Genomic DNA, 42,391 nt, shown 5'->3' with positions numbered 1-42,391 from the left:
GTCGACAACGCATACGGCGACAGAAACCTCATCTGCACATGCCCTCCAATGTCAGAATACGAAGAAGCCGCTGAGTGAAAGATAAAACCCCTCGCCGGAAACATCCGGCGGGGGCACCATTCAGCCACCTTCGCAGCCACACTCCGGTGCACAAATTGAAAGCAGGTCACTGTTATTGAGATGAAGCACTATATCCCTAAAAACGCCAGCAGCGAGCTGGCTGAGCCGGCCGCGCTCAAGGCCCTGAAGGTTCATGAAGTTGACGTTTTCGTAAAGGAAACGGGTGCACTGCCATCCACCGATATGATCGTCGAATTCTACGACGCGTTGAACGATCTGATCGAGGGGCACTCCTACAAGGTAAACATCCGGCGTGTCGCCGTTGAAAGCGCGGGGACACCCTTGTACTGGGCCGGACGGACCGCGATTTTCTGGGGCGATATTCACAAAAACTGGAAACTCTCCTCGCGCGAGCGCAACTGGACCTCGCAGGTGTTTAGCCTGGCACCCAGAACAATTCTGGTCGGTGGCGCCGTTCTGCTGCTGGCGCAGATGGGACGGGCCGACAAGACAGACGTCGCTGTCCATTCAAACTTTGTCGCGGCAGCGCAGGAAAACGGGTTGCGGCAATGCGGAACCGATACGCATCTTGCTTCGACAGGTCGCATGCACAGTGCTTCGACCCGGCTCAGTTCACTGCGGCTGATGTCGGATTTCGTGTCGCTGGATCACGGGGCCTACATTGCGGAATCCCTGCGCGACTATATCGGTCTGACCGAGTCGGGACCACAATACCAAAGCCAACTGGCCATCCGGCTTATACAACGGTCGGGCGCAGACCCACTGGTCAGGCAGGCCGTGGACACTATGCTGACCCACATCGAAGAGCCGCTGAAAATCCCTGACATCTCGACCGTTCTGGGTACGTCGACCCGGCAGCTTCAGCGAAGGTTTCTGAGCAAAACAGGAACCAAGCTGCTGTGCACATACAGGGCGCTGAGGCTGGAACGTGCAAACAGCCTGCTGCGCAATACGGACATGTCATTGCGAGAAATATCTGCCGCGACCGGGTTTTCGTCGATCACGTCCCTGGGTCGGTCCTTTCGGACAATGTACAACAACACTCCGGAAAAGGTGCGGGAACAGCGGTTCTCCGGATGCCTGCCTGGACCGGTGAAACAACACAGTTCAGGGGCCACCGCATTGGCCCAGTTTCCGTCCTCGGTCGCTTATTGAACTGATGTCTGCGTTTTAACCAGGGCGCATGTCAGTAACCGACAAGGTCGCTGGGCTGGAACCCATTCGCAGGTGACGGTTTTTTCCCAAGGATATTTTTGAGAATATCGTTCATTGTCTGGCGATCATTGTCGAATCCGCCATGGGTGTGACTGTCCGTTATAGATGATGCACGCCCGGCAAAGTGCACTTTGTAGCCCTTCTTCCCAGGAACCTTTTTACCAAACTTGTCCATGCCCAGGATCGGCATTTCCTTTTGGTCTTCAAATGCATTGGACACGAAATACAGCAGGGATTTCCGATAGGGCCCGACACTGTCATCCTGTTCGCGCTGATCGATCAGGTTATACTGCCAAAGGTTTGTGACACCGCTGGCTACTCCGGCTTTGCGTATTCTAGGGTGATAGCTTTTCTTGAACAGATCAACGGTGCAGGCCGGAGCCATCAGGGAACATGATTCAACCGGGGTGTTGAGCGGGTTCATTTTGTCCATGGCATCCAGCATATGCGCCAGAAGTATCGAGCCCGCGCTGTGACCCACAAAATGGATCTGAAGGGGTTTGGACCGCTGCGCGTTGCCCTTTAGAAGTGCCTTGACAGCTTTACGCCCGCCGCCCCCGGCCCTAAAGCTCTCCCGGGCGTCCCATTTCATGTCGCGCCATACAGCTGTTCCCGGTTTGCGGGCAAAGGATTCCAGGGCGGTATCAAAGAAATCCGACAGGCCGCCGACCCGAGCCTCGGCCCTACTGCGCGACGAAAAGACGACATCTGTGAGCGATTCAAAAAAACCGGTCTCCCACATGAAGTGGATGGGGTAGATTCCGTTGCGCTTGAACACTTCCTTCATTTTCCGGACGCGATTGGCCGAGGCGTTGGCGTTGTTCAGGCCACCATGCGCATAGAATAACAGGTGTTCGTACCCACGCTCAGCCGTTGCGGCTTCGTCGGACAGAAAGTCCGCAGTCTCCTGTATGGTCGTCATCGGTGTCGGGTATTTCCCGGTTTCCCTAAGCTGACCGTCATCGAGATGGATGATGTGTCCGATGATGTCTTCGTGCCGGGGCGCGCGGACTTCCTGTGAACCGAACAGGGTTCGAGATTGCGGTGAAGGATTGCTGATTGTCAGGTCAAAGGCGTCCGGCGTCGGAACCGCCAGGCGCAACACCCAGGCATCCATAATGGTGGCGGACCAGTCTTCATACTTCCACAGGGCAATTCCCGGACGGCCATCGAAACCTCCCCAGTCCTCGCCCCATGAATTCTGGATCAGAAACCCGCGTTCGTTATAGCCGACGATGATGAAGGCGTGTCCGCCCTCGCTGAAATATGAAGGTTCGATTTCGCCATCCGCCGGATTTCGCCATCCCCGGTGAATCCGCGCGGACACGTAGATGACGCCGACCTCATTCAAAGCGGCGTGGTAGTCGATAATTTCCGGGCGCATGCGATAATATGCGCCCAGTCCTAGGTTGCGGGCCTCCTTGGCGTGCTCAACAGTCAGATGCCAGCCGGAGTCACCATCCTGGTACGGTGCGGTTTCATCGCTGCAAACGCCGTTGTGGTAGAACCCTTTCAAGGCCGCACGGATGCTGGACCCTTCGTAGTCTTCCCCGGGCCATTCATCGTTGATCTTAGCCATCTCATACAGCATGCGTGCACTGGCCATCGGGACCTGTGCCGACGGATCAATCCGTGCGTGGCGCTGCCGGTTCATCAGGGTGATCGCACTGGACAGGGCAAACCCAGTACAGGCCCCTTCCCGTCCCTGATCCCGTATGGGGCTTAGATCGGGATGCGGTGGATCCATCGTCAGGCGCAGCTGTCGCAATGTTGGCTTATATGCTCTGTCCCGCAGGTCAGTCATATCCCTGTGAGCGTTCAGCACCCGGTTGCCAAGCCGCGGGGCCGCAGCAAGCGCTTTTGGCAAGCTGGGCTTTCCGCCAGACTTTGACTTCCGCGATTTTGTGGGACGTTTGCTCATGACTTTTCCTCTCAACAAACAAATGAATGCCGGGACAGCGGTAAATACTCGTTATCAATGAGAGAAGTGTAGCCGAGGAGTTGCAACGCGAAAAGCGTTGCGCTGAAAATCGGCGGATTCAAATGAATCCGCCGGTCAACCGAACGGTTTCCTTGCGAGGTTTCGGCCTGCACTCCGATTTCAGGGGAATGCAGGCCGGATGGTCAAAGGCAATCCGAAAGGGTGGTTGCAAGATTACGAAGAAGTTGAGGATAAAACGATGGACCCGGTTCGATATTTGCGCCGATCGGATCGCTGACGCCGATATTGGCCTCGGTCCCGTCCAGAACCGTCTGGACCAGTCTGGGGTCGAACTGAGGTTCGGTCAGCACACAGTCGATGCCCTCCGCACGAATACGGCCCTGAATCTCGGCGATCCGTGCCGGGCTGGGATCGGAGGCATCAGAAAGCGAAATTGCCCCGGCGGCCGGAATATCGAATGCCACTTCGAAATATTGGTAGGCATCATGGAAGACAATGAATTCTTTCCCGCGCACCGGTTCCAATATCTCGTTGATCTCGGTTTTCAGGGCTTCGATTTCTTCCCGTGCCGCCACAGCGTTCGAGAAATAGGCACTTGCATTGTCCGGATCAGCGGCTGAGAGTTTTCCGGCGATCAGGTTCAGCCAGATTGCCGCGTTCTCGGGTGACAACCAGAAATGAGTGTCGTGTGACCCATGATCGTGTTCAGCATGTTCGTCGTGATCGTGGTCGTCATGATCTTTTTCTTCGGCATGATCGTCATCGTGGTCGTCATGGTTTTCATGATCATTGTGGTCATCGTGATCGTGATTGTCCGAGTCGGCATGTGCTTCATGGTCATGCGCCTCGAACAACGCGCTCTCGCGAAGCTCCAGTTCGGTCGTGCCCTCAGCCTCCATCAGGGATGTCACTTCTGCGTTTTCCGAAAGCGTTTCGATTGCCCCTTCCAACCACGGTGTCAGGTCTTCTCCGACCCAAAACACAAAATCCGCGTCTTGCAGCGCAGCAGCGTCCGACGGGCGCAGGGAGTATTCGTGCGGCGAAGCTCCGGGTTGAACAATCAGAACCGGGCTGCCGACACCATCCATTACCCGCGCGACCAGTGAATGCACGGGCGCGATATCAACTGCGACATTCGGTGTATCAGCCCACGCCACACTTCCAAACAAGGTTGCGCTGATGGACAGGGAAAGAAGCTTTCTGGACATGGGGTTCCCTATGTGATTTTATAACATTAATCGCTCAACTATACGATATGTAATAACATGACAAGTGACTTGCAGAACCGCGAGGAAGCCGTCAGCGTCGGGTTCGAACAGCATGACCATTCGGCCTGCGTTACCGACGCTATCGCGTCGGCAGATGCGCGTTGTGAGAAAGAGAACCTTCGCTTTACACCCGTTCGACGGAAGGTGTTGCAAGTGCTGCTGGAAGACCACAAGGCGCTTGGCGCCTATGCGATCCTTGAAAGGCTGCGCGAGGCAGGTTTCGGATCTCAACCACCGGTCGCGTATCGTGCGCTGGATTTTCTGGTTGAGCATGGATTCGTTCACAAAATCGAACGACTGAACGCGTTCGTTGCCTGCGCCCATCCCGGCGAAGCGCACGCCCCTGCCTTCATGATCTGCCGAAACTGCGAAATAGTCGCCGAGGCACAATCCACCCCCGAAAAAGGGGCATTGGGAGAAGCTGCCAAGACATCCGGATTCCGGATTGAACGAACCATCATCGAAGTAGAAGGCCTTTGCCCGACCTGCGTTGGGAAAGAAAATTCATGAGTCTGGCAACCATTGAAGGCCTCAGCATCCGCTACGGCGCAAAAACCGTGCTGCGCGATGTGAACCTGTCGATAAATCCGGGTGAGATCGTCACGATAGTCGGGCCAAACGGATCTGGAAAGACAAGCCTGCTGCGGTCCCTGATCGGGGCGACGCGTGCTTCGACTGGCCGTGTACGACTAAAACCGGGCCTGAGGCTGGGTTATGTGCCGCAGCGGCTGCATATCGACCCTACGCTTCCGATCACTGTGGAACGATTCATGCGTCTTCCGGGCGCCGTTGATCGATCGGCCTGCAGACAAGCGCTGAAACGTGCGGGCGTTCCCGATCTTTCGGGGCAGCAAATGTCGCAACTGTCCGGTGGGCAGTTCCAGCGCGTCCTGCTGGCGCGGGCTTTGCTGAATCAGCCCGAGTTGCTGTTGCTGGACGAGGCGACTCAGGGGCTCGATCAGCCGGGTTCTGCCGCGTTTTATCAACAGATCGAAGCCACCCGTGCCGAGACCGGATGCGCCGTACTGATGATCAGCCATGATCTACACGTGGTCATGAGCGCCTCGGACCGTGTCATATGCCTGAACGGCCACGTCTGTTGCGAGGGTACGCCTGCAACGGTGGCAACCGCACCGGAATACCGGGCCCTGTTCGGTTCGGGGACAGGTGGTGCCCTCGCACTGTATCGCCATGACCACGACCATGGTCATGATCACGCTTCGAAGGAGGCTGCCGAGTAATGCTGGACGATTTTTTGACGCGCGCCACGCTGGCCGGGGTTGGTGTAGCGTGCGCAGCGGCACCTTTGGGTTCTTTTGTGGTCTGGCGGCGCATGGCCTATTTCGGCGATGCAACCGCCCATGCCGCAATTCTGGGGGTTGCCTTGTCCCTTTCTTTTCAGGTGTCGATCTTTGCAGGCGCGACTGCTGTTGCGCTTCTTCTGGCACTTACAGTGACGTTCCTGTCCGGGCGCGGATACACGATGGACACCTTGTTGGGGGTACTGGCCCATTCCGCACTTGCCTTCGGTCTGGTCGCAGTTTCGTTTCTGTCAGGGGTGCGAATAGACCTGATGGCCTATCTGTTTGGTGATATTCTGGCCGTATCACGCGGTGATCTGGCTGTGATCTGGGGCGGTGCGGCGCTGGTTGTTCTGTTGATTTCGTGGCGCTGGTCGGCATTGCTGACGGCGACCCTCAACACCGATCTGGCTTATGCAAGCGGTATTGACCCAAGGCGAGAGCAGTTGTTTCTCACACTGGCGCTGGCTGTCACGGTTGCAGTTGCCATCAAGGTTGTTGGCGTGTTGCTTATCGGCGCAATGCTGATCATCCCTTCGGCAGCAGCCCGGCCTCTGGCCCGTACGCCTGAAAGCATGGCGGTGATAGCCGCCGTGATCGGCGCCTTATCGGTTATTGGGGGGCTACGCGCTGCCCTGGAATTCGATACGCCTGCCGGGCCAACAATCGTTTGTGTGGCTGCCTTGCTCTTCGCGGCGACAAGCGTGACGAACATGGTGAACAGGGCAAACTAGCCTCGGTTCATACACTGTCAAAACGTCATGTGGGTGGCAGGATATGAACGGAAAATAGGCTTTCCGGGCATATATCAGCGCATAACCCGACGTCCTCCGGGAATTTCGTTGCCCAAATTTTGCCGCATTGCTAGAAATGGGCAAAAGGGGTGCAAAGCCCGGAGGCAAAAATCGAGCAGAAAGTCAAAAAATCGCGGCGCTTGGTGCCGGATTCCCTGGTTGGGAAACGTGAGGGCCTGTTTTTTCTTTGGGCAGAGCTTGAGCGGGCACGTATCCGGGCGGCAAGGGCGCAGGAAGCTGCCCCTCACCAGGCCAAATCGAATGGCATCAGCACAGGCAAAGCTCAGGCGTTTCATCCGTTCCACGTGGATGAATTCATTTTCTTCTAAAGCCTGACTTTCGCCTTCGAAAGCATCTAGCACGCCATAGTTAGGCGGGCTGCAAGTGCACCAGCGCTTCGCTAAATAACTATTTGATCTGTTCTGCGCCGTGCCAGATCAGGCTGCGCCGCGCTGCATTTCGGGGAACCCTGCTGCTAGACTTTCCTCTGAAGCTTCAAATACGCCACGTTCAGTGATCAGCCCCGTGACAAGCCGCGCGGGAGTGACGTCGAACGCAAAATCCATGCCTTCTGTTCCGTCAGGCGTCACTTGCACCGAGGAGATTTCGTTCGCATCGTCCCTGCCCCAGATATGCGTAACTTCGCGCGGATCGCGTTTCTCGATCGGGATTTCGCGAACGCCGTCACTGACCGTCCAGTCAATGGTCGGCGACGGCAGAGCCACATAGAAAGGCACATTGTTGTCATGGGCGGCCAACGCCTTGAGATAGGTTCCGATTTTGTTGCAGACATCGCCGCGGCGGGTGGTCCGGTCGGTGCCGACAATGACCATGTCGACCTGCCCGTGCTGCATCAGGTGCCCGCCTGCGTTGTCGACAATATAGGTGTGCGGCACGCCGTGGTTGCCCAGTTCCCATGATGTCAGCGCACCCTGGTTGCGCGGCCGGGTTTCATCGGCCCACACATGGATGGGAATACCTGCATCATGGGCGTGATACATCGGGCTGGTGGCGGTGCCCCAATCGACCGTCGCCAACCAGCCGGCGTTGCAATGGGTCAGCAGGCGGACCGGTTCGCCTTCGGGCTTCTTCGCTGCAATGTCGCGGATCAGTTCAAGTCCGTGGACACCGATCATCCGATTGATCTCGACATCTTCGTCCGCAATGTCATGGGCCAATTGCAATGCCGCTGCCGCCCGGTCAGACGGGGCCAACTGACGCATAGCCGTTCGGCACCGGTCCAACGCCCACCGAAGGTTGATCGCGGTCGGTCGTGTGGCGTGCAGCGTTTCCCAGGCCTGATCCATTGCCGCATCCGATGGGTCCAGCCGCATTTGCAGCGCCATGCCGTAAGCGGCGGTCGCTCCGATCAAAGGCGCGCCACGTACGCTCATTTCCACGATTGCGGTGCAAAAGGCATCCATCGTGTCGACAGGCCGGATCACCAGCTTGTGCGGCAGCCATCGCTGATCAATGATCTCCAGCACATCCCTTTCCGCGTTGAACCAGAGCGAGCGGTAATGCTTGCCGTCAATTTTCATGATGCAGACCTTCCCTTGAATTAGACCGCCAAAGGCGCACACAGCCAGCGCCGCTGTCTTTCGGTTTTGTTGTTCAATACTCTAATGATATTCAAATTCTTTGCCACAATCCAAGTTTGCTGCGCTTGGACGCGGGCGCCCGTGTCATCGGTTGGTCCTGCGGCGGGCGTGCAGAACTCCGGCTTCGCGGATGATATCGGCAACCATATGTTCGCGTCGATAAGCCATGACATGCGCCCCCGCGACGCCCCTGATCTGCTGTACCTGCTGAAGCAGTTCAATGCAGATCCTTTTGCCTTCCTCGCTGGGATTGTCCGCTTTTTCAAGCCGTTCGATGACCGCGTCCGGGATATGAATCCCGGGCACGTTGTTGCGCATCCAGCGGGCCGCTCGGGCCGATGCCAGCGGGCCGACCCCCGCCAGAATAAACACTTTCTTGTCCAATCCTTCGTCCCGGACACGAGACATGAAAGATTCGAACAACGGCATGTCGAAAATGTAGTTGGTCTGGATGAAATCCGCCCCGGCAGTGATCTTTTTGGCCAATCGGTTTGGACGCCATTCATACGGCGGAATACATGGGTTCTCGGCCGCGCCCAGAAACATCTGCGGCGGCGCGGTTATTTTGCGCCCCGACAGAAATGTTCCGTTGTCCCGCATCGAGCGGATGGTGCGCAGCAACGTCAGAGAATCAAAGTCAAAAACCGGTTTCGCGCCGGGCTGATCCCCTGCACCGACCCCGTCGCCCGTCAGGCAAAGGACGTTGCTGACACCAAGCGCGGCAGCGCCCAGCACATCGCCCTGAATTGCGATACGGTTACGATCACGGCAGGATATCTGATAGACGGGCGAGTACCCGGCCCGTGTCAGCAACGCGGATATGCCGATCGAGGACATGTGGCAGTTGGCACCCGAAGCATCCGTTGCGTTGATGGCGTCGGCAACCTCGCTGAGCGGCTGGGCGGCATCGTAGACATCGGACGGATCGGCGCTGTCCGGAGGATTCAATTCGGCCGTGACGGCAAATCTGCCAGACCGCAGGACTTTTTCCAGACGACTGTGTGAGACAAATCCTTCCGGAAGTGCGGAACGGGATGAATGAGTGTCCAGCGCTTCGATATGACCAGTCATTTCTTACCGCTCCCGATATTTTCGGGTTCCTGCGCCAAAGGTGCGGCAACCGGCTCCATCGACCGGGCCTCAGGGAAGGACTGCGCCAGTGCTTGTTTGGCCAGGTCACGTTGATCCCGCGCACGCATTGCTTTTTCCCGACTGACCCGCAGCCACGAAGACGTCCCCTGAAAGGTGTGCTCGACCGGAGGCAAAACCTCATTGATCTGTGCCGCACCGCTGCTCATCCGGCTCGCCCCGCTCCAGGCCAATGCCCAGACGCATTTCATGTCCGGTTTCACTTCGCAGTATTCGCCGGGCCGAACCCCGCCGCAGGGGCCATTGCGCAACTGTTTCGGGCAATTCATGGGGCACGACATACCGGTCGATGACAAAACGCATTGACCGCACATGCGGCAATCAAACAGCAGCGATTTCACACCCCGTTCAACCAGCGCAACAGGTTTTTCCACCCGGTGATATCCGATCCGGTCGAACAGCGGGTCAAGCGCAACCATCGCCCTTTCCACGTACTTGTAAATTTTTTCAAATGTACCCGAATGCCGGACCGAAAATAGACGAAGGCGATACATGTTCCTGGCCCTCCTGCGGAAGCTGGCGGGTCAGATAGCGGAATGCCCACCGAGCCCGATAAACCCCTCTGACTTAACGGTTCCTGCTTGGGGAAGCCAAGTCAAGCCAAACGTGGGTTTTTGCCCCACTCGCTGATCAACCGAACGACCATTCATCTGCCCGAAACGGGCCTTCGCTCGCGACACAGATACTGTCAGAAAGCATTGGCCGCTTTGGTAAGAAACTCACACAATGCGTGGTCGTGTGCATTTGCGATATGCAGGCGAAACCGGGTTTCCGATTGAACGCGGTAAAGAATGACCTCGAACCCGAAAAATCGACGGACCGCGCTTTTGGATGGCTGATCAAGCCGGATTTCGGTTCCGCGCTGTAGCAACTCCATCGCCCCCGGCCCACTCAGGTCAAAAACCGAATAGGCGTGCGAAACGTCAGAAACAGCCATGTTCTGTTCTTCATGCCAGCATTCCTGTCGGTCTGCTCCGTTGATTTCAAGCAATCTGTCGCGACGCAGGGCGATGGTGTAGACGTCATCTGCCACGACATCAGGCCAGCCGGTGCACGGGGGCACCGACCGCGATGCAAGGTCGGGGCCGGACATCAGGGTCTGGCGTTCGAGATGCACTCGGGACATAGCGGCTGACCCCAAATCAATCTCTTGCCCGTATTGCCCAGCGGGGGCCCATTTATTCCGGTCGTCACGCATTCAGACGCTCCCCTTCCGGGTCGTAGAAGCAAGGCGCACACAACGTCGCCTTGCGACGCTGGCCGTCGTGCCAGATGTCGATCATTTCGCCTGTTCGTTCTGCACCGCTTTCCATCAACCCCAATGCAATCGGCGCGCCGACACTTGGACTGTCATAGCTTGATGTTACGTAACCCAGCGAGCGGGGTGGTGTGTCACCAGTCACCATATGCGCGCCGGTCGGAATGGCCGGTTCGCCCACCGGAACGGTCAGGCCGACCAGTGTCTTGCGGTCCAAACGGTTGGCCGTGGCGGTGTGAAGGCTGCGGTCCCCGACAAATGGGGTTTTCTTCTTTTCCCGGGGCATGGAATAACCCAGATCGTGCGGCATGGTCTCTCCATCCGTGTCCTTGCCGATCATGATATAGCCTTTTTCAGCTCGCAGGACCGAGATTGCCTCGATGCCGACAGGGGCGGCGCCGAAAGGCGCAGCCGCCTCAACTGCGGCCTGCCACAGGCTGCGCCCAGACGATGCAGGGACCGAGATTTCATAGCTGAGGTCACCGGTAAAACTGACACGTGACACCCGAACAGAGGCGTCATTGAAGCTCCCTTCGCGAAAGGTCATGTGCGGGAACCCCGGAGCGGACAGATCAATACCCAGATCGAGAACCATCAGGATTTCCCGGGCTTTGGGCCCGGTGACCGTAACCGTGACATATTGATGGGTCAGGTCGTGCACAAAAATACGATCGGGGTCGTTGCCATCCTGACGCCAAGATTCCAGGTGCATGCGCACGCTGTCCACGTGGCTGGACGAGCAGGAAATCACAAACCGGTTCTGATCCAACCGCGAGATCACCCCGTCATCATAGACGATGCCGCCTTCGGTCAGCATGAATCCGTAACGGATTGCACCGGGTTTGAGTGTTTTGATGGTATTATAAAAGATGAAATTCACAAAGGCTTCGGCATCCGGGCCCATCACCTCGATCTTACCCAAGGGAGAGCCATCGAGAATGCCCGCGCTCTCGCGTGTGCGCACTGCCTCGGCCCGGATCAACTGTTCCGGCGTTCCGTTGCCGTACCATCCCGGGCGTAGCCACCCGCCATATTCACAAAGCGCCGCGTCAAGCGCGCGGTGCTGCGGTTCCAGCGGCAAGCGTTTCAACGGATTGCAAAGTTCCTTGGTTCGCGCCCCATGGTAGGTCTCTATCGGGACCGGCACAAAGGGGGGACGGAAGGTTGTGGTGCCAACCTCGGGGATTGGCCGGTCCTGAATGGCTGCCATGGCCGCAAGCCCGGCCATGTTTGATGTCTTGCCCTGATCCGACGCCATCCCAAGTGTCGTGTAGCGTTTCAGATGCTCGACCGAGACAAAGTTTTCGCGGGCGGCAAGTTCCACGTCTTTGAGCGTGACATCATGTTGAAAATCGATCCACTGGCGCCCTTTCGAGCCGGGTGTTGGCCACAACGGGTTAAGGATAATAGTGGTGTCCGGACGTGTCGTAGTTTCGCCCCGACCGGCCGCACTTGCCTCATCCAGCGCTGCGTTCAGATCGTAGGTGCCGTTGGCCGCGCCGATTGCGACCATCCCGCCAGGTGCGGCACCAGGCAGGAAGGTCTGCCGCGTGGCGCACCAATCCAGTTTACCCCCAGCGTGCCGCCACAGATGCACCAGCGGCGTCAACCCGCCTGAGCTCAGCACGGTATCGACCGGATAGGTTCTGTCACCTGCAAAGATTGATTTCAGAGACTTGCCGCCAGAAACTTTGACCGGTCCCGTCGAAGGGTCGATTTGGACGACCCGCGCCCCGGTGTCCTTGAGCTTGGCAATGATCGGATCGGCCAATGAGTGATTGCTGAGAACCGCAACCTCCCGCCCGGCCAGAACACCATACCGCGCAAGATACTCGGCCGCGCCCATCAGCGACATCACGCCCGGCCGGTCATTGTTGGCAAACGTTATCGGCCGGTCCAAAGCCCCGCTGGCCAGAATGACGCGCCCTGCCCTCATCCGCCATAGGCGCGGAGCGGTGCCGAAAGGGCCGTTTTCAACCAGCCCAACCAAACCGTGGTCATAGACCCCAAAAGCTGTGGTCGATGTCAGGATGCGCCCGCCTGCCAACTCGATGGCCATTCTTAGCGATGTAACCCATTCTACCGGCGCCCCGGATTCAATCGCCTCGAACTGATAGGCGCTGCCGCCGGTTTCCGGATGATCATCGACCAGAACGACGTCCTGCCCGGCCTCTGCGGCAGTGCGGGCAGCGACCAGCCCTGCCGGGCCCGCGCCCACAACCAGCGTGTCGCAATGCGCATGAGTTTTGTCCGAGGAATAGCCGTCGAAAACGTCCGTCGACACTGCGCCCAATCCGGCCATTTTCCGGATCGATGGTTCAAACAGATGCCAGTCGGGCCAGATGAAGGTTTTGTAATAAAACCCGGCAGACAACCAACGGTGAAAGAAATCAAGGCCGCCCTTGATATCGAACTGTGAAGTGGGCCAGGCATTGACCGCGCGGACCTGCATCCCCTCCTCAAGATGCGTGGTTGTGGCCAGGCAATTGGGCAGTTCGCGGCCGTTCAAAGTGACTGTCATGATCGCGTTGGGCTCATCCACCCAGGCACTCCAGACACCGCGCGGACGATGGTACTTGAAACTGCGCCCCATCACACGCGCGTCGCTGGCCATCAGCGCCGAAGCCACAGTGTCGCCAGCAAATCCCTGATAGGGTTTGCCATCGAATGTGAAATTCAGCGGCCGGGTCCGATCAATCAGCCCGCCCGAAGTAGTGCGAAATGACGTCATGGCGCGACCTTTCTGAGAGGGGTCGAGCCAAGGACATCCATCGTCACACTGTCACGCTCCAACAGGAACACTTCGGCGCAGGTTGTGTGCATCCAGATTTCCCGGACCACTCCCTTATCGTTGCGGTGCATGTGCAGATAGCCTGCCCATTCCGCATCGGAAACCGCGCCGCTGGTATCCGGGCGGGTTTTTCCCGCCTCGGCTGCAAAGTGAAACTCGCGCTCGTCCCGGGGACCGCAAAAGGGACAGGGAAATATCTGCAATTCAACCTCCTAGTGCGGAATGCCAGAGGCCGCGCTTTCATCCACAAGCGCGCCTGTTGCGAAACGGCTGATGTCAAAGGGGCGGCTGATCTCGTGATGGCCGCCCGTGGCCATCAGATGTGCCAGCAGATACCCGCCCGCCGGGATCGCCTTGAAGCCGCCGGTACCCCAGCCGCAATTGAGATAGATGCCATCCACGCCCGACGGTCCGATAATCGGAGAACTGTCGGGCGTCACGTCGACGATCCCGGCCCAATGGCGCAGAAGCTTCACCTTGGCCAAGGCCGGCATCATCTCGGCCAGCCCGCCCAAAACGACTTCCTGCATCGGCAGGTTGCCGCGTTGACCGTAGGACGGCACTCGGTCCAGCCCACCGCCGACCACCAGCCCGCCCTTGTCTGATTGGCTGACATAAGTTCCCAGTGCCGGGCATAACACGACGGTATCCAGAACCGGCTTCAACGGTTCGGATACAAACGCCTGCAGCGCATAAGAATGGATGGGCAATTTGTACCCGGCAATTTGCCCCAGAACAGACGAATGCCCTGCCACAGAAGCGCCAATCACACCCGCGCGCACTTCACCCAATGACGTCTGCACACCGACGCAACGCCCGGCTTCCATCACAAAGCCTTGCACTTCGCAGTTCTGAATGATGTCTACCCCCAATTGGTCGGCCGCGCGCGCATATCCCCAGGCAACCGCGTCGTGCCGACCGGTTCCGCCACGCGGCTGATTGACACCACCATGAATCGGATAACGCGCATCGTCCCGGAAGTTCAGAACAGGAACCCGCTTGCGGATCTCTTCCCGGCTCAGCAGCTCGGCATCTATGCCATTCAGACGCATGGCGTTGTACTGCCGCGCGGCCATTTCCATGTCATGCTCGGAATGAGCGGTGACAAGCATTCCGCGTTGCGAGAACATGACGTTGTAGTTCAGCTCTTTGGACAGGCCTTCGTACAACCGGACCGAAAAATCATAAAGCGCGGCGCTTTCAGGATAAAAATAGTTGGAGCGGATCGCGGTGGTGTTCCGCCCGGTATTGCCGCCGCCAAGCCAGCCTTTTTCAAGTACGGCGACATTGGTCATCCCGTGGTTTTTGGCAAGGTAGTAGGCGGTTGCCAACCCGTGCCCGCCACCGCCGATGATCACCGCATCATAGGCTGGTTTCAGCGTGGCAGACCGCCAGGCTTTGGCCCAGCCTTTCTGACCGCGCAAACCTTCGCGAAAAACCTGAAATGCCGAATACCGCGTCATTCTTTCTTATCCATTGCCAGTGAATAGGCCACGAAACTCTGAATCAACTCAGCTGAAGGTTCCTTTCCGGTAAAACCCTTCAGGAACCCTTCGATCCGGCTGACTCGCACCTCCATGGTTTCGCGCATTTCTGCCGCGTGATATCCGATCTGCATGAAATACAGGATGCGGGCCCGCGCATCTGCGTCGCCTGCGTCGTAGCCGTGGCGCGCGTACATTTCGGTTATGGCGGCCAGTCGGGTTTTATCGGCGGCGTCGATCAGCGCATTGACCTGATCGTCCCGGCGCGCCCATTCCCGCACCGCAAAATCCAGCCCCTGATCGAACAGATCCGAGGTCACAAAGCAGCGGAAGAAATTGCAGACCGCAGCACAGATATCTGGCGCGGGTTTTGCGCAGTGGGTTACGATCGTTTGCGTGTTCCGCGCCTCCCACTCCTCCAGAAGCTTTGCCAGAAGATCCGCCCTGTCCTCGAAGTACCAGTAGAAGCTGGACCGCGAGACCCCAAGCCGACGGGCCAGAGACAGTATCTTCAGCTCGGCAACACCTTCGTGAACCAGAACGTCGCGCGACAGGTTCAGCCAGTCTTCACGCGTGACCTTGATGTTTCCGACCAGCGGGTCCTTTTCCGGGTCATCCCGGTTCAAAATGGGTTGGGCACGCTTGTTCATTCAACTCTCCGGCGGTGCACCGCCTTCCGCCGTGCGCTTTGCGATGAACTGTTTCAGGTTTTCGACCCGTGCACCATCCAAATCGGGTCTTTTGTCTGCAGCAAGAATATCTTTCCAGACCTTGGTCGCCCGCGCCGAGGCGTCAACTGAGCCGCGTTCGCTCCAGGTGCCGAAATTGGCATAGTCGTGCACAATTGGTTCATAGAATTCGGTGTTATAACGCTCCATTGTCTGCGGCGCGGCAAAGAAGTGTCCACAGGGTTCTACCTGCGACAGTGCCGAATCCAGTCCGATTTCATCGGCCCCCGCCACGCGCCCGGCGCAAAGTTCGGCCACCATGTTCAGAACCTCGGCGTCGGTGATGAGTTTTTCGTAGGAAACACTGAGCCCACCTTCGAGCCATCCTGCGGAATGAATGATCACCGTTGCCCCGGCCATCAGGCATCCCCACAGGCCAAACTGGTTTTCGTTTGCCGCCTGCACGTCGTTCAGATTGGACGCTGAACCGGCAGCGGAACGCCAAGGCAAACCTATGAAACGCGCCAGCTGCCCGGCCGCGAGCGAGGCGTGAAAATGCGCAGGTGTCCCAAAGGCGGGCGCCCCGGATTTCATGTCGACATTGGACGTGAACGTGCCGTAGCAGACCGGCGCACCCGGACGGGCCAGCTGGGTCAGCGTGATCGCCGCCAGCGCCTCGGCATGGCTGAGCGTAATCGCCCCGGCCACCGTGATCGGAGCCATCGCCCCCATCAGCGTGAAGGGCGTGACAATCGAAAGTTGCCCGTGTCGGGCAAAATCGATCAGGCCCTGCGCCATCGGGATGTCGAGTGTACGGGGACTATTGGTGTTAATGATCGTGTATGCATGTGGCGTGGCAAGGAATTCATCGTCCGACAGACCCCGAAAGTTCCTCAGCATCTCAAAATTGTCCATTGCCTGCGGTGTGCCACGGGAAAACAGGAACGGAAACTTGTCTGACAGCGTCAGTTGAACTTCGGTCGTGAAATAGTGCCGCAGATGGGTCGGCACATCCTGAGGTTCGACCGAAGGTGACAGCATCTGAAACACATCGAAATGATGGTTGATCTGCGTGTATTCCCTGTAGTCCCGCGCCGAACCCGCACGCCGCCCCCGTTCGAGGTCGGTCGCGTTGGGTGCCCCTGCCCCGGCTTGAAATACAAGGCTGCCAAGCTCCAGTGTCACATCCCGGTGTCGCGCCCCCGCGCGGCAGGTGATGGACTTTGGCGCCGTTGCCAGCGCCGCGTCGACCATGTCGCGTCCGATATACACCATTTCGGTGTCCTCATCGACGCGGGCACCGCCTTTCGCGAAAATAGCCCGGGCCTCTGGCAACAGAACTTTCACGCCCAGCTCTTTCAGCAATCGCAGGGCAGTTGCGTGCATGTTCGCGATCTCATCTGCCGCAAACACGTCCATCGCCGGAAACGGGTTTTTGAGCTGGCGGTAGTTCACATCGCGCGCCGGGGCGTTATCAGCCTTACCTCCGCGTCCCCTGCGCCTGCCACCCCGGCTGTTGCTTTCTGGGTTCATCGCATCACACTCTCATCGCCAGACCCTGGGGATCATAGGGCGATGCGGCGATCACACGCGCCGTTTTTTCAACGCCCACCACATGGATCTGCAACTTGGTCCCTTCCTCGGCACATTCCCGATCCACCATGGCCATGGCCAGCGACTTCCGTACTGTGTGCCCGTATCCACCCGATGTGACAAAGCCCACGCGCCTGCCATCTTTCCAAACAGGTTCATAACCGCTGGCATCTGCATCCTGGCTGTCGATCTCAACCGTGACGATGACCTGATCCGGTGTGGCCGTGCGTTCCGCTTCGGCCGCGGACTTTCCGATGAACGATTTGGACCAGTCAATCCATCGATCCATTCCCGTTTGCGCGGGCGTGTACGCCTGCGTAAACTCGGCCGACCAGATGCCAAAACTCTTTTCCAGCCGCAGTGACAGCAAAGCGTTGAAACCGACCTCACGTATGCCCAGATCCGCTCCGGCCTTCAGAAGTGTCTTGCGCAGAGCGATGTGTTCAGCCGCTCGACAGTGGATTTCGTATCCCAGCTCTCCCGCTACTGAAAGCCGGCCGACTTTGGCGCGGATCAGTCCGATATCGAACGTAGCGCACCCCATAAACCGAAGGTCGCCGATAGGGCCATCCGTCAGTTTTTCCAGAACCTTGCGGCTGTTTGGCCCCGATAGGCTGAACCCAACAATATCATCGGCAATGTCGCGGATCATGACGCCATCGGTCAGGTAGGTATTGAACCAGCGCATGTGCCATTCGCGCAGGTAGTAGCTGCCCATGATCCACCATGTGCCGTCGCCCCAGTTGAAGACTGTCAGATCACCTTTCAGCTTGCCTTCGGGGGACAGCATTGGGGCCAGGCTTGCCCGTCCGGGTCCAGGCAACTTGCTGGCCATCAGATTGTCCAGCCAGGCTTCTGCATTGGGGCCCGAGATTTCGAAACGCGAGAATCCGGAGATGTCCAGCAGCCCGACGGTTTCTCGAACGGCTTTACACTCCTCGGCCACGATATCGAATGCGTTGGAACGCTTAAGGGTGGGTGTTTCTGCGAAATCCTTGGCGGGGGCGAAGTACAGCGGAACCTCAAGTCCCCAACTGGCGCCCCACTGGCAGCCCGCTTCGGTCATGTCCGAATAGGCAGGCGCCATTTTCAGCGGACGGCCGGCCGGCAATTGTTCGTTCGGATAGGTCATCACAAACCGCCGGGTGTAAAACTGACCGGTGGTTTCCTTGATGTACTGCTTGTTCTCGGCAAATGGCCCGTAGCGCGCGACATCCATGCCAAAGACATCCGCCTCGGGCTCGCCATGGATCATCCATTCGGCCAGCGACTTCCCGACGCCGCCGCCTTGCAGAAAACCTGCCATCACCGCGCAGGCACACCAGTAGCCGGGCTTGCCGCGTACCGGACCGACCAAGGGGTTGCCGTCCGGTGAAAAGGTAAAGGCGCCGTTCACCCATGTTTTGACGCCCACATGCTGAAGATCCGGGAAACGCTCAAAACCCAGCGTCAGTTCTTTTTCAATCCGATCCGGGTCCTCCTGCTGCAACTCGAATCCGTATTCCCAGGGCGCGCCGTCCATCATCCAGTGTTCGTGATCGATCTCGTAAATGCCCAGCAGTATGCCGTTCTGATCCTGCCGCATGTAGGTAAAGCCTTCGAGATCGACGACCAGCGGCAGTTCTCGTTCCAGCTTCTCGACGGCCGGGATCGTGTCGGAGATCAGGTAATGATGGTTCAGCGGCGAGACCGGCAGTTCGATACCGGCCATGCGACCCACCTGCTTGGCCCACAGGCCCGCGGCGTTGACAACATGTTCGGCGTGGATCGTCCCCTTTTCGGTCACAACCTCCCATCCGCCCTGGGTCTGGTTCAATTCCAGAACTCGGTTGTGTTCTATGACTTCTGCACCGTGCTTCCTGGCCGCGCCCGCATAGGCATGGACCGTGCCGGTGGTGTCGATATATCCTTCGCGCTCGGCCCACATGCCGCCCAGAATCCCGTGATCGGACATGATCGGGCACAGTTCTTTGGCCTCTTTGGGCGACACGAGACGCACGTCGTCGATGCCGATGGCCTGAAATGTCCGATACGCCGATTGCAACCATTCCCATCGGTCGGGTGTTCCGGCCAGGGTGAGGCCACCAGTCATGTGCATCCCGACGGATTGTCCGGATTCCTTTTCGATTTCGGACAGCAGGTCGATCGTATAGGCCTGCAATGCAGCGATATTAGGGTCCGCATTCAGGGCGTGAAAGCCGCCTGCGGCGTGCCAGCTTGAGCCCGCGGTCAAAATGTTCCGCTCGATCAGACAGACATCTTTCCAGCCGAATTTGGCCAGATGGTACAAAACAGACGCACCGACAACGCCGCCACCAATAACGACCGCACGATAGTGTGACTTCATCGGTCCATTTCCTTCCCTGAGTGCTTTTGATCCGGACAGGCACAGTACTGTTCATAACTGTCCATTAGAGAACAGCATCAATAGACAGCTCTGTCCAGTGTTTTCTGCAAGGTACCCTTCGGGCACAAGCCCGCTTAAACTCGGACGCGGCCTAGTAGGATACCTTCAGGGTGTCACCGGTGATCACAAATGTCGGTGAATTGCCATCTATGGCATTTCCAACGAATTGCGCCACATCCAGTTCAGCCATGTTCGGAGCCTGAAGAACGGGGTACTCAACCCCGTTTTTCAGACCATGGCCGCGAGGGAAGGAAACAACCAACGTTACCGGGGAACGATTTACGTTTACGGCCCCGGAAACACTGAGCGTTGTGGGGTTCGTACCAAGCTGGACCTTCAGTATGCCATTGGTCAAATCCAGTTGTCCGATACCAAGACCGCCATCATGTCCGCTGAGGTCGAGCACGCCATTGCCGATCAACTGAACCGTTGCCGAGCCTCCGGTAGATTTGTCGGAAAACAGGACCTGACCACCATCGCCGCCGCGCGCCCCGGCATAAGCAATCAAAGTGGCACTGGCTGCGGTGCCCACATCCGTGAACGAGGTATATCCGCCCTCCTGACCCGGTTCATTGCCGCCCAGATTGTGAAAGATCGCAGTTTCTGCGGTCGGTGGAAGATTTGGCGCGCCGGTGCCGTAGGAAGATTCAAATATCGTATAGCCGCCAACCTGACCGGGGTGGTTCCAGATTGTCGCCTTACCGGCACTGGAAAAGAATTCGTTCGGGGGTTTGATTGAAAAGATCGTATGCCCCGCGCCCGAGTTGCGGTTTTCGGCACTTCCGAAATTCACAATGGTTGCGTTGGCGGCTGTGGCATAACCGTAGCGCGCTGTGAATTCGGTATGCCCGCCGCCTCCGGGCCAGTCTTTTGTTGCACCATAGTTGATATAGGTCCCGTCGCCCGCTGATGCGCCGGGATTGTCCATCGCAGGATAGTTGGGGTTGTTGTTGAAACTGGTCACGCCGCCATGCGCACCGTCGATTGTAGCCGGGTAGTTGTTGAACTTTCCCTGCCCGCCTGTCGCGCAGCCGTCAAAAGCGACGTCACCGCCATTGGCCCCATGCCAGTCCGCATCCACTGCGGTGCCGCCAAAATTCAGGTAGGTCGCCTGTCCGGCGGTCGAATAGTCGTAAAACTGCGTGTTGCCGCCATCACCGCCCGGGACAGTGCCACCGTGATTGATGAAAGTGCCCCGATCCGCAGATGCCGCCTGATGAAACACGGCATTGGCAAAGGTATCCCCGTCGCTGCCCAGAGTTCCAAAAATCGAAAAGGTCGCGGTTCCCGCGCGGGCACGTTCGCTGAATTTTACTGTGCCACCAAGACTGCTGTTTCTGTCCGGAGGGGGCACTTTCCCGGTTCTGAGGGTGAAGTACGCGGCCCCGGCATCGGCGTCGTCATGAAAGGCGATCGTGCCGCCCCCGTAGGTCGTTTCCAGCGACGGAGGGCCTGCGTAAAAACTGACCGGCCCCTCGCCAGCGGATGCAGAACCGGTGAACTTCAGCTGAGGTTGGTTGTAGGTTCCAAAGGACGCCACGATGAAGCTTTGGGTATTGAGCGATTGATTGACGATGCCGCGCCCGGTGATCGTCAGCGCGGGCTGCTTGGCAAGATCCCGGATTGTGAATGAATAGGCATCCGACTGTTCCGAAAATTCAAGACACTCGATCTGAGCCATTGAATCAGGAGTGAAGGTTATCGCGGTATGAGAGGATCCTCCGAACTGGGCGTTTGCCATCGGTATCTGATCTGTGTCCCAGTTGTTTGGATCGTTCCACTGATCTGAGGAGGGATTTGCTTTCCAATTTGCGCTCGTCATGACGAATTCCTCTTTGAACAAACAATAGGTCTTGGGCACGCTCCCGAGGGGCGGGTCAAAAGTAAAAGGATGCGCGTGTGCCGTTTGCACACGCGCCGGTCAGTCAAAATTCAAAAAGCCGCTTGAAAGTCGCCTTGTAGGCGTCAGACGCGCCACCCAACACCGGCGCGCCGTGGCCACAGAAAACGTGCCTGAATTCCAGAGCCGACAAGCGCTGAAAATCTTCGGCCTGCGGTTCGGACACCTGCATCCAGACCGGGCCGACATTGGCCGGTGTAAAGAACCCCATGCCTGCCATCATTTCGGCAGAATCCTTGCTGAAGAATTCGTCAGGGTTCAGATAGTTCTGCAATGCGTCGCACGCGATCATTACCCCGCCGTCCCGGTCGAGCCTAAAAATGCATTCAGGGGTCTTGGTGGTCTTGAAGGTAAAAAGCTGCGCGTCTGATACCGGCAGTTCGCCGCCTTCGACCAGTTCACGATCCACCGGAACGCCTTCCTGACCGGCACCGGGCTGGGCCCAGTAGGTGGCGCCAAATGTGTCCCGGTAAAAGGCATCGTCGGCTCCGTGCAAACCACCGACCTGAACGACGTCCGTGATCCGGCCCAACTGCTCAAGCGCCTTCAACCCGTCATCGGAAAGCCTGACTGCATTGAACAATATCAACCTGTCACCTTCGCGAACTATCGTCATGTTCCGGCTGAACTGCCAGTCAATATCATTGAAATGCATCTCTCGTGTGCCGGTGACGAAAAAAATGTCAGGCAAAGGTTCCGAGATGACTCCATGCGGAGACGCTGCCAGATGGCCCATAATACCCCCCTTTAAAAAGCCCTATCCTAGCCTTTTTTCGGCTGGCAGGGAAGTATAGTCGAATTGACCTGCATACTGATACTCATCCGCAAAGGCGTGCAGATAGGTGTTCAGACAGTCTTTCTGGTCCGGTCGCAGCCGGTCGTTAAGGATATCTTCGAGACATTCGGTCCCGTCGCTGGTGTCCAGTCGCTTGAGCAAAAACACCGTGACTTCCCTGCCGCCGAACCAGTCCTTCCCGATAGATTGCGCCGGACGCGCATTCGTCATGTCAAAGACAGATCCCGCCAACACCGTCAGGTGCCGGGCAAGCCCGGTGTGGTCAATGACACGGGGAACAGGTCCCGGGTCAAAGGCGGGCAGGACCGGTGGCTGAAGAACCGGATGCCGATTCAGCGCCGCAATATATTCCGGGTCAATGCCGGCCTCGGACGCCCCGCGCGCCAGAATGTTCAGATAACGGCGTGTTGGCAGGCAGGCGTCGTTGACAAAATCCGGCAAGCCAACATAGGCCAGCGCCTGCTCGGTCCCCTGAACAGTTTCGATGTCGACCACAGTCCGGTCATACCCCACGCCATAGGCTTCCATCTGGTCGAGCGCTGCAAGGTCGGCCTCGTTGCAGCAATGCAGAACGCCCAGAACCCGGTCCTGTGGGTTTCCGGTGTGTTCGATATTTCCAACGCCCCCTTCGTGGCGAAAGAAATGCTCGACATTGAACGTTAAACGCCACCCCCTGAGCGTCGCCGCACGGGACGCCGAAGGTGTGACGCCTTTAGCTCTTAATGAAGTAAAATTCATATTAGAGCCGTATCCAAAATAGTTAATCAAGGTTATGCTCTATCTTAATTTCATCCTGTGTAATAATGCAGGAGCCCGCGTTTGTGTCACAGTTTTTTTAAACAGTTCCTTGTAGTCTTTCGGGAAGGTAGTTTCTGCCTTGCATCTTGAAATCGCCGGATACCAGATCGAACAACAGATCGAGGCGTTTTACGCAAGTTCGCTTTTTCATGCCCGCAACAGCAAAAGCGGGCAGCCGGCGATTGTCAAAACCTTGTCTGCCGAGTTCCCCGACATTCGGGATGCCAAGCGGCTGGAACGCGAGTATTGGCTGTTAAACGAGCTAGGCAGCCTGGACGGGATTATCCCGGTCACGGATATGGTCTTCCTTGGCAATGGTGCCCCGGTCATGATCAGCCCCGCGACCGGATGGACCTTGTCGCACTACCTGCGCGCCAAACGAACCGCCACATGGCCGCTTGAGCGTGTTGTCGACATCATAATCCGGCTTACCACTGCGCTGGACGCCATCCATGCGCGCGGCATGGTTCACAAGAACATCGCACCACAGAATATTCTGCTGGATGACACGGACTGGAGCGTCCGGCTGATGAATTTCGAAATCGCGACGGCCCTGTCGCGGGAACATCAGGGGAAAGTCGCTTCGAAACTGATCGAGGGCCATCTGCCTTATATCTCGCCCGAGCACACCGCACGGATTTCGCACGATGTCGACTACCGATCGGATTTCTATTCTCTTGGTATCGTATTCTTTGAACTTTTGTTTGGGCAATTGCCATTCAGGGCCGAAACGCAACTTGAATGGGTCCATGCGCACATCGCCAAGCGGCCACGTGTCCCGGATGATGCCGGGGCATATGTTCCAGCGACGCTGATCGAGATTGTGCTGCGGCTTCTGGCCAAAAACCCTGAAGACCGCTACCAAAGCTCGTTTGGTCTGTTGCACGATCTTGAGATCTGCCGCCGAAGCCTCTCGCGCACAGGTGAAATTGCGCCCTTCGATATCGCGCAGCGAGACACGTCCGAAACGTTTCGTGTTCCGCAAGTGCTGATCGGACGCGATGCCGAGCTGGAACAATTGACCCAATTGCTTGCCAAGGTAGAGGCCGGCGCATCCGAGCTATGCCTGATCTCCGGCAGTTCAGGGGTTGGGAAAACCGCGCTGGTCGCGGAACTGAACCGGCCAATTCTTGAGGCGCGCGGCTTTTTTCTGCGCGGCAAGTTTGACCAGTTTGAAAGGGTCAGACCTTATAGCGGCATTGCCGCTGCATTTTCCGGGCTGGTTCAGGAACTGCTGGCGGAACCGCCAGAGTCACTGGCGACGTGGAAATCAAACATAGTCGGCGCATTGGGACGAAACGCACAAGTGTTGCTGGATGTCCTGCCGGATCTGGGGCTGATCATCGGACCGCAACCGCCGGTCCCGACCCTTCCTCCGACCGAGGCGCAGAACCGGCTGCAACTGACATTTCTAAGCTTCGTAAGGCTGCTGGCGGATGAAAACCACCCGCTGGTACTGTATCTTGACGACCTGCAATGGAGCGATGCACCGACACTTAACCTTTTGCAGAAAATGGCAACGGCCCGGGACATAGGTCATCTGCTTATTCTGGGCGCTTATCGCGAGAATGAAGTGGACAGCGGCCACCTGCTGAGCCTGATGCGCAAGGAGGTTGCCAAGACACGGGCGGTACATGATCTGACCTTGCCGCCGCTGGATCAGGCGGTCGTGAACCAGATAGTTGCCCGGACATTCCGAACGGATGAGGCGGACACGCAAGAGCTTGGCGCTGTTCTTTTTCAACGAACCGAAGGCAATCCCCTGTTTGTAAAAGAACTGCTTCAATCCCTGTTCGACGATGGGATGATTAACTTTGACCGCACACATGGTCGCTGGACATGGGATCTGGCTGCGATCAGGAAGGCCGAAATTGGCGATAACATTGTCGAGTTCCTGATTGGAAACCTGAACAAGCTTCCGGATGACACCAAGGAAACGTTGCGCATGGCCGCCTGTATCGGACACGAGTTCGACATGGCCAAGCTGTCTCTGATTCATCAGCGCTCTAAAGAGCAGCTGGGCATATCCCTGATGAGCGCCCTGGCCCGCAACATCATCCTGCCCTTGGACGACAGCTACCAGCTTTTCGATCAGGCCGCAGCTCTGACGGACGCCAGGGCAGATGCGGCAGTCAACCCGCGCTACCGGTTCCAGCATGATCGTCTGCATCAGGCCGCTTACGAGTTGATTGATGATGCCGAAAAACAGCCCGTTCATCTGTCGATCGGACGACTTTTGCAGAGCGAAGACACGGATGAGCCGCAAAACGAACGCCTGATCAAGATCGTTCGCCATCTGAACGTGGCGCGCGAACTGATCACCGGGAAAGATGACAAGCGCGAACTGGCAGAACTGAACCTGGCGGCTGCTCGCATTGCGCACAATGCGTCCTCGTATCAGGTGGCTTTGAACTATTTGCGTGTTGCCCGGTCCCTCCTTCCTTCGAACCCGTGGCAAGAGGCCTATGGGCTGACCAGATCGCTATCATCGCTCTATGCACAAACCGCCTATCTGAACGGCTTGCATGACGAGGCCGATGCCGAGTTGTCGCGCGCGCTGGAAAACCTTCGGACCTCGCTGGACAAGGCGCGCGTTTTGTCGATGAGAACAAGGCATTACTCGACCTTGGGCCGGATGAAAGATTCCATCGATTCCGCCCTGGAAGGTCTGGCCCTTCTTGGGATCAGGTTCACGGCGGACGTCTCGGATCCAGAGGTTGAAGCAGAAATCGCAGAAATTTCGGTCAACCTGGCAGGCCGGGAGATTGCCGATCTGATCAACGCGGGCCGTATGAGGGACGCCAATATGGAAACGGCGGTCGGGCTGTTGATGGAGATCTTTCCTGCGGCCTTTCTGTCAGGTGCCGGAAACCTGTTCCGTCTCTTGATCCTGAAATCCGTCAACCTGTCACTGCGGTTCGGAAACTCGGCCGAAACCGCCTTTGCCTACTCGACGTACGGGATGTTGCTGTGCGGGGGCATGAACCGCCCTGCTGAAGCGATCGCGTTCGGCAAGCTCTCGCTTGCTATGAACGAGGCATATGATGACATCGCCCTGAAATCCCGCATTATTTACGTCTACACGATGTTCATCCACCACTGGGGCCACCACTGGAGCACGATGACAGAATGGTTCACCCGCGGCTTGGAGGCGGGATACCAGTCGGGCGATCTGTTGTATCTGGCCTACAACGCTCAGGATTGCATCATCTGGAACCCGCGTCTGGATCTTGAAACCGCAATTGCCGAACAGTCGCGATACATGGTGATCGTCAAGGACTGCAACTATGCGGACAGCTACGATTCAGGCAGTCTTTTTCTGCAGATGTTGCAGAATTTCGCAGGCAACACCCGGGATTTGTATTCACTTAGCGATGACACGTTCGATGAAGTTTCCTGCCTGAAGGGAATGACCGAGCGCGGTTTCATGACAGGTGTCGCGAATTACCACATCTATAAGGCCGAACTTCACTGCCTGTACCGCAACTTCAAGGGGGCCGTTCCGCACGTAGCCGCGCAGGAAAGGTTGATGGACAGTGTCATGTCGCTGCCGCAATCCGTTCGGTTCCGGTTTCTGGCCTTTCTGACCTATTCCGCGACGTACCAGACATCCCCTGCGGACGAGCAACCGCACCTATGGCTGAAGATGGAAGAACACGCCAATCATATGGCCGACTGGGCCCAGCACTGCCCCGAGAATTTCAGCCATCTCGACCTTGCCATGCGCGGAGAGTTTGCGCGCTTGCAGGGCGATATGTTGAATGCGCTGTCGTGTTATACCCGGGCCGTCGCATGTGCCGAAGAGAACGGGTTTACCCGCGACCGGGCCATGATTCACGAACTCGCGTCGTCGGCCTTTGAGAAGATCGGCCAGAGTTTTGCGGCCAATGCGCATCTGGACGCTGCTCGCCGCCTGTATCACCGATGGGGTGCAAGGCGGAAAGTCGATTTGATGGATGCCGAGAACCCCACCCTTCAACTCATCGCACCAGCCCGTTCATCGGGGGACAGGGATGCAGAAAACAGCGGATACTCGATCTCGCACAGCGCTCTGGACTTGCAGGCGGTCATGAATGCGGCCCGCGCGATTTCGGGCGAAATCGTGTTGAGCAATCTACTGTCACGCACAATGCGCATTCTGCTGGAAAGCACGGGCGCGCAGCGTGGCGTTTTCCTGTCAATGAATGGCGATCAATTGCTGGCCGAAGTTGAATGCCTCGTCGAAGAGGGCGACCTGGAAACACGCAATATTCAGTTTGAACCCGACCCCGATACCCTAGCAATGTCCGTTGTCAATTATGTGGCCCGAACCCAGAAACCTCTGGTTCTCGACGATGCAGCCGGCCATCCGCGGTATGGCATTGATCCTTATGTCGTCAGGAATCAGATCCGCTCGGTCATGTGTGTTCCGGTGATCCGTTCCGACCGCTTTTCCGGGATTGCCTATCTGGAGAACAACCTGGCCGCCGGAGCATTCCCGGAGGAGCGGGTTGCAATTGCCGAATTGCTGACGGCGCAAGCCTCAATATCCATCGAGAACGCCAAGCTTTATGTCGATCTTGAGCAGAAGGTCGAACAGCGCACCGCTGAACTAAGTCAGAAAACAAATGCACTGGAAGCCGTTGCAAACCAGCTGTCCAAATACCTGTCACCGCAGGTATATCGATCGATTTTCGATCGCAGGAAAGAAGTCAGACTGACGTCGGAGCGCAAGCTTCTGACGATCTTCTTTTCGGATCTGGTCGGGTTCACCGAGCTTGCCGAACAGATGAGTTCCGAAGATCTGAAGACATTGCTGAACCACTACCTGTCAGAAATGTCCGAAGTTGCTTTGTCTTTTGGCGCGACCATCGACAAGTTTGTCGGCGACGGAATTGTCATCTTTTTTGGCGATCCGGAAACCCGCGGGCCTGAAAATGATGCCATTGCATGCGCCAAAATGGCGATTGCCATGCGTGACAGACTTGGAGCGCTGCGCGAGGAGTGGCTGAAAGAAGGCATCCGAAAACCTCTGGAATGCCGCATGGGCATTCACACCGGATACTGCACCGTTGGCAATTTTGGCAGCGAGTCCCGGATGGATTACACCCTGATTGGCCGCGCTGTGAACCAGGCCTCGCGCCTTGAAAACGCTGCGCGCACCGGTAGCATTCTGATTTCGCAGGACACGTATGACCGGATCAAACCCGAAATCGCCTGCGTCGAACATGGAACGGTTGAACTGCGCGGCATCGGGGCGCCCGTCAGAACATACGAAATCACTGGTCTGAAACAGGACGAAAACACCTGAGGTACATGAAAGACATCAATTGTCCCGTTCTTGGACGCCTCGCTAGCTGTGTGTCATGCTGTTCTTCGGTCCGGACGGAGGCGCAATCTTGCACCCGCAGGTTTCGTTCCCAGCCCCGGCGCACCGCGCCATCGCTTCGTCGAACGTGTATTTCGGGTGCGGCGGCGGTCCCGGACAATAGAACAAGTCCATCTGGGCCAGCGCGCACATGACCTGCGCGTCGTGTGGGTCACCGGGATTGGGCGGCCCGAGCCCTTTGGTGTTGCCGAACCAGCGTTGGCAGGCGTTCTCCTTTGCCTGCTCTGGCTCGATATCGGGGTTCTTGGTGTATTCAAACAAAAAGGACGCAGCCACCAGATCCTGCGCCTCGTACATCCGGATATCCGGTATCTTTTTCGCGCAGTCAGTGCACTTTCCGGTCACTCCTGCCGCGATCATGTGATTGGCAACCATATAAGGCGTCTCGCGCGGGTCGTCGGGGGATATCCGTACTTTCCCGACCTGCAAGACCGGCGTTTCCGGCGTGCCGTTTTCGTCTTTCGGCATATCATCCTTGAACGCGACCCTGAACCAGCCGGGAGCCTGCGGATCATAAAGAGGTGATCCGCAGACCAGCAGCGGCAGCGTGTGACGCTCACCTGTTGCGTTGGGCCCGTTCAGATAGAGGTTAAGCATCGATCGGATATAGCTGCGCTCGGGCGGGCCGTCGAAAAAACCCGAGGCCATCATGATGGGAAAATAGTCATTGGGGTATTCGCTTTGACCTGCACCGGGCGCGGCGATTGGATTTACATCCACAATGGTTCGGTAAAAACTCACGTCATCCGCGGGAATTCCGCTGGCCCGCAGCACGGTATCCCAGCGATGCATGGTCATGCATTCCAGAAAAGTACCCTGCTGCAACACCTGCCACGGCGGGTAATGCATCAGCAACAAACCCCTCTGACCCATGACGTTCAGCCCCAGTGGCGGGAAGAGATGCCATTTGCACAGGCCGTCGTCCTTGTCGCTATTGACCGGATAACCGGCCATCGGGTTCCAGACCCCAAGGTCCTGCAACAGGTTTTTTCCCGCGACCGCTTTGCCCGCAACATCCGGTGCGAACAGTTTCTGATGGTGTTCGGCAAAGACAGACAACGCCGATTGCGGCTGATCAGCCGAGATCGAAACCCGGTAGTGCCCGCCTGACTTTGTGACCTGCACGTTGCCCGAGGAAAACCCGTCAGCCTCGAGCGAGTTCCTTGTGTAATGCGCAATCACGCTTTCGCGGTCGGTCAACCCGAGATCGGAATTGGCAAGTTCGGCAGGTGGGAACAGTTCGTTCAACAGCTCCACCGCCCCCAGAGAATAGGAAAACTCAGCCATCGGATCAGCCATCCGAACCGATAGGCGGATAGTCCTTGTCGTAAGGCACCGAGAGCTTAGGGTGATCGGTGCGCGGATCGCTCAGTTCAAACACCGATTCAAAGGTCGGTGCCGCCTGTACCCGATCGCCCAAGCCCCAGCGCGCACGCGGGATGCCGTACCAGTCCAAAACCGTCGACAGCAGAGAGGTGCCTTCATACGGCTGCGGTTGGCCACTGCGAAACACCGTGTTGGATTTCACTCGCGGCGACACCACTATTGTCGGAACACGCGGACCCAAAACATCATACTTGAACCCGTCGTTCACATCCCTCGGCCAGGCCGGTTGTGCCATCGGTGGTGCCTCATGGTCGTACATTCCTCCGCCCTTGCTGAACGTGATCACCAATGCGGTTTTGTCCCATTGCGGGCTGGCCCTCAGCGCCTCGTAGATCTCTTTCAGTTTGCGCTCGCCCGGAACCATGTCGCCGGAAGCACCGGGATGATACGAGGTCGCGCCACTTGGTGCGATCCAGGCGGGTTCGAGGAACGAGAATTTCGGCAGCATCCCAGCCTTCGCATCTGCAATGAATGTGCTGAGCGGCTGCACGTACTGAAACTTGCTTTTGTCCACGCTGGGCAACTGATTGCGCATATACAGGTGATAGGTGAACACTTGGTTCTCCCATTCCACCGAGTAATAAATCTTCCAGTCCTGATGGCCGTTGTTTTGAAGCACTTTCCAGATCGGCTGCCGCAAGGGCCGCTCTGCGTATTGCGTGTATTGCGGCTCACCTTCGCAGTTTACCGTAATGTTGTAGTTCGATCCCGACAGGGCAAAACCCCGGTTGGCAATTGTGCCGCCCGGCATGGGTGAAAACCAATAATCGCTCACCGCGTAATTCTCGGCCAGACCGTTCAGCACCGGTAATTGTGTCGGGCTGAACGAACTCATTGCTTCGGGGCTGAGGTTGTTGGACACAAACCCGCCCATGTCCGGCACTGCACCGCTTTGATAGGCAGGAAAACCGCCGCTGTATTGCTGCTGAATGCTGTCGGCTGTCGAATGAAACGGATCGATCTTGGGCGAGGAGAGTACGAACTGATCGCTCAGCTTGCCATCCTCATACTGGTGCACCGGATACGGGGTGCCTTTGTAAGTGTTCGTATAGGATTTTGAGTTTGCCTTGAACGGCGGTTCCGCGTTCACATAGTTCAGGTGGGGTGCGTCCGCGTCGTATAGCCAGCCCAGAACACTGTCCATTGTCCGGCTTTCAAGCATGTAGACGACCACATGTTCGATATTGGTGCGCATGAAATCCATCGTGCCGGGAACAAGGGCTTTGGCCGCATCAATGGGAACCGGCATCTGTACCGGAGTCAGCTGACCGGACACATCAAACCCCTGAGGCAAGGCGCCCTGTTTCAGGGGGCCGACAAACGGGTCGGTAAGGAACGGATCAAACCCCCAAAGCCGGTAACTCCCATCTCCGGGCGCAATGTCCAGAATGTTCTCACCCATGGCGATTAGGTGGTGCGAGGTATCAATGTCCGGGCGCGTGCCTTCAGATATCGTCGGCATCGACAACGGATGCCAGTTTTGCGGATCAAAGTTCCACACGCGGTATTTCGAATGCTCGGCGATCCATTCGAGCACATAGTTGCCCATGGGCAGCAACGCGCTACCGCCGGTGATCTCGGCAAAGGCATCCTGCGGCCCCATCGAGGTAGGCAGCGGGTCGGGCGGCGACATCGGGCTGGGTGCAGGATCGAAATTCCACAGCATATATGTCCCGCGTGCAGCTGTCGGCATATAGGCCATGACATATCCCGTCATGGGCACAAGCTGCACGATATCCGTTTCTGTTGCATCCCAGGTGTAGTGATCGAAATACTGCCAGAATTTGTGCTGCTTCCATTTCCCCGATTGCAAAGGCTGAACGCTCAGCGGGTCGGGGTTGGTCGGGTCAAATTCGAACAGATCATAAGGAACATGGGGATCTTTTTGATCCTGAAGCTGCGACAGATCGTAGGAGAGCATGTACCCGCCGATCGGACACAGCTTTGTGCTGGATGGAAAATTTGATCCGGGCGACAACAGGATCTGTTCGAACAGCTCAGGCAGATCCATGTTCAGCCGCCACAGGCTGTAGGTGTCGCCGCTGTTGACCTGGTTAATCAGATAGGTTGGTGCTGCATTTGCGATAAAGTCTTTCTCGGCCATGTTTCCGTCCAATCCATGCGGGGTCAAAAACTGAAAAAAGAGAGAAATGAGAAACGATTTGTTCACTAATTTGCAACAAATACGCCAAATCAAAAAGAAAAATCTTCTGACCTCCGAATGAGCCGCGCTTGGCTGGGGGTGGATTTTTGGCTTTGAGTTGCGCTGCTATGAGGCGCCGGAAACCGACCCAATAGACTGTCAGCCAGTTTTCCGTCGACAAAAACGATTGCCGTGGGCCACGTCCCAAGACGACGACCTACGTTCAAGATTGCATTACAGAACAAAGGTCTGCCGTGTGAACGTAATTCTATTGTCATCGGCAGATGGGGGTGGTGCCGGGTTTTCCGGTAAACGAATTGAGCATCCGAAAACCATCATGTCCGATACGCGGGCGAGTGATAAAGATTGATAACATCATTAAGCTTCATTTGTGGATGCTCAAACCTGCGAGAGACCGGTTTTGTTCCGCCGAAAGTGAAAAGAATCACCGTGATGTGATTGCAAAAATCCAATCGGAGCAACGGATGACCAATAAGCCTCGCGACAATGCTTTTTTGTGAATCCTGCACTGGTAAGGATGTCGATGCTGTGCCAATCTCGTGCCCCGGATAACCTGATCGGCAGCGTTGAAAGTGGAAAAGAAAAACGACACTGAAAGTGAAGTCGGTCAGACGCTTCAGCGGTTGCGGCATGAACGGGAACTGACGCTGGGCGATCTTGCGGCTCGGGCGCAAGTATCCACTGCGATGATCAGCAGGATCGAAAACGCCAATGTCTCGCCTTCGCTGTCGACACTGCAATCTTTGGCGGATGCTCTGGATGTGCCGCTGATGGCGCTGTTTGCCCGGTCGGATATCGCTGCAGATGTTCATCACGCGCGCGTTGGCGATGGCCTGCCCGCGCGGCGCATCACGCAGGGGCATGCGCATGACTATCTCCTATTGGGCAAGCACTCGGCACCCGGTGGGATTTTTCAGTCTGCGCGAATTCGCATTTCAAAAGAGCAATCCGGCAACTTGCCCAGCTATCAGCACGAAGGTCATGTGTTCATCTACATGATCGAAGGTCAGGCCACCTACCGTTGCGGAGGAGAGAATTTCCAGATGTCGGCGGGCGATACACTGAGTTTTGATGCCAAGCTTCCGCACGGCTTCAGTGAAATCCTGTCTGATGCTGTCGAGTTCATTACGGTCTCAACCCGCCCGCAATAGGGCGCTGCCAAGCTTCGGCCTGTGAGGCCGAGCCTTTCACCTATCGGCGATTGAGTGCTGCGCGAAAAGTCGAACGTGCCTCTGCACTGTGAATGTAGGCGTAGTCTCTGGGATAGGAGGTTCCTGCCGTGACCTCCATCGAAACAAACTGTGGGCCTGCCAGAGACAGGATCTGCGGCGCGGCTTCGGCGAACCTGTCAACATTGGTGAATCGCTGAACGCCAGCATAGCCAGCCGCCCAGGCCATTGCAGCAAAGTCGACCTTTTCAGCGCCGGGCAACGGATGCGCTCCGTTCACCTCGTAAACCCGATTGGCCGAAAGAAAGTGATAGAGGTTCGACACGCCAGCGCCGGCGATCGTCACCAGCGACCCGAGGTTCATCAGCAGGCTGCCGTCGCCATCAAGAACAATTACGCGCCGGTCCGGATTGGCCAGTGCCAATCCCAGCCCGTGGGACGATGCCTGACCCATCGCGCCAACGGCGACATAGTTCAGGTCTCGCGGGTTCAGGGCCAGCCAGTCAAAGCAGCTTTGATAGACTGCAACTACAATGTCACTGTCATGAATCTGGGGGATCAGCGCCCGCAGCGCCTCGTCGCGACGCATCGTCATGACACCTCCGGAGGTCTGCCGATCAGAAAGATATGAGGCTGCGAGGATGCATAGGCCATTGCGATGGCCTGCGGTATGTGGGTTTCGTCGCCGGGTTCTTCGATCAGCGAATGCGATACCTCCATCGCGTCAAGGACAGGGCGGATTATCCGAACACCGTAGGAGGAAGATTGATCCGGGTGCACATGTGGTTCCTTGCCCTGCAAACCAACCATCATCACAACGGGCAATTCATAATCCATCCCGATCGCACGAATTGCATTCAGGGAGTCCATCAACCCTGTCTGCTGCATCATCAGAACGGCCCGGGTTCCATTGTAGGACATGGCGCCGCAAATACTGACACCTTCATCCTCTTTGCAGATCCGCGTTAGTCGAAAATCGGGATCCTTGGAAACGGGCCACAACAGACCGTCGCTGGTGACGATATCCGGAAGGGCGACGATTTCCTGAACCTGTGCGGCCTTGAGCTGCGCAATGATCGCGCGCCCCGACGGGTATGCAACCTTTGGCGCGTCCACCGTAATTCCGGAAGACATACCCATTACACGCCACCGTTCAGGAATTTGGCAATTCCGTCCCGTGCAATTTTCAATTCATGCATATGCCCGACTGTAATGCGCAGATAGTCCGTGTACGCTGGCGATGCGAACCGCCGCACGGCAATGCAGTGCTGCAAAAGCGCGCGTGTCGCAGCTTCTGCTGACTTGTTGCCATCCGGGAAGTGAACAAGAACGAAATTTGCCTGACTGGGGATGACGTCCAGTCCCAACCCCTGCATCTCGGCGGTGATCCAGTTCCTGCCCAAGCGGTTGGCATCGCGAACATACTGAGTGTGGGCTGTGTCCTCCAATGCGGCGATCGCAGCCATTGCCGAAGGCGAAGCAACCGGAAAGGTCAGCCCGATCCTGCGAACGACATCGACGATGTCGTCAGGCCCATACAACCAGCCCACGCGCGCGCCTGCCAGACCGTAGATTTTTGAGAATGTACGGCACATGACCACGTTTTGGGCCTCTTCAACCAGAATATGCGCTGGCTCGTAATCTTCGGCATCGATGTATTCTTCATACGCCGCGTCGATTATCAGCAGTACATTGTCTGGCAAGGCGGCGTGCAGGCGGCGAATTTCAGAGCCGTTCAGATACGTGCCTGCGGGGTTTTCCGGGTTGGCCAGATAGACGATGCGGGTCCGTTCGGTCACGGCTTCGATCATGCGGTCGACAGAGGGTTTGAAACCATCGTCCGCAACCGACACGACGCCTGCATCGTTGGCGTGCGCATAGTTCGGGACCTTCAGGTACCCGTTCGCGCTGCGGATCAATTCAGTACCCGGACCCAGATAAGCGCGGGCAAGCCGTGCCAGCAGGTCGTCCGATCCCTGCCCGGTTGTGATCCGCGTGGCATCGAGGCCGAAATGTTCAGCGATGGCCGGGGCGAGAGTTAGATCGGGGTTTTCCAGATACCGTTCGATTGAACTTGTGGCTGCCTGCGCGGCGGTCCGGGCCAAACGGCTGGGACCAAACGCGCTTTCATTGGAATTTAGCAGGACAGACGGTGGAGGTGATGCATCAATCGCCCCTGCGACCATGTGGGGTTTGATGCGCGAAATTCCTGATTTCGCCAAGGCTACTGTCATTCTTGTCCTCCAGCAGTCACTGGCCGGGTAGGTGGCGCTTACTTTTATCATACAATACTCACTTTTTAGCAACTCAATTTCAAAAATATTATGATTTAAGTGAGCCTGCTTGGATGAAAGCAGCGCGACGCTTGTTTGCCCGGATACCTGCGGCATCGGGTTGGAATTGACAGGCATGAAACGGCAGCCCAAAGGGCAAACGGCTGTTCGGGATTCTTCAGCGAGGGTCGCTTGGAACTGTATTACCCGGCCATCGGAAGCAGTATCGCCAACGAAAGTGGTATACTGACCGCAGCAATCAAGGTCTGTAACGTGACGATCGCCGCCATCAAAGGCGCATCTCCGCCCAGTTGTTTTGACAACGTGTAAGAGGACGCACCCGTCGGAACAACGGAATAAACCACGGCGATCTGCAGCACGTTCTGCGGTAGTCCGACGGCCAGTCCGATTACCAGAACCGCGACAGGGAAAACCACCATCTTGCCCGTGAACGCAAGGATCAGGGGTATTGTGCTGGCAGCCATTGCGCGGACTCTCAGGTTTGCGCCAACGGCCAGCAGAGTAATAGGCAGCGCCCCCGCACCCAGAACATCCGCCACATCGTGAACCACCGGAATCCGGTCTCCGATCAGCTGGTTGGCACCCACTGCCAACAGGATTGAAATGACATAGGGGTTGCGGGCCAGTTCCCGCAGAATGGCCAGCGGCAGACTCGTGGTTCTGTCGCTTTTCAAAGAACCGACCAGCATGATCACCATGACGATATTGGTGATCGGAACAAGGATCGCCGTCGCCAGAATGGCGATGTCAAACCCTGCCGGACCGAAAAGGTTTGCCGCCAGAGCAAGTCCTATGAAGGAATTGTGCCGGGCACTGCCCTGCAAAATGGATGTCCCCTGTGGCGGCGCGAAACCCATCAGGCGCGTACTGACAACCGCAAAGATCAGTGCAGCAACAAACCCGCCCAGGATCGTGGCCGAATAAAGCCCAAGCGCTGATTTGTCCAAAGGCGACATTGAGATCTTGCTGAATAGCAGGCATGGCATCAATACCCAGTAGACAAGTTTGTCGTTCAGGTTCCAGAAGTCCGTGCTGGGAATGCCACCTTTCCGAAGGGCCAGCCCAAGGGCAATAATCAGAAAGATCGGCAGAATAGAGGTCAGCGTTGTCAGCATGGCAATCAGCAATTCGAAAGGCGCTTATTGAGCGGACCTTTTCATGCCGGAAATTGCAATTCAACCGATGGTTTCGCTCTGACTTCAAGTCAGGATCTTTATTCTCGTGAATTCCGGAGATTGGTCCGCTAAGCGGCCCTATCTAAGGTGCAAGAACAAAGGCCCAAGCTGTGAACCGCCGTTTCTTCAGGCGGTCGCCTGGGCCAGATAATCCTCAATCATATCGCCAAAACTCTGTTCGACTGCGAATTCGAAACCGCCATCACACCTTGTCACCAGCGCCTTCAGGCCAAACACCTCGGAATAGGTCACGTCATCCGGGCCGAATATGGTTTCGTTCAGATCCAGCGGACAGGCAATGGCCATCACGTCCGCCGCCTCGGGGCCGGCAACGCGAAAAAACGTCAGCGTGTCCGAAATTCGTACGATGCTGATATCTTCCGGGCAATCCGCCGGTTTGAGCCTTTCCTCATAATCCTGTTCACGATTTAGCCCAGTCCGAACAATCCAGTGATTTCGGCCGACATGGTACAGTTCGGCCCCCTCTTGCCCGATGCGGGTATTGGGTTGTTTTGGCAAGCTCGGCAACAGGTCCTTGACCCAGCTTTCGATTGCCTCGGGTTGCCCCTTCAGATCGAAAAGTGCGCTCAGGCTCTGGCGCGCAACTTGTACGTCATAGCTCATCTCAGGACCTCAGAAGTTTGCCGTCGGGGTCGTGAAACACCGGTCTGGTGATTGTGACCGGGATGACCTTGTCCTGAAGACGGACATACGCGGTTTCACCGTGCCGGGCATGTCCGTTTTCCAGCAAGGCCAACCCGACCCAGCGGTCGTTTACCACGCTCCAGACGCAGGCCGTAACCAAGCCTTCGGTCGCCTCCTTTCGGCCGCCGGGGGTCAGTGGCGCGCCTTCCGGAACCTGCTGGTTGGAGTCTTCGGGCAGAATGCCAACCAGTTCGCGGCGAACGCACCCGCTTTCGCGTCGCAGCAAGACCGAGCGTTTGCCAAGATAGTCCGGCTTCTTTTTGGCCATGACCCAGCCCATCCCCAGATCATATGCGTCGACGGTGCCGTCGACTTCGTGACCCAGCGAAAGAAACCCCTTTTCGACCCGCAGAACATGGCTGGATTCCGAACCGACCGGCAGAATCCCAAATGGGGCACCCGCCTCCATCACTTTGTCCCACAATTCGGCCATATGACGCGGGGCAACATTGACTTCAAAGGACAGCTCTCCGGTAAAACTGACACGAACGACACGGGCCGGAAACCCGGCAACAGTGCCGTCCCGGAAAGACATGAAAGGGAACGCGTCAGATGACAGATCAATGTCCGTACCCAGTGCCTGCAGAACATCCCGGGCGCGCGGCCCGCAGATCGTGGCGTTGTTCCACTGGCTCGTGACTGTGGTGATCATCACCTGCCAGTCCGGAAACTCGGTCTGCAGAAGTTTCTCCATATGCTGGTTGATCGAATCCGCATGGCCCGTCGAGGTCGAGACCAGCCAGCGATGCGCGTCCAGCCGAAATGCCACCCCGTCATCCATGATCAACCCGTCATCCGACAGCATCAGCCCGTACCGCCCTTCGCCAGGTTTCAGACTGGACATGACGTTCGTGTACAGAAAATCGAGAAAGCGCGGTACGTCGCGGCCCTTTAGTTCAAATGTTCCAAGTGGCGAGCCGTCATAGACACCGACACCTTCCCTGACAGCCCGGCATTCGCGGTTGACGGCCTCCTGCAATCCCTCACCGGGTTTTGGGAAATAGCCAGGACGCCGCCAGCGTGCACCAGCCTCGTACATCACCGCGCCGTTGTTTTTGTTCCATTGTGTCACCGGAGTGTGACGATAGGGAAACAGAACGCTGTCCTCTCGCAGCCCACCGATCGCGCCGAAGGAGACCGGAGTGTACGGCGACCGGAACGTTGTCGTACCGACCTCCTGCAAGGGTACGCCCTTTTGCATTGCCACGGTGCCGATGATGTTGATATTGCCGGTTTTCCCCTGATCGATGCCCATGCCACCAGTCGTGTAGCGCTTGACGTGCTCGACATTGTCATAGCCTTCGCGCAAGGCCAGATGCACATCGCTGACCGAGACATCATTCTGGATGTCCAGAAACGCCTTGCCGCGTTGCCCCGGCACATCGACACGCCAGAGCGGTTCGATGTCGTATGTCAGATCTTGGCCGCCGTCGATGATCCGACCCAGGTTCATTTCCCCAGCCGCAGCACCCGTGGCCCGGCAAGCCTGGGCCGCTGTTTCGGGAACAAATGCGGCCAGATTGTCATCGAACCGCAGCGAGCTGCGGGATTGCGACCACAGATGCACAGTCGGGTTCCAGCCCCCGGAATGACCCAGCACATCGCAGTCAATCCATGTTTCAGCGCCGCTGTCGACGGCGACAGCGCAGACGGCGCGCAGACGTTTGTGCCCGCGTACACCCGCAGCCACGGTCCCCGGATGAACCGAGATACCCGGCACCTTGTCCAGCGCAGCCTGAGGCACCTTTTTGCGGCTATCGAGAATTGAAACAACTGCCAAACCCGCCGCCAACAGATCAGCGGCGACCGCGTAGATGCTGTTGTTGTTGGTGAACAAGGCCACGCGGTGCCCGGGAACAACGCCCCAGCGGTTCACATAGGCCTGTATCGATGAGGCCAGCATGACACCGGGACGATCATTGTCGGCAAAGACCATTGCACGCTCCGTGGCGCCGGTGGCAATGATCACTTCACCTGCGCGCACCCGCCAGCTGCGCTCCAGGATGCAGTTCTGTTCCGGCTCCCGTTCGTTCACGATCAGCAGATTGTGTTCGCGATAAGCCCAGACAGTTGCGTTTTGCAGATGGGTGACATTGTCCATCTTGCGCAATTCCCGAACTGCTTCGGCCACCCATTCCATTGCTGGTCGCCCATTGATGGTCAGCGTCCGGTTGAGCAGGCTTCCTCCTGCCTCGGGTCCCTCATCCGCGATGAACACCCGCTTTCCTGCGCGACCTGCCTCAAGTGCGGCCTGCAGGCCGGCGGGGCCTGCTCCGGCGATCAGAACATCAGCATGGGCGTGCCGCGCCTCGAACCGGCCCGCAGAGGGGGGCCGAGAGGGTGCTGCGGCGAGCCCCGCAGCCTTGCGGATTGTGGGTTCAAACAAGTGCCAATCCGGCCATTTGAAGGTCTTGTAGTAAAACCCGGCCGGGATGAAGCGACCAAGCAGTTGGTTCACCCCGCCCAAATCGAAATCGGGCGAAGGCCAGCAATTGACGGAACGGGCGCTCAGCCCATCCCGAAGGGGTACGGTGGTTGCGGGTCGGTTGCCCGATGCGTCCTCGCCATCCAGTTCTACCAGAGTTGACGGTTCCTCGGGGCCATGACCGACAATGCCGCGCGGGCGGTGGTACTTGAAACTGCGGGCTGTCACACGAACGCCATTGGCCAGCAAGGCCGAAGCCAGAGTGTCGCCCTCGTACCCTTCGTAGCGTTTGCCGTTGAATTGAAACTGCAAAGGTCGATTGCGGTCTATGCGGCCCCCGGACGCGAGGCGGTTACGCTGTGCCATGGGGCGCCTCCACAATCTCGTGTGTCCGGGTATCGCGCCAGATTGTCAGCCATTCACCGCATCCGCGCGCGTGCCACCATTTTTCCTGCACAGGTCCCAATGGGTTTGGCACAACAGTCAGGTATTCGACCCACTCCGCGTCACTGACAGCATTCGGGTCGGGCCGATCCGCCCCAACCGGACCGCCAAAGATGAATTCACTTTCGTTTCGTTTGCCGCAATATGGGCAGGGTATCAGCATCATGGTCCTGTCCTTTTCATCGCGCCGTGGTGGTGCCGGCTTCCATCACGAATTCAAGATGACGGAACCGGTCGAGGGTGAAGGATGCCATCAGCGGGTGCGGTTCTCCTTTGGCGACCAGATGCGCCAACGTCAGACCGCCCGCCGGGATCGCCTTGTAACCGCCCCACCAACCCGCCGTGACGAACAGTCCGGGCACTTCGGTCTGGTCCATGATGGGGGATGCGTCATGCGCAATGTCCAGATGCCCGCCCCATTGGCGCATCAGTTTGAGTTTTTTGAAGGACGGGAACAGGGAAAGCATCGAAGCAACCGTGTCTTCAAAGACGTTTTGCTTGATGTCCCGACGAAAACTCTGCCCCATATCCGGCGCGCCGCCGATCACCATTTCGCCTTTGTCGGACTGACTGAAATAGAACCCACTGTCCGGGCAATTCACTATGACGTCGACCAGCGGTTTGACAGGTTCCGACACAAAGGCCGTCAGGTTCATCGTCCGCAACGGCAGTTTGAGCCCTGCGGTTTCCGTCAGCGTCGTGGTATGGCCCGACACCGCCACGACAACCTTATCCGCGTGTATTGTTCCCCGATTGGTCTCGACACCGGCAATCTTACCATCCGAGCCGCGGATCAACGACTGCACGGCGGTCTTTTGATGGATTTCCACACCCATGGCGTCAGCCGCACGTGCATACCCCCAGGCCACAGCATCATGTCGGTTCACGCCTGCATCGGTATGAACCATGCCGCAAATGACCGGCAGGCGCGCATCCGGCCCTCCGCCGGTCAGCGCCGGAATGCGACGGCGCAGCTCTTCTGTCGTGATCTGTTCATAGGTCGAGCCATAGATATCCATGACCAGTTGGCGCCGCCGCAGCTCCCGCAGTTTGGGCCAGGTCTGCACAACATCAACCATGGTGCGTTTTGAATGCATCATGTTGAAGTTAAGCTCGTGCGTGAGGCCTTCGTACATCGCAACAGATTTGACATAGAAAGGGATCGACTCGTCACGCATATAGTTCGACCGGATCGTCACCGTGTTGCGCGCGATATTTCCACCGCCCAGCCAACCGCGTTCCAGAACTGCGACATTTGTAATGCCGAATTCTTTCGCCAGATAATAGGCCGTAGCCAGACCGTGCCCCCCTGCCCCGATCACAACGACCTCATACCTGTCTTTTAATGGTGGGCTGCGCCAAGCCAGAGGCCAGTTGTGGTGTCCGGACAACGCATTCCGGGCGAGCGAGAATATGGAATACTTTTGCATGATGGTAAGAATATTTATTAATAATCAAAACTCGTCAATAAACAAATTTACCGGGAAGCAACCAAAATTTCGGGTCCAGAACCTCTGAACCGAACCGTTGTTTTGGCGGACAATTCGGGTTGCTTCCGTATTTTCTGGCTATTCACACCAGTTTGGCTAGGATGTCGCCATGATACGCCGCGTTGAACAGTTTCATCGAAGCCTTGCCGGCAAGTGGTCGGCCCGGTCGAAATGGCCCTGTTTCATAATCAATTGCCGCAGTTCACCAGCCTCCTGAATCCATGAGAGCCCGGGCGCGTCGCGCCCATTTTCTACCGTCCTTTAATTCGGGCGGATTTAGTGGATGGAAATGCAATGACATGTACAATTGACACAAAGGCCGTTCAGGAAGCCTATGCACGCGACGGTGTCGTGTTGCTGAAGAATATCCTGTCCGAGGAGTGGTTGGCCAAACTGCGCAAGGCTGTGGACACCGAAGTCCAAAAAGGCGACCGGTATTTTGCCTACAAAAACATGCGTGAATTGCCGGGCGTGTTTCAAGATTATTGTCTTACCTCGGACATAGGCCAACGCGTGGCAGAGGTGGCCGACAGCCCCTGGACATCGTTGATATATGACCAGATCTTCGTGAAAGAGCCCGGGACACAGACCCAGACCGGGTGGCACACGGATCAACCCTATTGGCCGGTGTCCGGCCCGATCATGACGATGTGGATCGCGCTCGACCCAGTCGACCCTGACAATGGCGCACTGGAATTTGTGCGCGGATCACATGCCTGGGGCGC

At 57.2% G+C, this 42,391-nt stretch carries 32 protein-coding genes (1 of these 32 running past the window's edge); 7 read left to right on the top strand and 25 right to left on the bottom strand.

Annotation, left to right across the window (positions count from 1 at the left end):
- The first annotated feature begins 180 nt into the window (after window positions 1-180).
- Window positions 181-1,236, top strand: a complete 1,056-nt coding sequence (locus tag ACR0J2_RS13815; protein ID WP_480812921.1) for a helix-turn-helix domain-containing protein — start codon at window positions 181-183, stop codon at window positions 1,234-1,236.
- A 31-nt stretch (window positions 1,237-1,267) separates the two neighbouring features.
- Here the strand turns inward: ACR0J2_RS13815 and ACR0J2_RS13810 are convergent, their stop codons facing one another.
- Entirely contained in the window at window positions 1,268-3,100 is a 1,833-nt protein-coding gene (locus ACR0J2_RS13810; RefSeq protein WP_480812920.1) for a C1 family peptidase, read from the bottom strand.
- Window positions 3,101-3,420: 320 nt separating this feature from the next.
- The gene (locus ACR0J2_RS13805) at window positions 3,421-4,446 is read right to left on the bottom strand and encodes a zinc ABC transporter substrate-binding protein (RefSeq protein ID WP_480812919.1); all 1,026 of its coding nucleotides are present in this window, start codon (window positions 4,444-4,446) and stop codon (window positions 3,421-3,423) included.
- A 57-nt stretch (window positions 4,447-4,503) separates the two neighbouring features.
- On the opposite strand from ACR0J2_RS13805, the gene ACR0J2_RS13800 reads away from it, so the two are divergent.
- From ACR0J2_RS13800 to ACR0J2_RS13790, 3 genes are read left to right on the top strand one after another with little or no spacing between them, the layout of a single operon-like run.
- Window positions 4,504-5,016: a transcriptional repressor gene (locus ACR0J2_RS13800; protein WP_170613938.1), complete on the top strand. Its 513-nt coding sequence runs from the start codon at window positions 4,504-4,506 to the stop codon at window positions 5,014-5,016.
- Window positions 5,013-5,747: a metal ABC transporter ATP-binding protein gene (locus tag ACR0J2_RS13795; protein ID WP_170682418.1), complete on the top strand. Its 735-nt coding sequence runs from the start codon at window positions 5,013-5,015 to the stop codon at window positions 5,745-5,747. Before ACR0J2_RS13800 ends, ACR0J2_RS13795 begins: the two co-directional genes overlap by 4 nt.
- The gene (locus tag ACR0J2_RS13790) at window positions 5,747-6,541 is read left to right on the top strand and encodes a metal ABC transporter permease (protein ID WP_480812918.1); all 795 of its coding nucleotides are present in this window, start codon (window positions 5,747-5,749) and stop codon (window positions 6,539-6,541) included. Before ACR0J2_RS13795 ends, ACR0J2_RS13790 begins: the two co-directional genes overlap by 1 nt.
- 497 nt (window positions 6,542-7,038) lie before the next feature.
- Here the strand turns inward: ACR0J2_RS13790 and mtnA are convergent, their stop codons facing one another.
- From mtnA to ACR0J2_RS13725, 13 genes are all read right to left on the bottom strand, one after another.
- Entirely contained in the window at window positions 7,039-8,142 is a 1,104-nt protein-coding gene (mtnA, locus tag ACR0J2_RS13785; protein ID WP_480812917.1) for an S-methyl-5-thioribose-1-phosphate isomerase, read from the bottom strand.
- A gap of 144 nt (window positions 8,143-8,286) precedes the next feature.
- A complete protein-coding gene (locus ACR0J2_RS13780; RefSeq protein ID WP_170619776.1) occupies window positions 8,287-9,273 on the bottom strand; it encodes a methylenetetrahydrofolate reductase in 987 nt (328 codons plus the stop codon).
- Window positions 9,270-9,845 (bottom strand): methylenetetrahydrofolate reductase C-terminal domain-containing protein, encoded by a 576-nt coding sequence (locus ACR0J2_RS13775; RefSeq protein WP_480812916.1) that lies wholly within the window; start codon window positions 9,843-9,845, stop codon window positions 9,270-9,272. Before ACR0J2_RS13775 ends, ACR0J2_RS13780 begins: the two co-directional genes overlap by 4 nt.
- A 194-nt stretch (window positions 9,846-10,039) precedes the next feature.
- Window positions 10,040-10,549 carry a hypothetical protein gene (locus ACR0J2_RS13770; protein WP_480812915.1) on the bottom strand — a complete coding sequence of 170 codons (510 nt, stop codon included), beginning with the start codon at window positions 10,547-10,549 and terminating at the stop codon, window positions 10,040-10,042.
- Window positions 10,542-13,340 carry a 2Fe-2S iron-sulfur cluster-binding protein gene (locus tag ACR0J2_RS13765; RefSeq protein WP_480812914.1) on the bottom strand — a complete coding sequence of 933 codons (2,799 nt, stop codon included), beginning with the start codon at window positions 13,338-13,340 and terminating at the stop codon, window positions 10,542-10,544. Before ACR0J2_RS13765 ends, ACR0J2_RS13770 begins: the two co-directional genes overlap by 8 nt.
- Window positions 13,337-13,603: a sarcosine oxidase subunit delta gene (locus tag ACR0J2_RS13760; RefSeq protein WP_170613930.1), complete on the bottom strand. Its 267-nt coding sequence runs from the start codon at window positions 13,601-13,603 to the stop codon at window positions 13,337-13,339. The genes ACR0J2_RS13765 and ACR0J2_RS13760 overlap by 4 nt, the downstream gene beginning before the upstream one ends.
- Before the next feature lie 9 nt (window positions 13,604-13,612).
- Window positions 13,613-14,863 carry a sarcosine oxidase subunit beta family protein gene (locus ACR0J2_RS13755; RefSeq protein ID WP_480812913.1) on the bottom strand — a complete coding sequence of 417 codons (1,251 nt, stop codon included), beginning with the start codon at window positions 14,861-14,863 and terminating at the stop codon, window positions 13,613-13,615.
- A complete protein-coding gene (locus ACR0J2_RS13750; protein ID WP_170808161.1) occupies window positions 14,860-15,534 on the bottom strand; it encodes a TetR/AcrR family transcriptional regulator in 675 nt (224 codons plus the stop codon). The genes ACR0J2_RS13755 and ACR0J2_RS13750 overlap by 4 nt, the downstream gene beginning before the upstream one ends.
- On the bottom strand, window positions 15,535-17,085 hold the full coding sequence (locus tag ACR0J2_RS13745) for a trimethylamine methyltransferase family protein (RefSeq protein ID WP_480812912.1): 1,551 nt from the start codon (window positions 17,083-17,085) through the stop codon (window positions 15,535-15,537).
- Between the two features lie 4 nt (window positions 17,086-17,089).
- Window positions 17,090-19,492, bottom strand: a complete 2,403-nt coding sequence (locus ACR0J2_RS13740) for a GcvT family protein (protein ID WP_480812911.1) — start codon at window positions 19,490-19,492, stop codon at window positions 17,090-17,092.
- 151 nt (window positions 19,493-19,643) lie between these two features.
- Complete coding sequence (locus tag ACR0J2_RS13735) at window positions 19,644-21,374, bottom strand: hypothetical protein (RefSeq protein WP_480812910.1); 1,731 nt, start codon at window positions 21,372-21,374, stop codon at window positions 19,644-19,646.
- 103 nt (window positions 21,375-21,477) lie between these two features.
- Window positions 21,478-22,188: an MBL fold metallo-hydrolase gene (locus ACR0J2_RS13730; RefSeq protein WP_480812909.1), complete on the bottom strand. Its 711-nt coding sequence runs from the start codon at window positions 22,186-22,188 to the stop codon at window positions 21,478-21,480.
- A 21-nt stretch (window positions 22,189-22,209) separates the two neighbouring features.
- Window positions 22,210-23,016, bottom strand: a complete 807-nt coding sequence (locus ACR0J2_RS13725) for a gamma-glutamylcyclotransferase family protein (protein WP_480812908.1) — start codon at window positions 23,014-23,016, stop codon at window positions 22,210-22,212.
- Window positions 23,017-23,125: 109 nt separating this feature from the next.
- Here ACR0J2_RS13725 and ACR0J2_RS13720 point away from each other — a divergent pair, with 109 nt between their 5' ends.
- On the top strand, window positions 23,126-28,336 hold the full coding sequence (locus ACR0J2_RS13720) for an AAA family ATPase (protein ID WP_480812907.1): 5,211 nt from the start codon (window positions 23,126-23,128) through the stop codon (window positions 28,334-28,336).
- A 42-nt stretch (window positions 28,337-28,378) separates the two neighbouring features.
- Here ACR0J2_RS13720 and ACR0J2_RS13715 read toward each other — a convergent pair whose 3' ends face one another.
- The gene (locus tag ACR0J2_RS13715) at window positions 28,379-29,701 is read right to left on the bottom strand and encodes a hypothetical protein (RefSeq protein WP_480812906.1); all 1,323 of its coding nucleotides are present in this window, start codon (window positions 29,699-29,701) and stop codon (window positions 28,379-28,381) included.
- 4 nt (window positions 29,702-29,705) lie between these two features.
- On the bottom strand, window positions 29,706-31,904 hold the full coding sequence (locus tag ACR0J2_RS13710; RefSeq protein WP_480812905.1) for an alkaline phosphatase family protein: 2,199 nt from the start codon (window positions 31,902-31,904) through the stop codon (window positions 29,706-29,708).
- A 632-nt stretch (window positions 31,905-32,536) separates the two neighbouring features.
- Here ACR0J2_RS13710 and ACR0J2_RS13705 point away from each other — a divergent pair.
- A complete protein-coding gene (locus tag ACR0J2_RS13705; protein WP_170808153.1) occupies window positions 32,537-33,115 on the top strand; it encodes an XRE family transcriptional regulator in 579 nt (192 codons plus the stop codon).
- Between the two features lie 40 nt (window positions 33,116-33,155).
- Here ACR0J2_RS13705 and ACR0J2_RS13700 read toward each other — a convergent pair whose 3' ends face one another.
- The 8 genes from ACR0J2_RS13700 to ACR0J2_RS13665 all read right to left on the bottom strand — a co-directional run bounded on the left by ACR0J2_RS13700 (window position 33,156) and on the right by ACR0J2_RS13665 (window position 41,606).
- On the bottom strand, window positions 33,156-33,728 hold the full coding sequence (locus ACR0J2_RS13700; protein ID WP_170808152.1) for a thiamine pyrophosphate-dependent enzyme: 573 nt from the start codon (window positions 33,726-33,728) through the stop codon (window positions 33,156-33,158).
- On the bottom strand, window positions 33,725-34,273 hold the full coding sequence (locus ACR0J2_RS13695; protein WP_480812904.1) for a decarboxylase: 549 nt from the start codon (window positions 34,271-34,273) through the stop codon (window positions 33,725-33,727). Before ACR0J2_RS13695 ends, ACR0J2_RS13700 begins: the two co-directional genes overlap by 4 nt.
- A complete protein-coding gene (locus ACR0J2_RS13690) occupies window positions 34,273-35,367 on the bottom strand; it encodes a pyridoxal phosphate-dependent aminotransferase (protein ID WP_480526719.1) in 1,095 nt (364 codons plus the stop codon). Before ACR0J2_RS13690 ends, ACR0J2_RS13695 begins: the two co-directional genes overlap by 1 nt.
- Window positions 35,368-35,609: 242 nt before the next feature.
- The gene (locus ACR0J2_RS13685) at window positions 35,610-36,542 is read right to left on the bottom strand and encodes an AEC family transporter (RefSeq protein WP_170613915.1); all 933 of its coding nucleotides are present in this window, start codon (window positions 36,540-36,542) and stop codon (window positions 35,610-35,612) included.
- A 186-nt stretch (window positions 36,543-36,728) separates the two neighbouring features.
- Complete coding sequence (locus ACR0J2_RS13680) at window positions 36,729-37,226, bottom strand: sarcosine oxidase subunit gamma (protein WP_480812903.1); 498 nt, start codon at window positions 37,224-37,226, stop codon at window positions 36,729-36,731.
- Between the two features lies 1 nt (window position 37,227).
- Window positions 37,228-40,098 carry a 2Fe-2S iron-sulfur cluster-binding protein gene (locus ACR0J2_RS13675; RefSeq protein ID WP_480812902.1) on the bottom strand — a complete coding sequence of 957 codons (2,871 nt, stop codon included), beginning with the start codon at window positions 40,096-40,098 and terminating at the stop codon, window positions 37,228-37,230.
- The gene (locus ACR0J2_RS13670) at window positions 40,085-40,342 is read right to left on the bottom strand and encodes a sarcosine oxidase subunit delta (protein WP_170613912.1); all 258 of its coding nucleotides are present in this window, start codon (window positions 40,340-40,342) and stop codon (window positions 40,085-40,087) included. Before ACR0J2_RS13670 ends, ACR0J2_RS13675 begins: the two co-directional genes overlap by 14 nt.
- A 13-nt stretch (window positions 40,343-40,355) precedes the next feature.
- Entirely contained in the window at window positions 40,356-41,606 is a 1,251-nt protein-coding gene (locus ACR0J2_RS13665) for an FAD-dependent oxidoreductase (protein ID WP_480812901.1), read from the bottom strand.
- 354 nt (window positions 41,607-41,960) lie between these two features.
- On the opposite strand from ACR0J2_RS13665, the gene ACR0J2_RS13660 reads away from it, so the two are divergent.
- Window positions 41,961-42,391: the 5' portion of a phytanoyl-CoA dioxygenase family protein gene (locus tag ACR0J2_RS13660; protein ID WP_480812900.1), read on the top strand. The gene runs 358 nt beyond the window's last position; 431 of the gene's 789 nt are visible here — the first part of the coding sequence; the start codon lies at window positions 41,961-41,963; the stop codon falls past the right edge of the window.

The organism is Ruegeria sp. CG4 (genome assembly GCF_056537185.1).
Note: the sequence above shows the minus strand (reverse complement) of the source record. Positions and strands in the feature narration are given on the sequence as shown.

What these genes read in the sequence shown, in the direction of transcription:
- ACR0J2_RS13700 (WP_170808152.1), bottom strand. Translation starts at nt 33,728, where the DNA reads ATGACGATGCGTCGCGACGAGGCGCTGCGGGCGCTGATCCCCCAGATT.
- ACR0J2_RS13770 (WP_480812915.1), bottom strand. Translation starts at nt 10,549, where the DNA reads ATGCGTGACGACCGGAATAAATGGGCCCCCGCTGGGCAATACGGGCAA.
- ACR0J2_RS13695 (WP_480812904.1), bottom strand. Translation starts at nt 34,273, where the DNA reads ATGGGTATGTCTTCCGGAATTACGGTGGACGCGCCAAAGGTTGCATAC.
- ACR0J2_RS13805 (WP_480812919.1), bottom strand. Translation starts at nt 4,446, where the DNA reads ATGTCCAGAAAGCTTCTTTCCCTGTCCATCAGCGCAACCTTGTTTGGA.
- ACR0J2_RS13730 (WP_480812909.1), bottom strand. Translation starts at nt 22,188, where the DNA reads ATGGGCCATCTGGCAGCGTCTCCGCATGGAGTCATCTCGGAACCTTTG.
- ACR0J2_RS13790 (WP_480812918.1), top strand. Translation starts at nt 5,747, where the DNA reads ATGCTGGACGATTTTTTGACGCGCGCCACGCTGGCCGGGGTTGGTGTA.
- ACR0J2_RS13665 (WP_480812901.1), bottom strand. Translation starts at nt 41,606, where the DNA reads ATGCAAAAGTATTCCATATTCTCGCTCGCCCGGAATGCGTTGTCCGGA.
- ACR0J2_RS13765 (WP_480812914.1), bottom strand. Translation starts at nt 13,340, where the DNA reads ATGACGTCATTTCGCACTACTTCGGGCGGGCTGATTGATCGGACCCGG.
- ACR0J2_RS13780 (WP_170619776.1), bottom strand. Translation starts at nt 9,273, where the DNA reads ATGACTGGTCATATCGAAGCGCTGGACACTCATTCATCCCGTTCCGCA.
- ACR0J2_RS13795 (WP_170682418.1), top strand. Translation starts at nt 5,013, where the DNA reads ATGAGTCTGGCAACCATTGAAGGCCTCAGCATCCGCTACGGCGCAAAA.
- ACR0J2_RS13710 (WP_480812905.1), bottom strand. Translation starts at nt 31,904, where the DNA reads ATGGCCGAGAAAGACTTTATCGCAAATGCAGCACCAACCTATCTGATT.
- ACR0J2_RS13740 (WP_480812911.1), bottom strand. Translation starts at nt 19,492, where the DNA reads ATGAAGTCACACTATCGTGCGGTCGTTATTGGTGGCGGCGTTGTCGGT.
- ACR0J2_RS13685 (WP_170613915.1), bottom strand. Translation starts at nt 36,542, where the DNA reads ATGCTGACAACGCTGACCTCTATTCTGCCGATCTTTCTGATTATTGCC.
- ACR0J2_RS13810 (WP_480812920.1), bottom strand. Translation starts at nt 3,100, where the DNA reads ATGACTGACCTGCGGGACAGAGCATATAAGCCAACATTGCGACAGCTG.
- ACR0J2_RS13800 (WP_170613938.1), top strand. Translation starts at nt 4,504, where the DNA reads ATGACAAGTGACTTGCAGAACCGCGAGGAAGCCGTCAGCGTCGGGTTC.
- ACR0J2_RS13815 (WP_480812921.1), top strand. Translation starts at nt 181, where the DNA reads ATGAAGCACTATATCCCTAAAAACGCCAGCAGCGAGCTGGCTGAGCCG.
- ACR0J2_RS13745 (WP_480812912.1), bottom strand. Translation starts at nt 17,085, where the DNA reads ATGAACCCAGAAAGCAACAGCCGGGGTGGCAGGCGCAGGGGACGCGGA.
- ACR0J2_RS13690 (WP_480526719.1), bottom strand. Translation starts at nt 35,367, where the DNA reads ATGACAGTAGCCTTGGCGAAATCAGGAATTTCGCGCATCAAACCCCAC.
- ACR0J2_RS13675 (WP_480812902.1), bottom strand. Translation starts at nt 40,098, where the DNA reads ATGGCACAGCGTAACCGCCTCGCGTCCGGGGGCCGCATAGACCGCAAT.
- ACR0J2_RS13670 (WP_170613912.1), bottom strand. Translation starts at nt 40,342, where the DNA reads ATGATGCTGATACCCTGCCCATATTGCGGCAAACGAAACGAAAGTGAA.
- ACR0J2_RS13735 (WP_480812910.1), bottom strand. Translation starts at nt 21,374, where the DNA reads ATGACGAGCGCAAATTGGAAAGCAAATCCCTCCTCAGATCAGTGGAAC.
- ACR0J2_RS13755 (WP_480812913.1), bottom strand. Translation starts at nt 14,863, where the DNA reads ATGACGCGGTATTCGGCATTTCAGGTTTTTCGCGAAGGTTTGCGCGGT.
- ACR0J2_RS13680 (WP_480812903.1), bottom strand. Translation starts at nt 37,226, where the DNA reads ATGAGCTATGACGTACAAGTTGCGCGCCAGAGCCTGAGCGCACTTTTC.
- ACR0J2_RS13775 (WP_480812916.1), bottom strand. Translation starts at nt 9,845, where the DNA reads ATGTATCGCCTTCGTCTATTTTCGGTCCGGCATTCGGGTACATTTGAA.
- ACR0J2_RS13715 (WP_480812906.1), bottom strand. Translation starts at nt 29,701, where the DNA reads ATGGCTGAGTTTTCCTATTCTCTGGGGGCGGTGGAGCTGTTGAACGAA.
- ACR0J2_RS13750 (WP_170808161.1), bottom strand. Translation starts at nt 15,534, where the DNA reads ATGAACAAGCGTGCCCAACCCATTTTGAACCGGGATGACCCGGAAAAG.
- mtnA (WP_480812917.1), bottom strand. Translation starts at nt 8,142, where the DNA reads ATGAAAATTGACGGCAAGCATTACCGCTCGCTCTGGTTCAACGCGGAA.